The sequence below is a fragment of the Bacillus basilensis genome (assembly GCF_050630465.1).
Taxonomy (GTDB): domain Bacteria; phylum Bacillota; class Bacilli; order Bacillales; family Bacillaceae_G; genus Bacillus_A; species Bacillus_A basilensis.
Genome location: NZ_JBNTQO010000028.1, coordinates 1 through 48,452, shown reverse-complemented (window position 1 = coordinate 48,452; position 48,452 = coordinate 1). Strand labels below are relative to the sequence as shown.

The 48,452-nt window shown below is 36.2% G+C and carries 50 protein-coding genes and 2 tRNA genes; 1 reads left to right on the top strand and 51 read right to left on the bottom strand.

Going from position 1 to position 48,452, the window contains the following annotated elements:
- Nucleotides 1-375: 375 nt before the first annotated feature.
- From lysS to metG, 42 genes are all read right to left on the bottom strand, one after another.
- Nucleotides 376-1,875 carry a lysine--tRNA ligase gene (gene lysS / locus ACQVV1_RS28350; RefSeq protein WP_048526409.1) on the bottom strand — a complete coding sequence of 500 codons (1,500 nt, stop codon included), beginning with the start codon at nt 1,873-1,875 and terminating at the stop codon, nt 376-378.
- 159 nt (nt 1,876-2,034) lie between these two features.
- Nucleotides 2,035-3,033: a tRNA dihydrouridine synthase DusB gene (dusB, locus tag ACQVV1_RS28345; RefSeq protein WP_242256546.1), complete on the bottom strand. Its 999-nt coding sequence runs from the start codon at nt 3,031-3,033 to the stop codon at nt 2,035-2,037.
- A 23-nt stretch (nt 3,034-3,056) separates the two neighbouring features.
- Nucleotides 3,057-3,260, bottom strand: coding sequence for a helix-turn-helix domain-containing protein (locus ACQVV1_RS28340; protein WP_000387027.1), 204 nt, complete (start codon nt 3,258-3,260; stop codon nt 3,057-3,059).
- A complete protein-coding gene (gene folK, locus ACQVV1_RS28335) occupies nt 3,212-3,727 on the bottom strand; it encodes a 2-amino-4-hydroxy-6-hydroxymethyldihydropteridine diphosphokinase (protein ID WP_063222220.1) in 516 nt (171 codons plus the stop codon). Before folK ends, ACQVV1_RS28340 begins: the two co-directional genes overlap by 49 nt.
- On the bottom strand, nt 3,724-4,086 hold the full coding sequence (gene folB / locus ACQVV1_RS28330; RefSeq protein ID WP_000358060.1) for a dihydroneopterin aldolase: 363 nt from the start codon (nt 4,084-4,086) through the stop codon (nt 3,724-3,726). Before folB ends, folK begins: the two co-directional genes overlap by 4 nt.
- Nucleotides 4,087-4,947, bottom strand: coding sequence for a dihydropteroate synthase (gene folP / locus ACQVV1_RS28325; RefSeq protein WP_242256547.1), 861 nt, complete (start codon nt 4,945-4,947; stop codon nt 4,087-4,089).
- On the bottom strand, nt 4,922-5,794 hold the full coding sequence (pabC, locus tag ACQVV1_RS28320) for an aminodeoxychorismate lyase (RefSeq protein ID WP_242256548.1): 873 nt from the start codon (nt 5,792-5,794) through the stop codon (nt 4,922-4,924). Before pabC ends, folP begins: the two co-directional genes overlap by 26 nt.
- Nucleotides 5,788-6,375, bottom strand: a complete 588-nt coding sequence (gene pabA, locus ACQVV1_RS28315) for an aminodeoxychorismate/anthranilate synthase component II (protein ID WP_242256549.1) — start codon at nt 6,373-6,375, stop codon at nt 5,788-5,790. The genes pabC and pabA overlap by 7 nt, the downstream gene beginning before the upstream one ends.
- Before the next feature lie 5 nt (nt 6,376-6,380).
- Nucleotides 6,381-7,778, bottom strand: coding sequence for an aminodeoxychorismate synthase component I (gene pabB, locus ACQVV1_RS28310; RefSeq protein WP_242256550.1), 1,398 nt, complete (start codon nt 7,776-7,778; stop codon nt 6,381-6,383).
- A gap of 219 nt (nt 7,779-7,997) precedes the next feature.
- Nucleotides 7,998-8,921, bottom strand: coding sequence for a cysteine synthase A (cysK, locus tag ACQVV1_RS28305; RefSeq protein WP_431169848.1), 924 nt, complete (start codon nt 8,919-8,921; stop codon nt 7,998-8,000).
- A gap of 113 nt (nt 8,922-9,034) precedes the next feature.
- Nucleotides 9,035-9,910, bottom strand: coding sequence for a redox-regulated molecular chaperone HslO (gene hslO, locus ACQVV1_RS28300; protein WP_242256551.1), 876 nt, complete (start codon nt 9,908-9,910; stop codon nt 9,035-9,037).
- Between the two features lie 6 nt (nt 9,911-9,916).
- Nucleotides 9,917-10,705, bottom strand: a complete 789-nt coding sequence (locus ACQVV1_RS28295) for a type III pantothenate kinase (protein WP_063222213.1) — start codon at nt 10,703-10,705, stop codon at nt 9,917-9,919.
- Nucleotides 10,706-10,929: 224 nt separating this feature from the next.
- Nucleotides 10,930-12,831 carry an ATP-dependent zinc metalloprotease FtsH gene (ftsH, locus tag ACQVV1_RS28290; protein WP_063222212.1) on the bottom strand — a complete coding sequence of 634 codons (1,902 nt, stop codon included), beginning with the start codon at nt 12,829-12,831 and terminating at the stop codon, nt 10,930-10,932.
- A gap of 85 nt (nt 12,832-12,916) precedes the next feature.
- Entirely contained in the window at nt 12,917-13,459 is a 543-nt protein-coding gene (gene hpt, locus ACQVV1_RS28285) for a hypoxanthine phosphoribosyltransferase (protein WP_000981838.1), read from the bottom strand.
- Entirely contained in the window at nt 13,456-14,886 is a 1,431-nt protein-coding gene (gene tilS, locus ACQVV1_RS28280) for a tRNA lysidine(34) synthetase TilS (RefSeq protein ID WP_431169847.1), read from the bottom strand. The genes hpt and tilS overlap by 4 nt, the downstream gene beginning before the upstream one ends.
- A 291-nt stretch (nt 14,887-15,177) precedes the next feature.
- A complete protein-coding gene (gene spoIIE, locus ACQVV1_RS28275) occupies nt 15,178-17,649 on the bottom strand; it encodes a stage II sporulation protein E (protein ID WP_063222210.1) in 2,472 nt (823 codons plus the stop codon).
- A gap of 259 nt (nt 17,650-17,908) precedes the next feature.
- Nucleotides 17,909-17,980 (bottom strand) — tRNA-Glu (locus ACQVV1_RS28270).
- Between the two features lie 13 nt (nt 17,981-17,993).
- Nucleotides 17,994-18,067 (bottom strand) — tRNA-Met (locus tag ACQVV1_RS28265).
- A 159-nt stretch (nt 18,068-18,226) separates the two neighbouring features.
- Entirely contained in the window at nt 18,227-18,712 is a 486-nt protein-coding gene (locus tag ACQVV1_RS28260; RefSeq protein WP_000021451.1) for a S1 domain-containing RNA-binding protein, read from the bottom strand.
- An 87-nt stretch (nt 18,713-18,799) separates the two neighbouring features.
- Nucleotides 18,800-19,159: a cell division protein DivIC gene (gene divIC / locus ACQVV1_RS28255; protein WP_001208737.1), complete on the bottom strand. Its 360-nt coding sequence runs from the start codon at nt 19,157-19,159 to the stop codon at nt 18,800-18,802.
- Nucleotides 19,156-19,809: a spore cortex biosynthesis protein YabQ gene (gene yabQ, locus ACQVV1_RS28250; protein WP_060629185.1), complete on the bottom strand. Its 654-nt coding sequence runs from the start codon at nt 19,807-19,809 to the stop codon at nt 19,156-19,158. The genes divIC and yabQ overlap by 4 nt, the downstream gene beginning before the upstream one ends.
- Nucleotides 19,806-20,093: a sporulation protein YabP gene (yabP, locus tag ACQVV1_RS28245; protein ID WP_206772775.1), complete on the bottom strand. Its 288-nt coding sequence runs from the start codon at nt 20,091-20,093 to the stop codon at nt 19,806-19,808. The genes yabQ and yabP overlap by 4 nt, the downstream gene beginning before the upstream one ends.
- A 79-nt stretch (nt 20,094-20,172) precedes the next feature.
- A complete protein-coding gene (locus ACQVV1_RS28240; protein ID WP_001234876.1) occupies nt 20,173-20,448 on the bottom strand; it encodes an RNA-binding S4 domain-containing protein in 276 nt (91 codons plus the stop codon).
- 14 nt (nt 20,449-20,462) lie between these two features.
- Entirely contained in the window at nt 20,463-21,923 is a 1,461-nt protein-coding gene (yabN, locus tag ACQVV1_RS28235) for a bifunctional methyltransferase/pyrophosphohydrolase YabN (RefSeq protein ID WP_309259589.1), read from the bottom strand.
- A 12-nt stretch (nt 21,924-21,935) separates the two neighbouring features.
- On the bottom strand, nt 21,936-23,537 hold the full coding sequence (locus tag ACQVV1_RS28230) for a putative polysaccharide biosynthesis protein (RefSeq protein WP_242256554.1): 1,602 nt from the start codon (nt 23,535-23,537) through the stop codon (nt 21,936-21,938).
- Nucleotides 23,538-23,753: 216 nt separating this feature from the next.
- Complete coding sequence (gene spoVT / locus ACQVV1_RS28225; RefSeq protein ID WP_063222207.1) at nt 23,754-24,290, bottom strand: stage V sporulation protein T; 537 nt, start codon at nt 24,288-24,290, stop codon at nt 23,754-23,756.
- 136 nt (nt 24,291-24,426) lie between these two features.
- Nucleotides 24,427-27,957, bottom strand: a complete 3,531-nt coding sequence (gene mfd, locus ACQVV1_RS28220) for a transcription-repair coupling factor (protein WP_431169845.1) — start codon at nt 27,955-27,957, stop codon at nt 24,427-24,429.
- Nucleotides 27,958-28,062: 105 nt separating this feature from the next.
- Nucleotides 28,063-28,287 (bottom strand): anti-sigma-F factor Fin family protein, encoded by a 225-nt coding sequence (locus ACQVV1_RS28215; RefSeq protein ID WP_000399441.1) that lies wholly within the window; start codon nt 28,285-28,287, stop codon nt 28,063-28,065.
- Nucleotides 28,288-28,357: 70 nt separating this feature from the next.
- Nucleotides 28,358-28,918, bottom strand: a complete 561-nt coding sequence (pth, locus tag ACQVV1_RS28210; RefSeq protein WP_001979768.1) for an aminoacyl-tRNA hydrolase — start codon at nt 28,916-28,918, stop codon at nt 28,358-28,360.
- Nucleotides 28,919-28,990: 72 nt separating this feature from the next.
- On the bottom strand, nt 28,991-29,944 hold the full coding sequence (locus tag ACQVV1_RS28205) for a ribose-phosphate diphosphokinase (protein ID WP_000107420.1): 954 nt from the start codon (nt 29,942-29,944) through the stop codon (nt 28,991-28,993).
- An 18-nt stretch (nt 29,945-29,962) separates the two neighbouring features.
- Complete coding sequence (gene glmU, locus ACQVV1_RS28200) at nt 29,963-31,342, bottom strand: bifunctional UDP-N-acetylglucosamine diphosphorylase/glucosamine-1-phosphate N-acetyltransferase GlmU (protein WP_063222205.1); 1,380 nt, start codon at nt 31,340-31,342, stop codon at nt 29,963-29,965.
- Between the two features lie 322 nt (nt 31,343-31,664).
- Nucleotides 31,665-31,958, bottom strand: coding sequence for a septation regulator SpoVG (gene spoVG, locus ACQVV1_RS28195; protein WP_000454042.1), 294 nt, complete (start codon nt 31,956-31,958; stop codon nt 31,665-31,667).
- A gap of 152 nt (nt 31,959-32,110) precedes the next feature.
- Nucleotides 32,111-32,485 carry a RidA family protein gene (locus tag ACQVV1_RS28190; protein WP_242256555.1) on the bottom strand — a complete coding sequence of 125 codons (375 nt, stop codon included), beginning with the start codon at nt 32,483-32,485 and terminating at the stop codon, nt 32,111-32,113.
- A 123-nt stretch (nt 32,486-32,608) separates the two neighbouring features.
- Nucleotides 32,609-33,457: a pur operon repressor gene (gene purR / locus ACQVV1_RS28185; protein WP_063222203.1), complete on the bottom strand. Its 849-nt coding sequence runs from the start codon at nt 33,455-33,457 to the stop codon at nt 32,609-32,611.
- Nucleotides 33,458-33,511: 54 nt separating this feature from the next.
- Nucleotides 33,512-34,381 (bottom strand): 4-(cytidine 5'-diphospho)-2-C-methyl-D-erythritol kinase, encoded by an 870-nt coding sequence (ispE, locus tag ACQVV1_RS28180; protein WP_000772094.1) that lies wholly within the window; start codon nt 34,379-34,381, stop codon nt 33,512-33,514.
- A gap of 196 nt (nt 34,382-34,577) precedes the next feature.
- Entirely contained in the window at nt 34,578-34,757 is a 180-nt protein-coding gene (gene sspF, locus ACQVV1_RS28175; protein ID WP_001985066.1) for an acid-soluble spore protein SspF, read from the bottom strand.
- Nucleotides 34,758-34,848: 91 nt separating this feature from the next.
- Nucleotides 34,849-35,109 carry a biofilm formation stimulator Veg gene (gene veg, locus ACQVV1_RS28170; protein WP_000044347.1) on the bottom strand — a complete coding sequence of 87 codons (261 nt, stop codon included), beginning with the start codon at nt 35,107-35,109 and terminating at the stop codon, nt 34,849-34,851.
- Between the two features lie 238 nt (nt 35,110-35,347).
- On the bottom strand, nt 35,348-36,211 hold the full coding sequence (gene yabG / locus ACQVV1_RS28165) for a sporulation peptidase YabG (protein WP_001173738.1): 864 nt from the start codon (nt 36,209-36,211) through the stop codon (nt 35,348-35,350).
- 110 nt (nt 36,212-36,321) lie between these two features.
- The gene (rsmA, locus tag ACQVV1_RS28160; RefSeq protein WP_063222202.1) at nt 36,322-37,200 is read right to left on the bottom strand and encodes a 16S rRNA (adenine(1518)-N(6)/adenine(1519)-N(6))-dimethyltransferase RsmA; all 879 of its coding nucleotides are present in this window, start codon (nt 37,198-37,200) and stop codon (nt 36,322-36,324) included.
- Nucleotides 37,197-37,754 carry a ribonuclease M5 gene (gene rnmV / locus ACQVV1_RS28155; protein WP_000692830.1) on the bottom strand — a complete coding sequence of 186 codons (558 nt, stop codon included), beginning with the start codon at nt 37,752-37,754 and terminating at the stop codon, nt 37,197-37,199. The genes rsmA and rnmV overlap by 4 nt, the downstream gene beginning before the upstream one ends.
- Nucleotides 37,755-37,947: 193 nt before the next feature.
- Nucleotides 37,948-38,715 (bottom strand): TatD family hydrolase, encoded by a 768-nt coding sequence (locus ACQVV1_RS28150; RefSeq protein ID WP_242256556.1) that lies wholly within the window; start codon nt 38,713-38,715, stop codon nt 37,948-37,950.
- A 166-nt stretch (nt 38,716-38,881) separates the two neighbouring features.
- Nucleotides 38,882-40,864 carry a methionine--tRNA ligase gene (gene metG, locus ACQVV1_RS28145; protein WP_242256557.1) on the bottom strand — a complete coding sequence of 661 codons (1,983 nt, stop codon included), beginning with the start codon at nt 40,862-40,864 and terminating at the stop codon, nt 38,882-38,884.
- Between the two features lie 517 nt (nt 40,865-41,381).
- Here metG and abrB point away from each other — a divergent pair.
- Nucleotides 41,382-41,666: a transition state genes transcriptional regulator AbrB gene (gene abrB, locus ACQVV1_RS28140; RefSeq protein WP_000843036.1), complete on the top strand. Its 285-nt coding sequence runs from the start codon at nt 41,382-41,384 to the stop codon at nt 41,664-41,666.
- Nucleotides 41,667-41,686: 20 nt separating this feature from the next.
- Here the strand turns inward: abrB and rsmI are convergent, their stop codons facing one another.
- The 9 genes from rsmI to ACQVV1_RS28095 form a co-directional block, all read right to left on the bottom strand.
- Complete coding sequence (gene rsmI / locus ACQVV1_RS28135) at nt 41,687-42,562, bottom strand: 16S rRNA (cytidine(1402)-2'-O)-methyltransferase (RefSeq protein WP_242256558.1); 876 nt, start codon at nt 42,560-42,562, stop codon at nt 41,687-41,689.
- On the bottom strand, nt 42,531-42,821 hold the full coding sequence (locus ACQVV1_RS28130) for a GIY-YIG nuclease family protein (RefSeq protein ID WP_060629172.1): 291 nt from the start codon (nt 42,819-42,821) through the stop codon (nt 42,531-42,533). The genes rsmI and ACQVV1_RS28130 overlap by 32 nt, the downstream gene beginning before the upstream one ends.
- Nucleotides 42,808-43,548: a tRNA1(Val) (adenine(37)-N6)-methyltransferase gene (locus ACQVV1_RS28125; RefSeq protein ID WP_063222197.1), complete on the bottom strand. Its 741-nt coding sequence runs from the start codon at nt 43,546-43,548 to the stop codon at nt 42,808-42,810. The genes ACQVV1_RS28130 and ACQVV1_RS28125 overlap by 14 nt, the downstream gene beginning before the upstream one ends.
- Nucleotides 43,549-43,668: 120 nt before the next feature.
- Nucleotides 43,669-44,019 (bottom strand): DNA replication initiation control protein YabA, encoded by a 351-nt coding sequence (gene yabA, locus ACQVV1_RS28120; RefSeq protein WP_000412056.1) that lies wholly within the window; start codon nt 44,017-44,019, stop codon nt 43,669-43,671.
- A 14-nt stretch (nt 44,020-44,033) separates the two neighbouring features.
- Nucleotides 44,034-44,861: a PSP1 domain-containing protein gene (locus tag ACQVV1_RS28115; protein WP_063222223.1), complete on the bottom strand. Its 828-nt coding sequence runs from the start codon at nt 44,859-44,861 to the stop codon at nt 44,034-44,036.
- Nucleotides 44,862-44,866: 5 nt separating this feature from the next.
- Nucleotides 44,867-45,850: a DNA polymerase III subunit delta' gene (gene holB / locus ACQVV1_RS28110; RefSeq protein WP_063222196.1), complete on the bottom strand. Its 984-nt coding sequence runs from the start codon at nt 45,848-45,850 to the stop codon at nt 44,867-44,869.
- Between the two features lie 35 nt (nt 45,851-45,885).
- Nucleotides 45,886-46,512: a dTMP kinase gene (tmk, locus tag ACQVV1_RS28105; RefSeq protein ID WP_097952521.1), complete on the bottom strand. Its 627-nt coding sequence runs from the start codon at nt 46,510-46,512 to the stop codon at nt 45,886-45,888.
- 1 nt (nt 46,513) lies between these two features.
- Nucleotides 46,514-47,935 (bottom strand): aminotransferase class I/II-fold pyridoxal phosphate-dependent enzyme, encoded by a 1,422-nt coding sequence (locus ACQVV1_RS28100; protein ID WP_242256560.1) that lies wholly within the window; start codon nt 47,933-47,935, stop codon nt 46,514-46,516.
- Nucleotides 47,936-48,007: 72 nt separating this feature from the next.
- A complete protein-coding gene (locus ACQVV1_RS28095; RefSeq protein ID WP_060629167.1) occupies nt 48,008-48,187 on the bottom strand; it encodes a sigma factor G inhibitor Gin in 180 nt (59 codons plus the stop codon).
- Between the last annotated feature and the right edge of the window lie 265 nt (nt 48,188-48,452).

Sequence of the window (48,452 nt, the reverse complement as noted above, 5' to 3'; positions counted from 1 at the left end):
AAAGTTAGTTTGTCTAGCATCTAAAAATAAAAATTGACGTTTCACGTTGTTTGTTTCGTTCAGTTTTCAAAGAACTTCTTCGTCGCTCAGAAGCGACTTTATTAATATAACATTTTGTTATATTTTCGTCAACAACTTTTTTCAATAAGTTGTTTTTCGTTTGTTTTGCTTGTTACCTTTCGTGGCAACGAATATAAATATACCAGTTTGATTATTAAAATGCAATAGTTTTTCTAATAAAATTTTCAACTTAGTAAAAAGGTATAAAAACAGCACTTTTCTTCTATATAAATATAATTTTTCGCACTATCAAGTTTTACTACCTCTAGGCAACTCATACTCAAATAAAAAAAGCTTTGGAGAAATCTCCAAAGCTTAGTCTTGTTTATGACGCATAGCAGGGAATAATAATACATCACGAATAGATGGCGCATTCGTTAATAACATAACAAGACGATCAATACCAATTCCTAGTCCACCTGTAGGAGGCATACCATACTCAAGAGCTTCGATATAATCATCATCCATCATATGAGCTTCGTCATTACCTTGTTCGCGTTCTTTTAATTGCGCTTCAAAACGTTCTTTCTGATCAATTGGATCATTTAACTCAGTGAATGCATTTGCATGTTCACGTGCAACGATAAATAATTCGAAACGATCTGTAAATCGTGGATCTTCGTCATTCTTTTTCGCAAGTGGTGAAATTTCTACCGGATGACCGTAAATAAATGTTGGTTGGATTAATTTATCTTCTACTTTTTGTTCGAAGAATTCATTTATAATATGACCAACTTCCATTGTATCCTTAATATCTACATTATGTTCTTTTGCAAGTTCACGCGCTTCTTCTACACTCATTGGATTCCAGAAATCCGCTCCAGAATGTTCCTTAATTGCATCTACCATATGAAGACGTGTCCATTCTGGTTCTAGATTAATTTCATAATCACCATATTGGATTGTTGTTGTACCTAGTACTTGCTTCGCAATATGAGCAACCATATTTTCTGTTAGTTTCATAATATCTTTATAATCAGCATACGCTTCGTATAATTCAATCATCGTAAACTCAGGATTATGGCGAGTTGATACACCCTCATTACGGAATACACGACCAATTTCATAAACTTTTTCTAACCCACCCACAATTAGGCGTTTTAAATGAAGTTCAATTGCGATACGCATATATAATTCCATATCTAACGCATTATGGTGCGTAATGAAAGGACGCGCAGAAGCTCCACCCGCAATTGCATGCATCATAGGTGTTTCCACTTCAAGATAACCGTTATCATCTAAGTATCTTCTCATTTCACGAATGATCTTACTGCGAGTAACGAATGTTTCACGGCTTTCCATACTTGTAATTAAATCTAAGTAACGTTGACGGTAGCGTTGTTCAACATCTTTTAATCCATGATATTTATCCGGTAATGGACGAAGAGATTTCGTTAATAGCGTAAAGCCCGTTGCTTTCACTGAAAGTTCTCCAACGTTCGTTTTGAATACTTTACCTTCAATACCTACTAAGTCACCTAAATCTGCCGTTTTAAATAATTCGTACTCTTCATCTCCAACGGCATCTTTACGAACATAAATTTGAACTTGTCCATGTAAATCTTGAATATGTGCAAATCCAGCTTTTCCTTTACCGCGTTTTGTCATAATACGACCAGCGATAGAAACAGAGATTTCCTTCTCTTCTAATTCTTCTTTAGAGAACTCCCCATATAAGCTTAATAAGTCATTTGTTGCATTTGTACGTTCAAATCGTTTACCGAACGGATCAATTCCTTGCTCACGTAAGTTATGTAGCTTTTCACGACGAACAAGCAATTGGTCATTTAATTCTTCGTGGTTCATGTTATCCATGGTATTGATATCACTCCAGCTCTATTAATTTTTACAATATATACAGTATAGCATTTTCTACTCAACTAGAAAAACTGCCAGCAACTAACTGGCAGCTCTTCTTTCTTTCACGTAATTATAGGAAGTGTATAGAAGAATGTCAATCTTCCCTATCTATTATTAACCAACGTGAATTGTTTGTTGTTTTGCTTCTACTTCTTCTACAAATGCACCTAGTACATTCGCAAGGTCTTCACGCGTATTACAAGCATTGATACCATTACGTACAGTTGCATTACCACGAATACCCTTTAAATACCAAGCTGCATGCTTTCTCATCTCTCTCACAGCGACATTTTCATTCTTTAAATCGATAAGACGATCTAGATGCAACATACATACGTCAATTTTCTCACGCACTGTTGGTTCCGGCATTAGTTCACCTGTCTCTAAATACTTTACCGTACGATAAATCATCCACGGATCTCCCAGAGCAGCGCGACCAATCATAACACCATCTACACCAATTTCATCAAGCATACGCTTTGCATCTTGTGGCGTTGCAACATCACCATTTCCGATAACCGGGATGTTTACAGCTCGCTTTACTTGTTTAATAATATCCCAATCCGCTTTTCCCTCATACATTTGTACTCGTGTACGTCCATGAACTGCTACCGCTTGTCCACCAGCACGTTCAACAGCTTTTGCGTTCTCGATTGCGAAAATATGATCCTCATCCCAACCAATACGCATTTTAACTGTAACTGGCTTTTCTACAGCATCTACAACTGCCGCTACCATTTCATATATTTTATTTGGATCTAAAAGCCACTTCGCTCCTGCATCACACTTAACGATTTTGGGTACCGGGCAACCCATATTAATATCAATGATGTCTGCTGTCGTATATTTATCTACGTATTTCGCAGCATCTACAAGGGTTTCTTTCTCACCACCAAAAATTTGTAAACTTAATGGCTTTTCTCTCTCATCGATATATAACATATCTAATGTTCTTTTATTGTTCAGTAGTATTGCCTTATCACTTACCATTTCAGCACAAACTAGACCTGCACCGAATTCTTTTACTGTCAAACGGAATGCAGAGTTACACACTCCCGCCATCGGTGCTAATACAACTGGATTTTTCATCTCAATATTTGCGATCTTTAACACTCGACTTACTCCTTCCTTCATAGTCACTTTGGCATTAACTCATCTATCGAGACCTTTAATGCTTTAGCAACTTCCACTACAAAATCTTGGGAAGGCGATCGATTCCCTCTCTCAACTTCACCTAAAACAGATACAGATACCCCTAACTCTTTTGCAAAGCCTTCTTGCGTATAACCTTTTAGCTTTCGAAAAGCTCGAATGCGTCTTCCCCATTTTTCTGCTTCCATACCGTTACTCCCTCTCGCCTTTTCATTTCTTCTACTTGTGAACGTGAAATGTTTTGTTTTATATCTTGATTAATCTCTAACAACGGAACGATAACAAAAGCTCTTTCGAACATCCGCGGATGCGGAACAATAAGATTCTCTGCTTCAATATTTTCTTGATTATATAGCAAAATGTCAAGGTCGATGGTCCTCGGACCCCACCTAATTTCCCTTTTTCTTCCTAAATCATTCTCTACTCTTTGTGTAACCTTCAATAATTCTTGCGGTGATAAATTGGTAGAAATTTTTATAACTAAATTTAAAAAGCAACTTTGGTCAGTATAGCCAACTGGTTCTGTTTCATATACAGATGAAATATCGTTAACTTGGATATACGGGTTTTTGTTTAAAAACTGAATCGCTTCAGTTAAATACGTATAACGTTCTCCGATATTTGAACCTAATGCAATGTAAGCTATATTATTCATGGACGTTCTCTCGTAATTTCTACTGCTACAGCACGATAATGTCCCGGGATCGGTGGATCTGGTTTAATTACCTTTATCGTACATCTTGAAATACTCTCATATTGTTTCAATATATCTGTAGCAATATTTTCAGCAATACTCTCTACAAGCTTATACGTTCTATCTTCAACAACTTTCCTACATAATTCGAAAAGCTCTCCATAATTGACAGACTGCTCTAAGTCATCACTTTCTCCTGCCTGTTTCAAATCCAATTCCACCGTTAAGTCCACTTTAAATCTCTGGCCTAATTTATTTTCCTCTGGGAATACACCATGATAACCATAAAACTCCATATCATGAATATAAATTTTATCCAATTACTTTACCCCCTTACCAATCATTGCATCCATCATCTTAGCCATACGTGCCATTTCCTTCACATCATGAACACGAACAAACTCACAACCCTTTTCAATACCAAGACAAACGGTAGCTCCCGTTCCCTCAAGACGTTCCTCTACCGGTAAATCTAGCACGTGTCCAATAAAGGACTTTCTTGAAGTACCTAAGAGAACTGGGTAACCTAGTACGTTTAACTGTTCTAAATTACGCATCGCTTCTAAGTTTTGTTCAGGCGTTTTAGCAAAACCAATACCTGGGTCTAAAATAATATTCTCATCTCGCACGCCAGCATCTTTAGCAATTTTAATACTGTCATATAAATCAGCAATCATATCAGCTATTAAATTACGATAATTCATATTATCGCGATTATGCATTAAGATGATAGGCACATCATAATGAGCTGCAACTTCAGCGATTTTCGGTTCCGCCTTCGCTCCCCAAATATCATTAATAATATGAGCACCCGCTTCTATTGCTTGTTTTGCAACTTCAGCTTTATACGTATCGATAGAAATAGGCAATTGCACTTCTTTTGAAACTGCCTGAATCATCGGCACAACTCGTTTTATTTCTTCTTCCACTGATACCTTAGCAAAGCCCGGGCGAGTAGATTCTCCACCGATATCAATAATATGAGCACCCTCATCTCGCATTTCTTTTGCATGGCGCACCGCAGCCTCTACCTCGTTGTAACTCCCACCATCAGAAAACGAATCTGGCGTTACATTTAAAATCCCCATAATTAAAGTTTTTTCATTTAAGTTCAATGTATATTCGCCGCAGCGCAAATCATAATCCCACTTCAAACTACACATCTCCTCTTCGTAATTCATTTCTGCTCCACAATTTCTCTCTCTGCATTTCATAAAGATTCATAAACTTTTTTGTAACCATCCCTACTTTACCCGGGAAATCTCGCCCCTCTATACGATTAAGCGGAACAATTTCTTGAATCGAATTTGTTACGAAGACTTCATCAGCTGAAAGTAATTCTTCTTTTGTAAAGAAACCTTCCTTTACTTCTATACCTAGTTCTTCAGCAACTTTTATAATAAACGCACGAGTGATACCATTTAAAATCCCCGTTTTTAACGAAGGTGTATATAGAATATCACCTTTTACAAAAAAGAGATTCGAAACAATACCCTCTGCAACATAACCTGTTTCAGTAAGGAAAATACCTTCCTTATTCAAAACACTTCCAATTTCACGCTTTCCTAAAATGTTATTTAAATAATGATGAGACTTCAAACGAGACGCACCTTCTGGTGTATTTCGCACTTGCTTTAAAACAACCCCTTCTTTTTCCACTACATCTCCTGGGGCTGCTAAAGGTTTGATAAAAACAATAACAGACGGCTCTTCATACATTTCCGTTTGCAATCCAATTTCATCTATACCCGCTGATACATTAAAACGTACATAGGCATGCTCTAATTCATTCTTAACGAGTAAATTCTTCAAAATAAGCAGTACTTCATCTTTCGTCATTGTCCATTTAATTTGCAATGTATCCAGTGCACCTATTAAACGGTCATAATGATCATCCAACAAGAAAGGATGACCATTATAGATACGAAACGTCTCAAAAACTCCAAGACCATATAAATAACCATGGTCATACGGAGAAATTCTCGCTTCACTCGCTTCTACATACTTACCATTTACGTAAATTAACATGATGTCACACTTGGACTGTATTTACGAATGAAATTCTGCAACAACTCTTTCCCATGAGAAGTCATAATAGATTCCGGATGGAACTGTACACCTTCAATTGGTAAGGTTGTATGGCGAAGCCCCATAATTTCCCCTTCTTCAGTCCAAGATGTTACCTCTAAGCAATCAGGTAACGTTTCTTTCTTAACAATAAGTGAGTGATAGCGCGTCGCGGTAAATGGATTAGGAATATCCGAGAAAATCGTCTTTCCGTCATGATGCATAAGCGATGTTTTCCCATGCATCAATCGCTCTGCACGAACTACCTCCCCACCAAACACTTGTGCAATGGATTGATGCCCAAGACAAACCCCAAAAATCGGAATCTTTCCGGCAAAGTGTTGAATAACCTCCATACTAACGCCCGCTTCATTCGGACTACATGGACCTGGCGAAATCATTAAAAAGTCTGGTTTCATATTCTCAATATCTGAAATAGTCACTTCATCGTTACGTTTAACAACAAGCTCTTGTCCCAGTTCTCCAAGAAACTGCACTAAATTAAATGTAAAAGAATCATAATTATCAATCATTAATATCATTTCTCTCACCTAACCGTTTCTTCACTACATTCTTTTGCACGCCATAAAGCAATCGCCTTTTTTAACGACTCTTTATATTCATTTTCCGGATTTGAATCAATTACAATTCCCGCTCCTGCTTGTACATGCGCTTTTCCATCTCTAGCAAGAAGTGTTCTAATCACAATATTTAATTCCGTATCTCCAGAATAACCAATCCAACCAATTGAACCTGTATAAATCCCTCGGCGAACAGGTTCTAATTCTTCAATAATTTCCATCGTACGTATTTTCGGGGCACCAGTAATTGTTCCCCCAGGGAATACAGCCTTCACTAAATCAAAAGCATCTTTATCTTCTTCCACCTCACCACGCACATTAGAAACAATATGCATAACATGTGAGTATTTCTCAATTACCATAAATTCATCTACTTCTACAGTGCCATATTTACAAACACGCCCTAAATCATTTCGTTCTAAATCCACAAGCATGACGTGCTCTGCTCTTTCTTTTTCATTCTCAATTAATTCTCTTGCTAATTCTTCATCCTCTTGCTCATTCGCCCCTCTAGATCTTGTTCCGGCAATTGGTCTTGTACTTACTTCAGTTCCTTTTTTCTTAATTAGCAACTCTGGCGATCCACTAACAATTTGAAACTCCCCAAGCTCCAAGTAACCCATATATGGAGATGGATTAATTTCACGAAGACTTGTATAGATTTCTAGCGGGTGTGTTTGTAACGTTCTCTCTTGTCTTGTCGACAAGTTTACTTGGAACACATCACCAGCCCCAATATATTCTTGAATACATTCAACCGCCTTCATAAAGCTTTCTTCAGTAAAAGCAACTGCTTCGCTTTTCTTTTCAGGGCATGCAAATGGTATAGTCACTTCCGGCGCTTCTGTCGACCAAAGAATCTTCCATTCATTTAATCGCTCTTTTGCCTCTTCATGCTTATCTACATAATGCGTAATAATCCATAGTACTTTTTCTTCTTGATCATACACAAACACATCATCAAATAATAAAAAGAATATATCAGGTATATTAATGTCATCCTCTGCAAGAGAAGGGAGTTTTTCAATATAACGGATACAATCATAACTAAAGTAACCAATTGCACCACCTTGAAAAGGCGGGTACTCCGGATTATAGTCTGTTTTCCATCGCTCCATATATTCCTGCATTAGATCTAATGGGTTTCCTTGCTTTATTGTTTCCTTACCACTTTCGCTTATATGTAACGCTTCACCCTTTCCTCGGATTACCGCTACTGGGTTTAATCCCACAATGTTATAACGACCGCCACGTCCACTCTCTAACAAAATATGTTGCGGCTTATCCTTAGAAAGAAATTTATATTGCTTAAAGAAATCTAACTGATATGGAATAGAAAGCGCTAAAGATTTTCTTCGTTGCATATCAACACCCCGTCTTCTTTTATCCCACCCTCTTAGATTAACCACTTCAACTACATTCGTTATGTATATAGATCGGTTATACTCGAAGGCTAGTGAAAATAAATTAATTATACTACCTCTTATTTTACATGAAGTTTTCTAGTCATTCACTCTTTTCCTATTTCCAATCCAAAAAGAAAAAGCATCCTTTTTCAAGGATGCTTTTTCAATCACATATAATTAAGACTCAAATTGATAAAGTGGTGTACTTAAATAACGTTCACCGTTACTTGGGATAATAACAAGTACCTTTTTCCCTTTACCTAACTTTTTCGCAACTTCTGTCGCTGCATAAATAACTGCTCCTGAAGAGATGCCCACTAAAATACCTTCTTCTTTAGCCACTCTTCTTGCATATTCAAATGCTTGCTCTGTTTTTACTTGAACAATTTCATCATATACTTGTACATCCAATGTTTCTGGAACAAATCCCGCCCCAATTCCTTGGATTTTATGTGGACCTGGTTTCCCACCAGATAATACTGGTGAATCCGCAGGTTCTACTGCATAAATTTTAATATCTTTATACGCTTCCTTCAGTACTTCACCAGCACCAGTAATCGTTCCACCTGTACCAATACCTGCAATAAACGCATCTAATTGGTCACCCATTTGTTCAACAATTTCTGGACCTGTTGTTAAACGATGAATTTCTGGATTTGATTGATTTTTGAACTGTTGCGGTATAAAGTAGCCATGTTCTTTTGCTAATTCAGTCGCTTGACGAATTGCTCCGCCCATTCCTTCAGGCCCTGGAGTCAATACTAATTCAGCGCCATAAGCACGTAATAAATTACGACGTTCAACACTCATTGTTTCTGGCATTACTAAAATTGCCTTATATCCTTTAGCAGCTGCTACCATCGCTAAGCCAATTCCTGTGTTACCACTTGTCGGCTCAATGATTGTATCGCCCTCTTTTAATAATCCTTTTTTTTCAGCATCTTCAATCATAGCTAACGCAATACGATCTTTAACACTGCTCCCCGGATTCATAAATTCTAATTTCAAATATATATCTGCGCTATCTGATTCTACGATGCGGTTCAACTTAACGATCGGCGTTTTCCCGATTAATTCTGAAACTGATTGTGCCACTCGCATTCCTGTCACTCCTAACACCGAGTATTTTTATTGGTTTTATCTATATTTAGATTTTGTCAGAAAATTCCCTGTTTGTCAATCTATTTGGAGGATTGTTCCTCTTAATTCCCTTATTACAAATTCTCAATTAAATTTGTAATATCCTCTTTAGAAAACTTGTATCGTTCATTACAGAAATGACAATGAACTTCTGTTTCTTCTTCTTCTTCACGAATTTGCTCTAACTCTGTTTTACCTAAACTAATTAACACACTCTCAATACGTTCGCGTGAGCATGTACAATTAAATTGAACATCCATCGTTTCTAATACTTTTACTTTATCTTCTCCAAGAACTGCATACAGTAGCTCTTCTGGAGAAAGACCTTGTTCAATCAATGTTGATACAGGAGGGGTTTTTTGTAAACGATCTTCGATGAATGAAATTGTTTCTTCCTGTGCGCCCGGCATAATTTGAAGGATAAATCCACCTGCTGCTAATACGCTGTCATCTCCATTTACAAGAACACCGACACCAACAGAAGAAGGCGTCTGCTCAGAAACTGCAAAATAATACGTGAAGTCTTCCCCTAGTTCTCCCGAAACGATTGGAGATTGACCGATAAACGGCTCACGCATACCAATATCTTTAATTACTGTTATAAAGCCTTCTGTACCTACCGCTTGATATACACGTAATTTCCCTTGTTCCGTTCCTTCAAAGTCCACATGTGGATTTGTTACATAACCACGTACATCCCCATTTGCATGAGCATCTACTAAGATAGGACCAATCGGACCATTTCCTTCTACCTTAATTGTTAACTTTTGGTCACCTTTTAACATTGCGCCCATAATTGTACCCGCAGTTAAAGAACGACCAAGCGCTGCTGAAGCTGTTCTCCATGTATCATGACGTCTTTGCGCCTCACTTACTGTGTTTGTTGTGCGTACACTATACGCACGCACTTCTCCATCAAATGCTAATGCTTTTACTAAATAATCTTTCATACGTATTTATTCACCTTTCTCATGCTGTAAATTTGCATTACGCTCGTATAACATATATAAACCTTTTAATGTTAAAAATGGATCTACAACATCAATTACATTCGATTCTTCTGAAATTAATTTCGCCAATCCACCTGTTGCAATAACTTTCGGTTCTTGTTTAGCTTCCTCTTTCATACGCTTAACGATACCTTCCACTTGTCCAACATACCCATAAAGAATACCAGATTGCATGGCACTTACTGTATTCTTCCCAATAACACTGCTTGGTTTTGTAATTTCAATACGAGGAAGTTTTGCCGCTCTACTATATAAGGCCTCTGCTGAAATCATAATTCCTGGCGTAATAACTCCACCCATATAATGTTTTTCTTCGTTAATATAACAATATGTAGTAGCCGTACCAAAATCGACAATAATAAGCGGACTTCCATATAAATGGATTCCTGCTACTGCATTTACAATTCGGTCCGCGCCTACTTCACGTGGATTTTCATATTTAATATTTAGCCCCGTTTTTATTCCAGGACCTACTACAAGCGGTTTAATTTTAAAATACTTTTCACACATGCGCTCTAAAGCAAACATAATTGGTGGTACGACTGAAGACACGATAATACCTTTCACATCTTCAAACGAAAGACCCTCATGCTCAAGCAACTGCTTTACAAGCATTCCATATTCATCTTCGGTCTTATGACGATCTGTTTCCATGCGCCAATGTTGACGAAGTTCCCCCTCTTCAAACACGCCTAGCACAGCATTTGTGTTCCCTACATCCAATACAAAAATCATATTCTCACCACTTATCTTATTTAATCTATATTTGTGCAGTATGTATAAAACTTATAAAAACATCATATCACACATACTTATATAATCAGCTTTTCTATCCTCATCATTTTACAAAAAGATGACTCTCTATTTCAATTTTTAATACCAGTTTTATTTAAATTCTTTTTCCACTTCACTTCGTTCCACAAATAAAAAAGGAGTGACTATCGTCACTCCTTCATCTCTTACTTATCTTCTGTATCTTCATCGTCCTTCTTCATGTTGATGTTTACTTTCACATCAGATGAAGATGTTGGACGTTCTGGTAATCTGCCGTAATCACATAAATGATTGATTTGCTCTGCATCTAACGTTTCTACTTCAAGTAACGTTTTCGCGATAAGATCTAGTTTATCACGATTTTCAGTAAGAATTTGTTTTGCACGAGCATAACAATCTTTCATAATCGTTTGCATTTCCACATCAATTTCGTGTGCAATTGCATCACTGTAGTTTTGTTCTGAATGGAAGTCTCTTCCTAAGAACACTTGACCACCTTGTGAGCTACCAAATTGCATTGGTCCAAGCTTATCACTCATACCAAATTCCGTAACCATACGTCTTGCAATGCCAGTCGCACGTTGGAAGTCATTGTGAGCACCTGTACTCACTTCACCAAATACAATCTCCTCAGCTACTCGACCACCAAGTAAACCAGTGATTTTATCAAGTAACTCTGGCTTTGTCATGAAGTAACGATCTTCTTTCGGAAGCATTACTGCATATCCACCAGCTTGACCACGAGGGACAATTGTTACTTTATGAACGACATCAGCTTCATCAAGAACAACACCAATTACAGTATGGCCCGCTTCATGGAAAGCAACGATATTACGTTCTTTTTCAGAGATAACACGACTTTTCTTAGCTGGACCTGCAATAACACGATCCGTTGCTTCATCAATGTCACTCATATCAATTTTCTTCTTATCTTGACGTGCAGCCACTAAAGCAGCTTCGTTTAATAAGTTTTCAAGATCGGCACCAGAGAATCCTGGCGTACGAGTTGCGATTGCTCTTAAGTTGATATTCTCATCAAGCGGTTTATTACGAGCATGTACTTTCAGTACAGCTTCACGGCCATTTACATCTGGACGATCTACTGTAATTTGACGGTCAAAACGACCTGGACGTAATAACGCTGGGTCAAGAATATCAGGACGGTTTGTCGCAGCGATGATAATAATACCTTCGTTTGCACCGAATCCATCCATTTCAACAAGTAATTGGTTCAACGTTTGCTCACGCTCATCATGGCCACCACCAAGACCTGCGCCACGTTGACGTCCTACCGCATCAATTTCATCAATGAAAATGATACAAGGAGCATTTTTCTTTGCGTTTTCGAATAAATCACGTACACGTGATGCACCGACACCGACGAACATCTCTACGAAATCAGAACCACTGATAGAGAAGAACGGAACGCCTGCCTCACCTGCAACAGCACGTGCTAGTAAAGTTTTACCTGTACCTGGAGGTCCTACTAATAGAACACCCTTCGGAATACGGGCTCCAACTTCAGCGAACTTACGAGGATCTTTCAAGAATTCAACTACCTCAACAAGCTCTTGTTTCTCTTCATCCGCTCCAGCAACATCTCTGAAACGAACTTTTTTCTTTTCGTCATTATATAACTTCGCCTTACTTTTCCCGAAGTTCATAACACGGCTACCGCCGCCCTGAGCTTGGTTTAATAAGAAGAAGAATAAAATGAAGATAATAACAAACGGAATGATAGAAGTAAAGAAGGTTACCCAAGCACTTGTTTCCTCTGCTGGTTGATACTTAACTTCAGCACCTTGCGCTTTGTCATTAATTTTCTTTTGTAATTCCTCAGTATTTGGTGCATAAGTAACAAATTGTTCTCCTTGGCTAGAGTTGTTAAATTGTCCTTTTACCTCAAATACACCATTTTTCGGTTGAAGTTGCACATTACGCACTTCACCTTTTTCTAGTTTAGTAATGAATTTATCGTAGCTAACTGATGTCGTTTTTTGTGTCGAACCATTAAAATAGCTCACGATTCCAATTACTACTAGGAATATCAGTAAATAAAAGATGGTATTACGGAAGATACGATTCATTCCTAACCTCCTCTCACGGCATAAGCACTATAGTAAATCGTAACATAGAAAAAATTTCCTATACAATTGTGACGCCTGTATTTAATTAATTTGAGTAAACGCTTGGTTTTAATACTCCTACATAAGGAAGATTACGGTACTGCTCTTTATAATCTAATCCATATCCTACAACAAATTCATGCGGTACAGTAAATCCAACATAATCCGCTTTCAAATCCACCTTACGGCCTGTCGGTTTATCTAATAACGTAACGATTTTTACAGACTTCGCTTTACGATATTTAAATAGGTCCACTAAGTAACTTAGCGTAAGACCGCTATCAATAATATCTTCAACGATTAAAATATCGCGACCTTCTACAGAAGTATCAAGGTCTTTTAAAATTTTCACTTCGCCTGTTGAAACAGTTGAGTGACCGTAACTAGATACAGCCATAAAATCCATTTCAAGATATGTATCTGTTCTCTTTAATAAATCTGCCATGAATGGCATTGCACCCTTTAGTACACCAATCGCAAGAGGTACTGTGTTTTTGTAATCCTCTGCAATAATTGCGCCTAATTCGAGCACCTTTTCTTGTATTTGCTCTTCAGAAATTAATACTTTTTCGATATCTTGATTCATCATTTCATTATCCTCCCGGAAGACTCCTTGCTTTTGTAGTGAATAATCACATATTTATCCTTCTTTGCCTTCTCTTTCGAGATAGCAAATGCAGATCGCTTCAACAAGGGTAACCAAATAATATTCCCACTTGCATCACAAACGACCGGCCATTCTTCTCTTTTTTCTCTTGGTACTTTCGCTTCGATAAAAATAGCTTTTATCTTTTTGGTGCCATTCATACCTTGTATTGACATGCGATCTCCATTTTCTCTAGAACGAATACGAAGTGGATATGATATATCATTATACTTAGCAACAAATACTGTTTCATTCATGTTACTTGGTATATCTTCGCTCACCTCTGTTACAAGTTTATCCCCGTTCGATAGCGTAATTGTCCCAGGCACTGATAAATCTTGTAAAAAAGGAGAAACAATTTCTTGTTTAAATCCAAAGCTACACTCCTCGTATGTGCGAACAATTTTTAAATCACCTGGGAAATCAAGTGAACCCGAAGGTTGTGTCCGCTTAAAAAACTCAATCACTTTGTCAATATGTATAGAGGAAAGAGAAGATGGAATCTTATATTCATAAAGATAGTTTAATATTAGTTGAATCCCTCTTCTTTGTAAAGGTATAGACATGGATTCAAAGGCAGGAATTGATAAGCTAATTTGTTTATCACTTTTTTTTGTAATTACTTTATTCATTTTCTCAAAAGCTAATTCCTGCAAATATGCCTCATCCTCTTGTATCTGCATGCTAAATTTTTGGAATTTCTCATGCACTTGTGAATTTTCTTCTTTCAAATGAGGAAGAACATATTTACGTAATCGATTCCTTGTATATACTTCCTTTTTATTACTCGGATCTATACGGGGAATTATTTTTAGCTTATTACAGTAATCAACAATTTCTTCCTTCGTTACTCCAAGTAACGGCCTAATTAAATACCCATTATGAAAAGGACGCTTCACCGCAATTCCTGCATACCCTTTCGGAGTACTCCCTCGTACAAGACGCATTAAAATCGTCTCCACTTGATCATCACCATGATGTCCAAGAGCTACATATCTCGCATCATATTTCTTCATTATTCTTTCCAAAAATGCATATCTGCATTCTCTAGCAGCAACCTGTGCATTCATCCCGTATTGCTGTTGATATTGCGACACATTAATCCTTATCGTTTCGCAAATAACTCCCAGTCCTTTACAAAGGTCCTGCACAAACTGTAAGTCCTCATGAGATTCATCACCTCTAAACATGTGATCCACATGTGCCACTACAATTTCAAACCGTTTTGCTGCTCTTTTTTCTAACAAATAATATAGAAGAGCCAAAGAATCAGGACCACCTGAAACACCTACAACAATTGTTGAACGTTCCTTTAATACATCATGCTGCTTTACAAAGTCATCTACCTTTTCAACAAATGTATCTTTCAACTTCGTAATCACCTTTCATTAAACAAGAACAGCAACGTTAGTTACCTTGTTTATAATGGTACAACTTTTACAAACATTGTGCAAAAAAAAGATATACAAAAATTACATTTTTATCTTACATCCTCCGTACATATTCACAAAAATAATAACATTATCTTTTAAAGAAAAAAAAACCTAGGCATTTACCTAGGTTTTTAGAAATTTAGATGGGACAGGCTGCCCATAAAGGTCCGATTGGTGAAGGTTAATAATCAGCGGAAGATAAAGCCCCCCACTGATTAGGGTTTCACCTTATTGTGCCTGCACTCCTACAATTGGAATCGTAGCCCACTTCGGCATATTTTTCTTCACTTTCGCCACAACAATGGTCATATCGTCATTTATATAACCATCACAAGAGCGAATCACCTCTTCCATGATGATATCAGCAATTTCTTGCGGATCTTCGGTTTGTAACTCTTTAATTTTCCGCTTCATCCATAGTTCGTGATTCTCCACATGTTGTGCTCCCTCAAAAATCCCATCGCTCATCATAATAAGAATATCGCCCGTTTTTAATTGTTCACCCACTACATCAACTTCAACATCCTCAATAATCCCCATTGGTAGATTACTTGCCTCAATTTTCAAAATATTATTTGCGCGTTTAACAAAACTCGGCGTCGATCCAATCTTTAAAAATTTCGCATTCGCATCCCGCAAATCTACCATAGCTAAATCTAACGTCGTAAACATCTCTTCTGTTGTTCTTAAGGAAAGAATAGAATTGATAGACTTAATCGCTATTTCCTCATCAATGCCTGATTGAAGTATTTTTTGTAATAATTTTACCGTTTCTTTACTCTCCATATGAGCTCTTTGCCCATTTCCCATACCATCACTAATTGCAAGCGCATATTTACCAACACTTAAATCCATCATCGCGTAAGAATCACCCGAAACAAACCCACCGCCTTTTGCAGCTGTGGCCAAGCCCGTATCAAGAGAATACGTTTTTGCTGAACCAAATGATATTAAGCTATGGCCGTTCGGATAAGAAGATTTTTCTTCATGTTTAACAACAATGTTTTCCTTTAGAATATCAGAAAGCATCGGTGCAACTAACTTTTCACATTCCCCATGTTCATTAGATGCAACTGGAATCAACATTTCAATATCAATACTCCCTCTATCTAAACAATAAATATCAACATGCTCTATTTCTACACCAAAATCACGAAACGCTTGCAGAATCTGTTCTTCTTGTACTTGATGATTTTCTCGTTCCCTTTGTATCTCCTTAGCGAAATCTTCCATAACTTTTGATACACCTAATAGTTGCTCTGCTACTATTCTACGATTTTCCTTCATTTGTTTTCGTAATTTTTGCCCCTCATAAAAGTGATCTAATTCGCCCGCTACTAAATCCGTCACTTTCTTCCCTCTCACACAATGCTTGTCCCATTCACGAACTAACTTTCGATTATGCTGCAACGTCCCCTCTTCCGTTTCGCTCATTATTTGTTTCATATAATCATACGTTTTGTCGAAGTTAACTACCCAGCATTGGTCCTTTTTAAAGCATGTTTGACATGTTTTTGCAGTAATTGTACTTAAGAACAAATCTGCCTCTGTCTCTTTATCTTCCTCCTCGACATATCCATATACAGAAAAGCTATTAGATAAAGCAGCAAATACATTGGCAAATTGATTAATCTTATTCGCTGTAACATCACGCATCCTTCTTAAATACTGTTGTTGATCTTGCGAATGTTCCTGTGTGCCTGGCATAAATTTAGCAATACGATCCATAACAAGTTTCGGTGTTAATAAGAAGAAAGCAATCGCCACACCAGATTCAATTAAGGTTGTCACAATGTTTGTTTGCTTGTCTACATATAACGTAATCAAGCTCGTCCCAATTAATAAACCTAAACTAACACCTAAGCGCTTCCCTTCTTTTAATAAACCACCAAGCAACCCAGAAAAGGCTAACAGACTAAGTTGAGATAAGCTGGAGACATTGGCTAAACTTAATATTAATCCAGTTACAACCCCCACTGTAGATCCTGTAGCGGCCCCCGCGATAAATGCAAACACGAGCACTAAATACCTAGTAAAAATATGTTGAATAGAAGCATCATATACAAACCAGTCCGTTGTACCCGTTAAAACAGATGCTAGTAATATAATTAAACAAACGATTTCTTCTGTCTCTAACGCTTGCTGTTTACCTTTTCTTTCTACTAAAAGCGGAACGCTTTGTAAAAATATCATAGTTAATACGAAGCTAAGCCCTGCCTCAATCGTACTAACTAGCAAATCGTACATGGTGACGGTTTGTTGTGCAAAATATACGACAACTAAATGTGCGGTTAATGCGGAGATAAATACTTGGAATGGAACAAGACCAACAGTTTTACGTGTAAATCGACTGAAGAAGATATTATAAATGAAGAAAGTAAAAATAGATGCAAAGGTAAAGAATAAATTATCTATCGAAACTGAAAGTGCGCCTCCCATTAGAGCCAAGAACGCGAGCGGCATTTTATCCCGCTTCATAACATAAACAGCAGCAAAAAACGGTAGTGCAAACGGTAAAATGTTTGTTAATATATATGCTCGTCCCAAAAGAAAACCAATAACAACAATAATAAATCCCCATCTAAAGAAAACTTGCTCAAACTTCATTCGCAACTTACTCGTCCACTTTACTGCTCCAAGCTGACTCTCATTCATTGCCAATGCACTTGTATTCATAGTATTCCTTCCTGCTTTAGGCATATTTTTAACACCACCTGCATAGTTTAATTACTGTCATTATAAAAGATGATTATTGGGATTTTTGTCAAAACAACAGTTTTCACTTTTATAATCGTTCGACTTTTTATTCGAAATAACTCTACATATATACACGGTATGTAATTTATCCTTAAATTTTTAATTGAACATTCAGAAAATATAGGGTGATTTTGTAGAAGCATTGTATGTCTTAATTTATTTAACAAAAAAAGATCATGCAAATTTGCATGATCTTTTTAGATGACCCGTACGGGATTCGAACCCGTGTTACCGCCGTGAAAGGGCGGTGTCTTAACCACTTGACCAACGGGCCGTTAAATGAAATATAGCGGCGGAGGGGATCGAACCCCCGACCTCACGGGTATGAACCGTACGCTCTAGCCAGCTGAGCTACACCGCCATGTCGTCTTATTTAACGGACAATTAGTATCTTACCTCAGATATAATTTAAAGTCAACATATCTTGAAAATTTTTTTAAAATATATTTTCACATATAAAAAAGCACCCCGAGCAATTGCCCTGGGCACCTCTCTATATGCTAAGAATTAAACGTTCTGATTATCCGCGACGTGCGCCACGGCCACCACGTTTAGATTCTGTGTTACGTTTTAAAGAAGTTAAGCGATCTTCGCTATCCTTTAAGAAACGTGCCATTTTTTGCTCGAATGTTTCTTTTGGAGCTCGGTCGTTACCGCCGCCACGGTTATCTCTGTTGAAAGAACGATTATTACGTTGTGGACGTCCAGAACGTTGTTGATCGCCACCGCGTTGGTATTCACCACGTGGACGATCTCCTTCTGTTTTTTCACGCTCTTTCGCTTTTTTAATAGATAGACCGATCTTACCATCTTTTTCAACGTTAATAACTTTTACTTCTACTTGGTCGCCCACTTTTAAGTGATCGTTAATATCTTTCACATAATTATCAGCAACTTCACTAATATGAACTAGACCCGTTAAGCCTTCTGGCAGCTCCACAAAAGCCCCAAAATTTGTAATACCTGTTACTTTACCCTGTAACTTGCTGCCTACCTCGATTGACATAAAAAAAATGCTCCTCCTTAGTGGTTAAAAAGTCAAATTTTACTTTATTATATATAATCCTAAAATATAGTGTCAATAAGACATACTCTACTTAGAAACAGGAAAAATTATCTCCCCTTTTCCAGAGAAGAAATAATCCCTTCTAGCAATCTTTAATACGTACTCTTCATCATTTAACTTTTGAACTTCGTCTTTTAGACTCTTTTCTTTATTCGTTAATGAATCCAGTTCTTTTTTCATGTCCTTAACTTTTGCTTCTTTTGCTCTAATGGAACTGTTTTGTTGATAAAACGTTACACTAATACTCGCAATAATTGTAAAAGCAAAGACAAGAAAAACCGCTAAACGGCGATAAAGTCGCTTCCTGTTCTCATCCGTTTGTATTATATGCTCTTTAACAGGATTTGGACTCTGTTTTTCGATTGTTCTTTGTCTCAGTTCCCTCATTTCCGAGGTCCCCCTAACTTCTTTTTTATACGCTCCCATAATTGGAAGATATGTCCCTTCAATTTTGCTACATATTGCAGGAACCCTACATGTTTCATTATAAAAAGTTTAACACGATTAGGGAGAAGTTTCCATATGAGCGAAGCAATAAATCGAACAGGCCAGAAAAAAACTTTCCATATGAAAAGTAATATCCAAATCACCATTTTCCATAACACATGTCCAATTGAAAGCAGTATACGAAATAAGAATAATATAAATGCAATAAATAGCTGCGCTATAATAATAACAGGTTTTATCATGAGTAGCTGTATAATTTGAACAAAAAAGTGTGTTGTTTGCACAAAAATATAGATGAGAAAATTTAACAGTCTCATATATACTGCCTTCAATAAGCTTTGATATGCCGCAAAACCACATAATAATGCTAAAAATACATATATACGTAGTTCAGCTTCATTTACAAGAAGCAATACATAAAAAACGAATAATGCTTGGACAATCCAAAATAGTATATCATGTATAAATACAAGCCAACGTTTACGTTCTTGACGCTTTAAAAATCGTTGGTAGGTATCTAAAGACGCTCCAATCCAAGCACCCATTCCAATCATTGAGAGCATCGTATACAACTGAATTGTTAGACTCATTTAAACAACTTACTAAAGAAGCCTTTAGTTTTATCCCCTTGATTCTCATCAATATACAGCATCTCATGAACTTTCCCTTTAATCGATACAATACCTTTTTCTACATCTAAATTTTTCATTTGCAAATTTTGACCACGAATTGTTAAAAAGCCCATTACAGTCTCAAGTAAAAACTCTTCGCTATCAAAACTCTCCACCTGCTTTACACCGGTAATATCAATTACGCGCCTGCCACGCATAATAATATCATGCTCTACAGAAACATTTTGTTGATTAGAAGACATAGGTGAGTAACCATTATTCACGTAAATCCCCCCATACATTTATACTAGCTAATAGTAATGTATGAAGAGATAATTGATTTTAGAACAAGCCTTCTTCAGCCTTTACTTTTTCTTCACGAACTAAGCTATACATATTTGCTGCATCTTCTTTTTTTGTCGTTTCTTTCAATTCGTTTATTTTTACAGTCACTATTTTTTGCCCAAAACGAATTGTTAATTCATCAGCTACTTTCACATCTGAACTCGCTTTTGCCACTTGACCATTAATTGATATTCTTCCTTGGTCAGCCACTTCTTTCGCTAATGTTCTTCTTTTAATTAAACGTGATACTTTTAAAAACTTATCTAGACGCATGTTAAATCCCCCCATTAACGCTCTGTTTGTTTTGCCTCTTCCCATAAAACATCTAACTGCTCTAATGATAAATCTTGCATCTCTTTATTCATTTCAGCTACCTTTGCTTCCATGAATAAGAAACGACCAACGAATTTCTCATTAGTTGAACGTAACGCCTCTTCTGGATCTATTTTATAATGACGAGCTATATTAACAAACGCAAATAGTAAATCGCCAAATTCACCTAACATCTTCGCCTCATCCATGTTTGTAACTTCTTGTTGGAACTCTTGCCATTCTTCTAAGGCTTTCTCTATCATCGGTTGTACTTCAACCCAATCGAAACCAACCTTACCAGCTTTTTTCTGAATTTCATAAGCGCGTAGTAACTGTGGTAAACTCTTTGGAACTCCATTTAAAACAGATTCTTTCACGAATCCTTTTTCCTGTTTTTTAATTTCTTCCCAATTGGCAATTACTTCATCGGCATTATTTACATCCGTATTCCCGAATACATGCGGATGGCGACGAACCATTTTCTCAGATAAAGTTCGAATAATATCATCTATAGAGAACCAACCTTCGTCCTCTCCAATTTGGGCATGCAACATAACTTGTAATAATATATCACCCAGTTCTTCTACTAAGTGATCATCATCCTCTTCATCAATTGCTTCCAACACTTCATAAGCTTCCTCAATTAAATACTTCTTTAAAGATTGATGTGTTTGCTTTTTATCCCACGGACAACCATTTGGTCCACGAAGGTCTGCAATAATTTCTCTAAGCACATCAAACTGTTGATACAAGGACGCACGTTCCTGAACTGGTGGTACGTACACACTCGTTAAATTATTCAACTCGGTTTCATGATCTAACATGTACAACGGTACCTTTTTAACTTGTTCAAATGAAGTCCCTGCAGCTGTTACGATATACACATCGTAATCATCTGGTAGCATCTCCATTAATGTTAATTTCACATCTGATGCAACGAATGCGTCATAAACTTGGCAAAAGATTAAATGTTGACGTAATTCTAATTGTCCTCTTTCAAATGATGTGGCGTCAATTAATTGGAATCCTTCAATCGGATCAATCTTAAGACTTGCAAACATAGGGTCAAGGAAACTTTGTCCACCTTCAATTCGCACCTCAACATTCGCTACTTTGCCTTTTTCCAAAAGTAGCTGAACCGTCCTTTCCGCTACAAGCGGGTGCCCTGGAACGGCATAGATGATTTCTGTGCCTTCAGCTTGTTCTAGCAATGTATTCGCAATTGTTTCATATACAATTTCAAATGTATCATGTGCTTCATATATATTGTCAAAGGCTGTATATTGTATACCATCTTTCTCCAACTCTTCTATAACGGGATGTTCCTTCGTTCTAACAAACATGTGATCTGCTTCTTTTATTTTCCGATATACACTCATCGTTAACTGATCTAACTCACCAGCACCTAATCCTAAAATAGTAATGATTCCACTCACAACCTGCCACCTCTATCCACTCTTCTTCAATGAACCTTCTTTTTTCTCTTTTTTCATAACGGTTCCTATTTCCGCTTTTGTAAATACACGTAATTTTAAAATTAAAAACACATATGTTAATCCACCGATAGCTACACCTAACAACGCCTCAAGTGTCGCAATCCCTCTATGTTCTGTATCAATTACTAATCCAGACATTTGCAATACACGCATAAACATTATTAATACAAATCCCATACCGATACCACTAATAACTACACCTAACATATTCCGTTTATCAATAAGCGATTCCGATACAACTCGCATAAGTAATGCACTATTTAGCAAAGAAATTACAAGTAACGCAACTAGCGTTGCAATTGCAGCTCCCTTCACACCAAAATACGGCATTAACATATAGTTTAAAGCTAACTTTAAACAACCTCCAAATATAACGAATACCGCTGGCTGTAATGTTTGTCCTAACCCCTGCAAAATAGAAGCAGTTGTAATCGACAATGAACTAAATAAAATAGATAAAGATAAAATGGATAAAACATCTGATCCATCACTATTTTCAAACAACATAATATTCGTAGGTTGAATAATACAAGTTAATCCAACGGCCGCCGCAAATCCGATAACAAATGTTATTTTCATTGCTAACTTTACCTTTTCTCGAATAAAGGTAAGATCTCCTCTTTCCTTCGCCGCTGTAATAATTGGAATAAGCGACAACGAGAAAGAAGTTGTCACGACAGTACCTAATTGCATAAGTGGGATACTTCTGTCATAAACACCTTTTAATACCTTTGCACTTTCAGCTTGCTCTCCTGCCCCAATAAGTAAAGAATAGAAGGAAACAGAATCGGCCATTTGTATAAAAATAAGCACTAAGTTACTAACACAAATCGCCAGTCCTTGCCAAAACAGGATATTAATAATCCTCTTTTTTCCTTTAATTCTCTTTACACTTTTAAAGAATATGGAACGAAAGTCATGACGCATATAAAGTACAAGTACGATAATCCCAATCAATCCGCCTGCGATTGAGCCTAACATAGCACCTGCACCGACTGTATATAAATCAAATCCGTGAGCAATGAGGAATAGAGATAAAAATACAATAATAGAAACACGAATTGTTTGTTCTATCACTTGCGAAACAGCTGTTGGCATCATATTATTAAAACCCTGAAAATACCCTCTTGCTACAGCTAAAAACGGCATCAATATGAATGAAAATGAAATAACACGCAATAGCTTATCTAAGTGTATATCGCCCATGGCTGTTGCAATTGCTTCGGCACCAAAGAACAATGTAAAAAAGCCAATAAAACCAATCCCTAATAAAAACCAAAAAGATACACAAATAATTTCTTCTGCTTCTTGCTTTTTCCCTCGCTCTAATCGTTCCGCAACCATTTTTGAAATTATAATGGGGAACCCATAAGTGGCTAAAATTAAACAAAATCCATAAAACGGATAAATTTGTTGGTAAATATAAAAACCAATATCACCCGCTATATTTTGATATGGAATACGGTAAAAAGCGCTTAATACCTTTGTAACAAAACTTGCGATTGTTAATATAATAGCCCCACGCCAAAAGGCTTGATATTTCCTCGATTCCATACAAGAAAACTCCTTTTTCTGTTCTCACCCCTCGTATTATATCATAAAGAAAAGGACAAACTTCCTTACCTACACGAGTAATAATACGTTCGTGCAACGAAAAAAGGTAGCAAAGCGCTACCTTCATTCAATATACATATATCTCCGAATAATTGATTTCTCAAGAAGAAATATCATAATTAGGAAAGATTGCTACTTCTAAAATTCGATATAGCCTTATTGCTCCATTTGTTTCGCTAAAAAGCTTGCTGCTGTATTTACTGACTTATGCTCTATTTCACTTATAATAGCCTCTTTAGAGAAGATAATAACAGCCCCAATTGGATCCCCATTCGCAACAATTGGGCCAATTGTATAGGAATGAACTTTTTCTGTTACTCCATCAATAATTGAAATTTCGCTTTCATCTGTCATAATTACAGACTTACGTTCTTCCATTGTCTTCTCAATTAAATCGCCAACACTTTTATTTAAGTATTCTTTTTTAGATATGCCTGCTACTGCGATAATAGAATCACGATCGCATACAAGCACATTATGTCCTAAGCTATCGTATAAAGCTTCCGTATATTCTTTTGCAAAGTCACCTAATTCACTAATCGGAGAATATTTCTTCAAAATCACTTCTCCATCGCGATCAACAAATATTTCTAGTGGGTCTCCTTCTCGAATACGTAAAGTTCTACGAATTTCCTTCGGGATTACTACCCTGCCTAAATCATCAATTCGACGTACGATTCCAGTTGCTTTCATTCTAATGCTGCCTCACTTTCTACTGATGATCAAAGTGGTGAATTTACCTGTTCATGTAAAAATCACCAACTGTTAGACATAGTATTTTACACATTAGTTCTTCTATACACGTCGAATTGTATTTTTTTATCTTATATTAGGCATTTATGACTTCTTTTTTCACATCTGGTAGGCCTTTTAATAAATTTTCAGCAATTGTTAACCACTTCGATGTTTCTAAACCATTTGTTTTCATAACGATTTTCAATTGTGATCCTTCCATTCCTAGACCGATCATACGTCCAAAACTATTTCCAAGCATGAATAATTTTCCACCATCAATGTTTTGGCTTGCTTGTTCCGAAAACAGGATTGTTACTTCAAATTTATTTTGCTTAATTAATTCAATTTGTTCTTTCATTGCCAATACCTTAATATTTGCAATTTGTAATAAATAACCAACTTCTTGTGGATAATCACCAAATCTATCTATCATCTCTTCCTGCAGCTCTTCAATATCCTCAATTGCAGAAACACCTCTAAATTGTTTATACATCATAATTTTTTGTTTACTATCTGAAATATAAGCATCTGGTAAATATGCATCTACTTCCAAGTCGATTTCAACATTAACTGTATTTTCAACTCCATCTGTTCCTCTGCGCTGTTCAATTGCATCTTTTAGCATTTGAGAATATAGATCAAATCCGACAGAATCAATAAATCCATGTTGTTCTGCCCCTAACAAGTTACCCGCACCACGAATTGATAAATCCCTCATTGCAATCTTGAAACCAGATCCAAGCTCTGTGAACTCTTTAATTGCTTGTAGACGTCTCTCTGCAACTTCTGATAACACTTTATCACGTTTGTATGCAAAGTATGCATATGCAACACGATTAGAACGCCCAACACGCCCACGAAGCTGATACAACTGTGATAGTCCCATACGGTCTGCATCAAATACAATTAACGTATTAACGTTCGGAATATCTACACCTGTTTCAATAATTGTTGTACTCACAAGAACATCATGCTGCCCCTCTAAAAACGATAGCATAACAGACTCTAATTCACCTTCATTCATTTTCCCATGTGCGTATGTTACACGAGCATCTGGAACTAACATTGAAATTTCATCTGCTTTTCTTTCAATATCCTCCACACGATTGTATAGGAAGTAAATCTGACCACCTCTTGCAAGCTCTCGTTCTATCGCTTCTCGCATTAACGCAGGATTATACTCCACTACATACGTTTGGACTGGGAAACGATTTTCTGGTGGTGTCTCAATAACAGATAAATCACGTACTCCAAGCATAGACATATGCAGTGTACGTGGAATTGGAGTTGCCGTTAATGTTAATACATCAACATTTGCTTTCAATTGTTTAATTTTTTCTTTATGCGTCACACCAAATCTTTGCTCTTCATCAATAATCAGAAGTCCCAAGTCTTTATAAGTAACATCTTTAGATAAAATACGATGCGTTCCGATTACAATATCTACCGTTCCATCCTTTAAACCCTTAATTGTTTCATTTTGTTGTTTTCGCGTGCGGAATCTACTTAGTAACCCAATATTAATCGGGTAATCTTGAAAACGCTCTCGAATTGTTTCATAGTGTTGTTGTGCAAGGATCGTTGTCGGCACTAAAATCGCAACTTGTTTTTCATCCATAATCGCCTTAAATGCCGCACGAATAGCTACTTCCGTCTTTCCATATCCTACATCACCACAAAGAAGCCTATCCATCGGACGTCCGCGTTCCATGTCCTTTTTAATCTCTTCAATAGAGCGTAATTGATCCTCTGTCTCTTGATATGGGAAAGAAGATTCAAATTCTTGTTGTTCTGCTGTATCTGGTGTATATGCATAACCCTTTGAAGCTTCGCGCTCAGCATATAGTTTAATTAGGTCATCCGCAATGTCTTGTACAGATTTTTCAACTTTCGTTTTGACCTTCTTCCAATCATTCCCGCCCAATTTATAAACTTTAGGATCCTTCCCTTCAGATCCTACATATTTTTGCACTTGGTCAATTTGTTCAATTGGAACGTATAACTTATCATTACCTTGATATTTAATATTCAAGTAATCTTTATGAACACCATTAATCTCTAATGTCTCAATACCTAAGAATTTACCTATACCATGATTTACATGAACTACATAATCTCCAACTTTTAATTCCGAATAACTTTTAATACGTTCAGCATTCGATAACTTTTGCTTACGTTGTGATTTTTTAACTTTCTTATGAAAAAGCTCTTTTTCAGTAATGACAACAAGCTTTTGCATTGGCATTTCAAATCCTGCATGTAAATCACCTACAGCAATTTGTAACCTTCCAGGCAATAATATATCTGTGCCCTCTACAATATCTGCCTCAATATCATAATCACTTAAAATATGTTGTAGTTTTTTTACACGTTCATCATCTGTGCCAAGCACAACAGTTGTAAAATGCCCTTCGCTCCATCTATCAATTTCAGTTTTCAACAACTGCATCTGCCCATGGAAGTCTTGCATTGTTTTACATGTCACATTCACAATGTTTTGCGGATGTGTATGTGCTATATGACGTAAGAATAACGTTAAATATACAAAACTTCTTTTTTTATGATGAAGAAATTCCTCAAACGAGTGGGAGAAAGATAAATCTTGAATAATTGTTCCCTCACCAAGAAGTGATATATACCATTCCGCCTCTTCTGTTTCAAGATATGATGATGTTTCTTGAATACGGGAAATCTCATCTAAAACCACAACACCATCTTCTGGTAAATAATCTATCAGACTAGCAGGTTCTTTATAGAAAATAGATAAATATTTAAACATCTGTTCTATACTTTGCCCATTTTTTAACATCTCAATTTCATGACTTACCGTCTCAAGCACTGTAGTCTTCAATTTATCATCGGAAAGTTTTTGCATGGTCTTGGTCAAGCCTTCCTCAAGATGCTTAATTCCCGATTTCAATTCTTCCTGCGAAAATAAAAACTCTGTTGCTGGACCAAATCTAACACTTTCCTTTTTATCTTGAGAGCGCTGTTCATCCACATCAAATAATCGAATAGAATCGACTTCTGTGTCGAAAAATTCAATACGAAATGGTAACTCTTCAGTTAGTGGATAAATATCTAATATTCCCCCGCGCAAACTAAATTCCCCAGGAGCCTCTACCATCGACTTACGCTCATAACCAATATGATGTAAAGTATGCAAGAATGTATCTAAATCAATCTCTTGCCCTAGATTGATTTCGATTTGCCTTTGCTTCCATAATTCTTTCATTGGTAAAAATCTGCGCAGTCCTGCAACTGGCGCTACAATAATCCCATTCTCTCCAGCAGCTAAACGGTTTAATACTTCAATACGTTGCGCCTTCAATTCAGGACTTGCAACACCAAGTTCTGATGCTATCAATTCATTCACTGGATATAGCCATACATCTTTTTCACCAAGTAACGCCACTAAATCTTCATGCACTTTTTGCGCTTGATATAAATTATGCGTCACAATAAGTTGTGATTTTTTTGTTTTTTTATATAAGGCCGCCATTAATAACGAACGAGAAGAGGTTGCCATACCTGATACAAGTTGCTCTTTTAAACCATCTTCTAATCCATTAATAACCGATTGGATCTCTTCATTTTTATAAAATTGTTCTAATAAACCTATCATTTTCAAAACCCCTCTCAACATAAAGAGCAAGCCACTATATTTTATGCAAATATTTTGGAAAAAGAAAACAGAAAAATGCTTTGGACACGCCAAAGCGACAACATTTTATTGCAGAAATTTTTCATATTCATAATACTCAGGATAAGATGCGAGCGTTTCTTGACACGATTCACAAATCGTTTTTATATATATATTTCCATTCTCATGAAAATGAATCATCTCTACTACTTCTTGCTCTGTTAGTTGAAATAAAACGTCGCTATATACTTTTTCTGCGGTAACGGAGCCTACATTACTCCCGCAATGTCTGCAATAATAATATCCTTCCATACTAGCCTCCTAAAAATCCAATTACCACTAGTATGGGTAAAAACTAAACAAAATATTCCAAACCATACCCTTAACTATTGAAAGTATTCATGATTTGAAGAAACGGTTTATTTAACCATTCTTCGCATGCATCTGCCGCTTTTTCAATAGAATGATTTACATCAGGAATTTCTTCCGATGTAAAGCGTCCTAATACGTAATCTACTACCTTCATTCCATTTTTCGGACGATCAATTCCCATACGGATACGTTGAAACTCTTGTGTTCCTAAATGTGAAATTGTTGATTTCACACCATTATGTCCACCAGCACTACCTTTCATACGAAGGCGTAATTTACCTACAGGGATGTCTAAATCATCGTACAGAACAACAAAGTCCTCTACATCAATTTTATAGTAATCCATAAGTGGACGAATACTTTCCCCAGATAAATTCATATATGTAAGTGGCTTTAGTAAGATTACTTTTTCTCCATTAACAAACCCTGCACCAAATACCCCTTTAAATTTTTGTTCGTTTAAAGAAATATTCCAACGCTTTGCAAGTTCATCAATCGCCATAAACCCAATATTATGCCTTGTTAATTCATATTCTCTACCCGGGTTCCCAAGTCCTACTATCAATTTCATTCTTGTACCACTACTTTCTTTTTTCGATACGAAAAGACGTAACCAATCTTGGTTACGTCTCATTCTATCCAATTAATTGAATAATACACTTACAGATTCTTCTTCGTATACACGAATGATCGCTTCTCCGATTAGTGGAGCAACTGAAAGTTCATGTACTTTGTCGATTTTCTTCTCTTCTGGTAATACGATAGAGTTTGTTACAACTAACTCTTTAATATTTGAGTTTTGGATACGTTCAATTGCTGGACCAGATAATACTGGGTGTGTACAGCAAGCATATACTTCAGAAGCACCGTTCTCAACAAGAGCGTTCGCTGCTAATGTAATTGTACCAGCTGTATCAATGATGTCATCAATTAAAATTGCTGTTTTACCTTCAATATTACCGATAATGTTCATTACCTCTGATACGTTCGGGCGAGGACGACGCTTATCAATAATAGCGATTGGCGCTTTTAGGCGATCTGCCATTTTTCTAGCACGAGTTACCCCACCGTGGTCAGGTGACACGATTACGATATCTTTAAGACCTTTTGTTTCAAAGTAATCTGAAAGAATTGGTACACCCATTAAGTGGTCGATTGGGATATCAAAGAACCCTTGAATTTGTGGAGCATGTAAATCTAGAGTGATTACACGAGTTGCACCTGCTGTTTCAAGCAAGTTTGCTACAAGTTTCGATGTAATTGGTTCACGAGAACGCGCTTTACGGTCTTGACGCGCATAACCATAATAAGGAATAACAATATTAATTGTTTTTGCAGATGCACGTTTTAATGCATCGATCATAATAAGTAATTCCATGATATGTTCGTTTACTGGGAAGCTTGTAGATTGAATAATGAATACATCGCAACCACGGATACTTTCTTCAATGTTAATTTGAACTTCTCCATCACTAAAACGATCAACAGAACATTTTCCTAGTCCTACTCCAATGTGCTTTGCAATTTGCTCAGCAAGTTCCTTATTAGAGTTTAAAGAGAATACTTTCAAATTAGAATTTAGATATTGAGTCGACATCTAGATTAACCCTCCACATTATGATTTTTTCTTATTCAGCAATTGATCAACATAGTCTTCTTTGTTAACTTGACGTGCACGTGCTACAGATAATGCTTTTGATGGAACATTCTCTGTAATTGTAGAGCCTGCTGCCACATAAGCACCATCTTCAACTGTTACAGGAGCAACAAGGTTTGAATTACATCCAATAAATACCCCGTTACCAATCACAGTTTTGAATTTATTCTTACCGTCATAGTTCACCGTAATTGAACCACAACCAAGATTCACGTCTTCTCCAACTTGTGCATCCCCGATATAACTTAAGTGTGAAGCTTTACTTCTATTACCAAAAACAGTTTTTTTGATTTCCACGAAGTTTCCAACGCGTACTTCATCTCCAATAACTGAATCTGGGCGAATGTGTGCAAATGGACCAACCGATACTTCTGTACCAAGCTTACTATCATGTACAGTAGATTGACGAATTGTCGTACGATCTCCAATTTCACTATCACGAATTACTGTATGTGGTCCAATTTCACAATCAGAACCAATTACAGTGTTCCCCTCAATAATTGTTCCTGGATGAAGAACTGTATCACTACCGATAATTGCATCAGCAGAAATATACGTGTTACTTGGATCAATAATTGTAACACCATTTACCATGTTCTTTCGGTTGATACGGTTTTTCATAATAATTTCCGCTTGCGATAGAGCGACTCTGTCGTTAACACCTAACGTTTCATCGAAGTGCTCTGTTTGATAAGCTGATACAATATGACCTTCATTTTTTAAAATCTCAATAACATCTGGCAGGTAATATTCACCTTGTACGTTATCATTTGAAACTTTAGAAAGTGAGGCGAATAAAGCTTTATTATCAAAACAATACGTACCTGTATTGATTTCTTTAATAGCTAATTCCTTCTCATTTGCATCCTTATGCTCAACAATCTTTTCAACATGACCATTCTCATTACGAACGATACGACCATATCCAGCAGGTTCTTCTATGTAAGCTGTTAGCACCGTCGCCATTGCCCCTGCTTCTTTATGTTGCTGAAGCAATGCTTCCATCGTTTCAGCAGTTATTAGCGGTGTATCACCACAAATAACTAAAGTTGTTCCTTCTTCATTTGCAAGTACACTTGCAGCTTGATCTACAGCATGCGCTGTACCCAGTTGTTCTGCTTGTAATGCAAACTCACTTATGTTTCCTAGCTGTTCTTGTACCATTTCAGCACCATGTCCTACGACTGTTACAAGTTTCTGCAATCCTAATTGAGATACTTGATCGACAACATGTTGTACCATAGGTTTTCCACATACAGGATGAAGCACTTTGTATAGCTTAGACTTCATACGTGTGCCCTTGCCTGCAGCTAGAATCACTGCAAATCTGTTTGACATATAGACCCTCCATCGCAACCTATTTATCCATTAACGATATTATCCTAAATCATCATATATTTCAAGAAACACATTTTAACTATTAAATTTTACCATAATTCTTATAAGATGTTTTACTCTTTAGTATCTTTTTTAAGAAATAAGCTATACTATTTAAAATGATTTTGAAAAAATTAGAAGTTTTCCTCTTTGTTTTTTTGAATTTAGAATTTTCCGAACTATAAATATATATAAACACAAAAAAACAAACTCCTGTAAATGCTTACAGGAGTTTGTTGCAAAATTATAGGGCTTTCTTTAAAAAGCCCTTGTCATTCGAATTTTACGAAGCGCCCGCTTCTTCAAACTCAACCTCTTCTAACTCGCCTAAACGGTGATACTCTGTTAAAACCGCATCTTGAATTTTAGAGCGTGTATTAGAATTAATTGGATGTGCAATGTCACGGAATTCTCCATCCGGAGTACGTTTACTTGGCATTGCTACAAATAATCCATTATTACCATCAATTACACGAATATCATGAACAACAAATTCATGGTCTAGAGTAATAGAGGCAATTGCTCTCATGCGGCCTTCTGTGTTTACGCGGCGTAATCTTACGTCAGTCACTTCCATCTTGTGTTCACCACCCTTTTCTAAATAAGCGATATATTTGTATAAATTCCACAAAATTTCTATTTTCCCTTTAATTTTTTAAAAATTTTTAAGATAAAAATTTTTAATGTAATTGAATATAGAGATTAGTGGACGTTATCGCTTACAAAGAATCACTTAACTAGGGCAATTACTTCGATTTCAACTGAAACATCTTTCGGTAATTTTGCTACTTGTACACAAGAACGAGCTGGCTTATGAGTAGAGAAATAAGAGCCATATACTTCATTAACAGCATTAAAATCATCCATATCTTTTAAGAATACTGTTGTTTTTACTACGGTATCAAATGAAGCACCCGCTTCTTCTAATACTGCTTGTAAATTTTGAAACACTTGCTCTGTTTGTACTGTCACGTCTCCTGCTACAAGCTCTCCACCTGCAGTTAACGGAATTTGTCCTGAGCTATAAAACATATTATTTACAATAATCCCTTGTGAATATGGTCCAATAGCTTGTGGTGCATTGTTTGTTTGAACAACTTTCATTTTTTTCACCCTTTTATTATTTATTTTTACTCTTTAAAAATAGTGCACGAAAAGCAGTTTGTCCATCTATTTTATAATTTATAAATAGAATAAAAAAAAGATAAAGCTATCTGCTTTACCTTTTTACTCAGCCTCTACAAGCCCTTCCTCAAATGGTGCCAGTGAATAATTTCCCTTTTCCACTTGAATCGCTTTTTCCTTCACATCAACTTCTGAAAGACGAATTAATGATACAAAATTATTAATTAATCTTTCTTCAATATCCGTGGATTCTACTAATACACCAATACCAACAACATTAGCCTTAAACTCTTCTAACATACTTATCATACCTTGAATTGTCCCGCCAGCTTTCATGAAGTCATCAATAATTAAAACATTTGATCCTTCTGGAAGGCTACGCTTTGCTAACGTCATTGTTTGAATTCGCTTAGAAGAACCTGATACATAGTTAATACTAACTGTTGGTCCCTCTGTTACCTTATTGTCTTTCCTTGCAATTACTACCGGTACATCTAAATAATTTGCCACTGCATAAGCAAGTGGAATCCCCTTTGTTGCCACTGTCATAACCGCATCAATTGGTTGCCTAGCAAAAACAGAAGCAAACAAACGACCTGCGCCATTAATATGACGAGGATTACTTAAAAGATCTGTCATATATAAGTAACCACCAGGCAAAATACGATCTGGATTTTCAAATAAGCTACAAAGCTCATCAATAATTAGATCTGCCTCTTCCTCACTTATATATGGTATATATTTCACTCCTCCTGCTGCTCCTGGTATCGTTTGCAATGTGCCGACCCCTTGTTGTTCAAACGTTTGCTTAATAATAACTAAATCTTCACTAATAGAAGACTTAGCTGATTGATACCTTTCAGCAAAAAAAGTGAGAGAAACTAGCTGACGAGGGTTTTGTAACAAGTAATAAGTCATATCAACTAACCTTGTACTTCGTCTAATTTTCATACTCTCACCTCAAATCACGAATATTCTAAACAAATCATAACGTATTATACGTCTTTATTCAAGCGTTTCTCGCTCTCCCAATAAACGTACTGCGTATACTTGTTCGCAAAATCCTTTTAACCCGTTATATATACGATGCATTCGCGAATCATGGTGCACAAGGCCAAATACGGTTGGGCCACTTCCACTCATTAATACGGCATCCGCTCCAAATCGCTTCATCTGTGCCTTAATACGTGCAACTTCAGGGTGCATCGCAAACGTTACATCTTCTAAAACGTTACCAACAGTATCACAAATCCCTTTGTAGTCCCCAGCATTTATGACATCAACCATTTTATCTACATTTGGATGTGTAACTCGATTTAATTTTAAATTTCCATACACATCAGCAGTAGATACACCAATATGTGGTTTTGCTAAAATAACCCAACAAGAAGGCGGAGTTTTTATATGCTCAATTTGCTCTCCTCTTCCAGTGGCAATTGCTGTTCCACCATATACGCAAAACGATACATCTGACCCAATTTCTGCGCCAAGCTCTGCTAACTGGTCAATTGTAAGCCCTAAATTCCATAATTTATTAAGACCACGTAATGTCGCTGCTGCATCACTACTTCCACCCGCTAATCCAGCTGCTACTGGAATCGTTTTTTCAATAGTAATAGATACGCCTTTTTTCACATTAAACTTCTCTTTTAATAATTTCGCTGCTTGATAAGCTAAATTCCTTTGGTCGTCTGGGACATACCGATTATGGGATAAAATTTCAATACGGTCTTCTGCTAATTCCATTAGTTCTAAACGATCCGCTAAATCAATTGTTGTCATAATCATTTTCACTTCATGATATCCGTCTTGTCTTTTTCCCAGTACATCTAACGACAGATTAATCTTTGCTGGTGCTTTCACTAGTAGCTTCAATCTATTCACCCACTCTATGTACTCAATCTTTTATCGTTTATTTTACCATAAATTTATAGTAAGACGATGACACTTCCCTAATTATAACGAAAAGCATTCAGAATGAAACTACTTATGTAAAATGATGGCACCTTTTATAGTACAAAAAGCCGAGGAATCACTCCTCGGCTACCGTAGCATAGAAAGTATCTTACAACTACTGGTTTTGTTTCATTAATTGCTGTTCTGCAATTTCTATAGCGCGTTTCACCATGTTACCAGCATCTTTCGCACGAATTCCGCCCCAGCCTTCTTTCTGAACAACATCATAAAAGCCTAGCTCTTTTGCAAGCTCTTCTTTAAATTGATTTGACATGACACCTCTTCGTCTACTCAATGCAAAGTCCCTCCTTATTTTGCTACGGTATAATTAGTATGCAAAATAATATAGCTTTTCATTTGTGGGAATATATGTAACGATACATAAATTATAAAATCACTTCATTATGAGGGTCACCATAAAATGTTAACTCTACTGTCTCTGTTAAAACATCCGCATAGCTATACGATACACGTTGCAACGCATCTTCTTGCTGATCCAGTTGTACAACAAAAACAGAACGGTACGTTTCTGCAAGTACACCTGATTGTTCTACAGTCTTTCTTCTCCCACTATTTGCCTTTAACATCAGTCTCTGTCCAAGATGGTGATCTAATTCGCTTTTAATTTCATCTAAACGTTTTGACATATACTTCGTTACACCTCGCTGTAATTTAGATTGAACACTTAAAACACGATATATCTATCCCAATTATTAACCGCAACTCACAGACAATATCATTATAAAAGCATCATGCGTTCGAATAGATAGAAGAAATACTATATTGTAAAAGTATCATTATGTAGTCTGTACGTTCTTGTCTCTTTTTATCCAAGCTGATTTAAATCCTTTCCATACAAAAAAGCAAGATACATATGTACCTTGCTTATTCTTCATAATGTTGAAAGGGTAATCCAGTTCGTAAAATCCCCCTCGTCTCAATCCCGCCAAGTCCCTTTTCGCCAGTAATCGTATTACGTACAACATCCCATACGTTGACTCTCTCCATAAATGACGTAAAACTAATTTTACCAACCACATATACAGGATCTAGCGCGTGAATATTAATTCTAGATGGTGAACTAGCAAAATTAGCACCTGCTCGAATTAATGCTTCAAAGTGTGATTGACATGCTCCAGCAAAAATAACGAGTTGATCCAATGATGGATATTTTTTTCGCACTTCTCGAACAGCCTGTACAAAATGTCTTGAATGCCTATATGCTGCTAAATCTCCCTTTACCCCTTTGGATTTTGTATACGCATCGTGCCCTGTAATAACTAAAATGTCCGGGCGAAAATGATCTATTAAATCTACTACCTTTTCATGCATCTCTGTTTCTTTACAATGAATACCTTGTACAGGAACACCAATTTTATTATATAAGTCTAGGCACTTGCGCAAATATAACGGGTCTCCATCTATGTGCAATACACGTCCTGGCATTTGAAAATAATTCACCTCACTTGTATATCCACCGGTTGAAGTATGTTCATGCCTTTGTTTCATTAATACATAATCTTGTTGAAACAAACGATACGTACGCTCCATTGTTTCTTTCTCACGCTTCGCTCTTTTTTTATGTTCTCGTTGATCTATACTAATTAAGTCTTCAAGTGGCGCATCCGCCACCAATCTAATTTCCTCTCCAAACAATATAGCTATCTCGCCTTTTATTTCTATAATACGAAAAAGGATATCCCTATTATGAGAATATCGTTCCACTAATTCTCCAACATGTAAAGCCATTCTCCTACCTCCAAACTCGTTAGGCCATCTTACCTGTTTTTAAAGTATGAATTTAGGAGAGGAAAGGTGACAAAAGGGACAGTTCAAGTTGAACTGTCCCTTTTATATCCTTATGACAATTTATGAAGAACTAATGCATTACTTAATGTTGCAAACTCTTCAATAGATAGCGTTTCGCCTCTTCGTTTTGGATCAATTTCTACTTCTGTTAAAATTCGATCTAACAGCTCTTTATCTTTCGGGAAACCATTTAAATTATTTGATAAATTATTCATTAAAGTTTTACGACGCTGTGCAAAACTTGCTCGTACTACTTCAAAGAAGAAATTCTCATCTGTTACTTCTACAACTGGTTTCGGACGTTTTAGAAGACGGATAATTGCAGAATCAACATTTGGTTGTGGTACAAACACTGTACGTGGTACAGTCATAACTGTTTCTACCTCTGTATAATACTGAATAGCAATTGATAAAGAACCATACTCTTTCGTTCCAGGTTTAGCAGCTAAACGATCCCCAACTTCTTTTTGCATCATAACAACAAATCCACGAACCGGTAATTTCTCTTCCAGCAATTTAAATAAAATTGGCGTTGTAATATAGTATGGTAAGTTAGCTACTACCATTACATCTTGCCCTTCCTCAAATTGCTCACTAAACACCTCATGTACATCTGCCTTTAGTACATCTTTATTTATAACTGTAACGTTGCTATATGGAGCTAATGTCTCATCTAAAATCGGTAACAATCTCTGATCAATTTCAAAAGCTACTACTTTTTTAGCACGCTTCGCTAATTGTTCTGTTAACGCACCGATACCTGGTCCAATTTCAATTGCACCACTTTCTGAACCAATTTCAGCGTGATCAACGATACGATTTAATACATTCGTATCAATTAAAAAATTTTGTCCTAAACTCTTTTTGAATGAAAATCCATACTTTTCAACAATGTCTTTCGTACGATTTGGCGTTGCGATATCCTTCATTTTCTTTCCTCCTGTATGACTTGCTTATAAGCTTCTGCAAACGATTCTTTTGAAACTTGAAACATTTGTAAACGTTTATGTAACTGTTTTGCATTTGTATAACCAATCTTTAATAGCTTACCCATTCTTTCTCTGCGACTCTTTGCCATTTCTCCGCCCACTAAGCCTGCATCGACTAGATCGCTCCAACTAATTTCACTTGTGTAAGCTTCCATTTCTTCATGTATATTCTCTAAAGCACGGCGAATTGATTCATTAGAAGCATGTTCAATTCCGACGCCTTTTTTCCTTTTAGCAAGTGCTTCTTCCTTCGGTAAAAAAGCATGTTTACATCCCGGAACCTTATCAGAAATAATTTTTCGAATACGCTCTCCAGGATAATCCGGATCTGTGAAAATAATAACGCCTCTTTTTTGCAGCGCTAATTTAACTTGCTCAATAACATGATCACCGATTGCTGAACCGTTCGTTTCAATTGTATCCGCATCAACAGCACGCTTAATCGCAACTGTATCATCTTTACCTTCTACAACGATAATCTCTTTAATTTTCATGCTTGCCTCCACACTCGTTTCGTCTCTACTTAGTAAAACAAAAAAATGACGACTTTTCCATTATTATTTTCCCCATTCTTACATTTTAAAAATAGAATGTCCAAAACTTTGTTCTCTCTCCTTATTGTAACACTCTCTCATTCGACCCTATTTTTTCACAAAAATAAAAAAGAATGGGTTCTCCCACTCCTTTTTATTCAACACCAAATAAAGCTTTTGCATTTTTTGTTGTTATTTCTGCTACATCCTCATAAGAAATTCCTTTTAAGCTCGCAATTTCTTCTGCTACAAGTTTTACATAGCTCGGTTCATTTCGTTTCCCTCGAAATGGATGTGGTGTTAAATATGGACAATCCGTCTCGATTAACAATTTTTCTAATGGAATCTCTGCAGCAACTTCTTTCGGTTTCTTAGCATTCTTAAATGTAACCGGTCCGCCTAATGAAATTAAAAAGTTCATATCTACACATCGCTGCGCTACTTCTACGCTGCCGCTAAAGCAATGCATAATACCTCCCACTTCAGCCGCATTCTCTTCTTCCAGAATATCAACAATATCTTGAGTTGCATCGCGGTTATGTATAATAATCGGCAATTTTACCTTTTTTGCTAATGTAATTTGTTTACGGAATACTTCCTTCTGTATTTCTTTTGGAGACTTATCCCAGTGATAATCTAAGCCCATTTCTCCAAGGGCAACGACTTTAGGATGGGAAGCAAGTTCTTCTAACCACGCTAAATGCTCTTCTGTCATGTCGATTGCATCAACTGGATGCCATCCAACCGCAGCGTAAATAAAATCATAGGCTTCGGCTAATTCAATCGCCTTTTTTATCGTTACTTCATCAAAACCAACAACAACTGTATAAGCAACTCCCGCTTCTTTCATTCGTGCAATAACTTCTTGCAAATCTTCTTCAAATTGCTCTGCATTCAAATGTGAATGTGTATCAAACAACATAATGCATAACTCCTTTTATATTGAAATCAAATTTATTCTACACAAATAAACTCTTTAATAACTTAACGATAACAATACTACAATCTTAATGCAAAAATAGAGAATGTAAAAAGAAAAAAGACGCTTCACACATGTTACACGTGAAACATCTCTTTTCTTGTCTTAATTACTTGATTTTTGTACCATTTGGTAATTTTTGGTCTATTGATACTAATGACAATACGCCATTCTCTTCACCCGCTAAAATCATACCTTGTGATAATTCACCGCGTAATTTTACAGGTTTTAAGTTTGTTACACAAATAACCTTTTTACCTTTTAGTTCTTCTGGCGAATAGAATTTTGCAATCCCAGAAACGACTTGACGCTTTTCCGTTCCTAAGTCTAGCTGGATTTTCAACAACTTATCTGCTTTTTTCACAGGTTCAGCAGATAGTACTTCTGCTACGCGTAATTCTACTTTAAAGAAATCATCAATTGTAATTTCTTCTGCCTTCGGTTCTTCTTCTTTTTTCTCTTCTATTTTAGGAGCAGAGCTTTTCATTTGTTCCTTAATGTACTCTACTTCCACTTCCATTTCTAAGCGAGGGAAAATTGGGTTTCCTTTTTCTACTTTTGTTCCAGCTGGAATACAGCCAATTGTAGATAGGCTTTCCCAAGATTTATGTGCTTCATCAGTAAGACCAAGCTGAGCGAACATCTTGCTTGGTGCTACTGTTAAGAATGGCATAAGCATAATACCTGTTTGACGAAGTACTTCTGCTAAATGAGCCATTACAGAAGCTAACTTTTCACGATCACTCTCATCTTTTGCTAATACCCATGGTTGTGTTTCATCGATATATTTATTCGTACGGCTAACCAATTGCCAAATTGAACTTAGCGCTACAGAGAATTCCATATTCTCCATTGCCTCTTCTACTTTTTTCAATGTATCTTTTGCAAACGTTACTAATGTTTCATCAAATTCCGTTACATTTGCTTTAAATGCAGGGATTTCCCCGTTAAAGTACTTATCAATCATAGCTACTGTACGATTTAATAAGTTACCTAAGTCATTTGCTAGATCGAAATTAATACGCTCAACAAATCCTTCTGGTGTGAATACACCATCAGATCCGAATGGAACTTCACGAAGTAAGTAATAACGTAATGCATCTAATCCATAACGATCGATTAATGTAACTGGATCTACTACGTTTCCTTTTGACTTACTCATCTTTCCATCCTTCATTAAAATCCAACCGTGAGCAAAGACTTTTTTCGGAAGAGGTAAATCTAATGCCATTAAAATGATTGGCCAATAAATTGTATGGAAACGAACGATTTCTTTTCCAACTAAATGCACGTCTGCTGGCCAGAATTTCTTATACATCTCTTCATTTTCTGTTCCATAACCTAATGCTGTAATGTAGTTAGATAATGCGTCAACCCATACGTAAATAACGTGTTTCGGATTACCTGGAACACGAACTCCCCAGTCAAATGAAGTACGAGAAACTGCTAAATCTTCTAAGCCTGGTTTAATGAAGTTATTAATCATTTCATTCTTACGAGACTCTGGCTGAATGAAATGTGGATTATCTTCATAGAATTTTAATAGTCTGTCGACATATTTACCCATTCTAAAGAAATATGATTCTTCACGAACAAGTTCTACATCATGACCACTATCTGGACTTTTTCCTCCAACTACTTTGTCACCTTCCATAATTGGATCTACTAATTGATGCTCCGTATAGAATGTCTCATCTTGTACAGAATACCAACCTTCATATTCATCAAGATAAATATCACCTTGATCTACTAGTTGCTTGAAGATTTTTTCAACAACGTCTTTATGACGATCTTCAGTTGTACGAATAAAATCATCATAAGAGATATCCATCTTCTCCCAAAGTTCTTTAATTCCTGCAACGATATTATCCACATATGCTTGTGGTGTAATATTTAATTCTTCTGCTTTTTTTTGGATCTTCTGTCCATGCTCATCAGTTCCTGTTAAATAATGAACATTGTATCCTTGCATACGCTTATATCGTGCCATTGCATCTCCTGCTACTGTCGTATAAGCATGTCCAATGTGTAATTTTCCACTTGGATAATAAATTGGGGTAGTAATATAAAAGGATTTTTTTTCCTCTGTCATTGTTTTGGACCTCCCGGATAACCTCATATGTATTTATAAATAGTATATCAAAAACTTATATATAAAGTGAAACTTTAATCTGTGGGGGTGTTCACTCACGCGGATTATTAGCCCGCACCAATCGGGCTTTTATAAGCAGCTCGACTCCCACTTAACTTCTTTGCTCCAGTCAAATTTTGAATTTGGAATCTTACTGCTCGGCAAATAGCAGGATAAAAACGAGTTAATGACTAGTATCTTTATCATCTATTACTCATATTTCAAGAAAATATACAATCGTCACTCGAAGTTTATATTTTTTTCAGAAAATAAAGTGAAATAATAGTAGAAATTACTCCCATTCTATTATATATAAGAAGTAAGAACTCTATAAATCTTTTTAAAAAATATAGAATTAAAGAATTGACGGAAATGTAAATGATTGGTATCATATGTCCATAGGGTATTTTGTCGAAAAATGACGAATCTAAAAATAGACTCGAAACTTATAAACTATTTCTTTAGGAGGAAAAGAATTATGAAATCTACTGGTATCGTTCGTAAAGTTGATGAATTAGGTCGTGTAGTAATTCCAATCGAATTACGCCGTACGTTAGGTATTGCAGAAAAGGATGCACTTGAAATCTATGTTGATGACGAGAAAATCATCTTAAAAAAATATAAACCAAACATGACTTGCCAAGTAACTGGTGAAGTATCTGATGGTAACCTATCTTTAGCTGAAGGTAAAATTATCTTAAGCAAAGAAGGCGCTGAGCAAATCTTAAACGAACTTCAAGATTATATCGAAACAGCAAAATAAGCTTCTCAATTATGAGAAGCTTATTTTTTATCGACATGATAGATTTGATATACATCGCGTTTCGACAAATCTCGATCTTTAGCGACTGTTTTTATCGCCTCTTTTGAATTCATACCTTTTTCATTTATATAATGTTCAATATGATTATATACTGAAATAGATTCCCACCATTGTTCTTCTGGGGCAGGTTCTTCCGTTGAACCAGCTACTAAAATACAAAACTCGCCACGAACTTCATTTTGTTTCGTCCACTCAATTGCTTCTTCGATTGTCCCTCGAATAAATTCCTCAAATTTTTTCGTTAACTCTCGACATAATACAATTTCTCTATTTCCCAACACTTCTTGCATCGAGATTAAAGTATCATCTAAACGATGAGGTGCTTCATAAAACATTATTGTAGGTTGTACATAACGAAGCTTCTCTAACTCCATTTTTCTTTCTTTTTTATTTCTTTTTAAAAATCCATAGAAATAAAACTGTTTTGTTTCAAGACCTGATGCAATTAATGCTGTAAGTGCTGCATTTGCCCCAGGAAGCGGGATAACATGATACTGTTCCGCTACAGCCTCTACAACAATATCGTAACCAGGGTCTGAAATACACGGCATACCAGCATCACTCACAATGGCTACAGTCTTACCATCTGCTAACTTATCTAAAATTTTTCGTCCACTTACTTCTTTGTTATGTTCATGGTAACTCATCACAGGTGTTTCAATTTCAAAATAATTACAAAGCTTCTTCGTTTGCCTTGTATCCTCCGCTGCAATAACATCTACTTCTTTTAAAATTCGAATTGCACGAAATGTCATATCCTCTAAATTTCCAATTGGAGTTGGTACTAAATATAATACTCCCTTTTCATTTTGCTGAAAGCTTTTTTGTTGCCACATATGGTTCTCCTTTTTGCATATATTCTTCTTTTTGTTTTCTATTTAATTGTTTAAAATAATACTCTGCTTGCATAGCTGTACGCTTATCCTCATGGTCTTCTACGTATTTTAAAACAACAGGAAGTCTAGCACGTGTATACCTAGCCCCTTTCCCGCTATTATGGGTCTGAATCCGCTTCTCTATATGATTTGTATATCCAGCATAATAACTTCCATCAGAGCACTCCACTACATAAAAACAATGCTTATTCTTCTCCATATAAAATTGAACGAATCTCCTTTGTATATTCATTATTTTCTTCATATACAAAAAGAGGTGGCAATATTTTTAAATCTGCATTTCCGTCCTTAATTCCTTCAATTAGCAATGTATTCGCTTCTTTTCCTGCCTTAGGATAAACAAATCGTACACGTTTTGGTTCAATTTTGTATTTACGCATTAATGTAACAATGTCTAGTAAACGACCTGGACGATGTACAAATGCCACTTTCCCGCCCTGTTTTACTAGCTGACTGCTTGCAGATACAACATCCTCTAATGTACACATAATTTCATGACGAGCTATTGCTAAATGTTCATTCATATTTTTCTCAGAAGTTGCAGGTGTTTGAAAATACGGCGGATTACATGTGACAACATCATATTGATGGCGTCCAAGTTTCTCCGGCATATCTTTTAAATCCCCATGTATTAAGTGAATTCTTTCTTCTAACTTATTGTATTGAACGCTTCTTATTCCCATATCATATAAACGTTCTTGAATTTCCACCCCTGTAATATTCCCTTTCGTTCTCGTACTCAACAGAAGGGGTACAACTGCGTTACCTGTACACAGATCAAGTAAATTACCTTTTTGAATTGGCACCCAAGCAAAGTCTGCAAGTAAAACAGCATCTAATGAAAAATTAAATACCGATGGACTTTGTATAATTTTCATTTCTTGTGCTAATAAGTAATCTAAACGTTCATCTTCATATAATTTCATATATTACTCCTTTTCTTACCCTTAACCTACCCTATTTCATCTTCTACTAATTAAAAACATATTTCATTCTACTCTCATGTATAAAAAATTACCTTTCCAATTATCATTGGAAAGGTAATTTCACTTTTTATTTAAAAATGACAGGCAGAATAAACAATCGCCCTCTTTACGTACACTTCCATAATGCAGATTACAAATATGAAAACCTTCTTGATATAGTCTTGCTAAATTATCGTAGCCTTCACCAATATCTGTCTTCGGCTTCACTTCTTTACGTTTTTGGGTTTTTTGTTTTTCCTTAATCTGCACTTCTTCAAAGCGGTGTCGCAAATTTTCATTTTCCATTTTTATATGTTGGTTTTCTTCCAACAACTCTGCAAGATGTTGTTTTAATTCTCCCAACTGTTTGTATAAATGTCCAATTTGCTCTTCCATACTAGAAACCGATGCAAAAATATCTTTTTTCTCCACAAGCACCCACCTCATTAATCTGTGGTTTGACTCGAAACGACCCCTTTATTCATTAACTCATCTAACGTATATTCTACTATCCGTTCCTTGTCTACTAGTTCCACTTGAATTAATCTTTCTAAAATATTTAATCCGATAACACGGCCAGTACCATGCGGGGTTTGTATACGTTGATCTAAATCAGGAAGTTGTTCCTTTGCTGCCTCATACTCATCATTCTCATATTTTAAGCAACACATTAAGCGACCACATAAACCAGAGATTTTTGCAGGATTTAATGATAAATTTTGATCCTTTGCCATCTTAATGGATACAGGTTCAAAATCTCCTAAAAAAGTAGAACAACAAAGCATACGACCACATGGACCAATACCACCAAGCATCTTTGCTTCATCACGAACACCGATTTGTCTTAGTTCAATTCTTGTCCTAAAAATTGCCGCTAAGTCCTTCACTAGTTCGCGGAAATCAATCCGACCATCCGCAGTAAAGTAGAAAATAATCTTATTGCGATCGAACGTATACTCTACATCTACAAGTTTCATATCAAGATTATGTTCTACTACCTTTTGCTGACAAACTTGATATGCTTCTTTCGCAGCATGTTTGTTCTCTTCAACAATGGTACGATCATTTTCATTAGCAATACGAATAACCTTTTTTAGCGGTAACACAACGTCGTTTTCATCAACTTGCTTTTTGGTAATAACTACTTTTCCGTATTCAATACCTCTTACTGTTTCTACAATTACAAACTCATTTTCAGAGATATCGAACTGATTCGGGTCAAAGTAATACACCTTTCCGGCCTTCTTAAAGCGAACACCTACTACATCATACAAAACGGTCATCCCTCCTGCAACCGCAACACTAACTGTTCGAACACAAGCTGCGCATTTACATTAGCGTTGATTCTATTTTTTGCCTCTAATATATTAAAGAGAGCTGATACAATGCGCTTCTGAGCATAGGAGAAAGATTCAAACATCTCTTTCTGCTCATGAAAAACAAGACGATCTTCTTCTCCAAGTTGAACATATAATAAATCCTTATAAATAAGGAGTAACATATCTAAACCTTGCTGTAATTGTTCTTTCTCTCCAAAGTGCTTTCCCCATTTTTCTTGTACAAAAAAAATAGAGGCTTTGTCTTTTTCGAGCGCTTCACATAATTTTATCACTAAAGCTCGTGCTTGTGCAAACCATTCATCACTACATAAAGCTAAAGCTTCATCAAAACTATTCGTGAGTTGTGCAGCAAGTGTCGCTAAAGATGCCGTAATACCTTCATCCTGTAATCTTCTAATTAAAGATTCCGTAGGTAACGGTCTAAATGTAACAACTTGACAGCGGGATAAAATCGTATTTAAAATTTGATGACTTTGTTCAGTAAGTAAAATGGCTGTTGTATCACTACTTGGTTCTTCTAAAAATTTCAAGAGTGTATTCGCTGCATTTGCTGTCATGCGGTCTGCGTGCTCAATAATATATACTTTTTTATTTGCTTCTAATCCTGTTTTTGAAAACTCGTCTTGTAAATCATGAATTTGCTGCTTCTTAATCGATAATCCGTCTGGTTTTACAATATGTAAGTTTGGGTGGTTTCCTGAATCAATTCGCTTACAATTTGTACATACATGACAGGGCTCTACCCCGTTCCGCTGAGAACAGAGGAAACTCTTTGCCATTTGAATTGCTGTCGCAAACTTTCCTGTCCCTTTCCCTCCCTCTAACAAGTAAGCGTGGGATATACGCTCTTTTGCAATGCTATTCATCAACATTTTTACACCGATGGGTTGTATAGCAGAAAGCTGCTCCCACGTCTTCGTCATAATGCATACCTCACTTATTTCATTCTTTCCTTCTATTATAACAATTTATCTTCTATAATCTGAACAACTTCTTCTATAAGTTTTTCCATTGGTTGATCAGCATTTACCAATACAATACGATCTGAGAAACGTTCTACAACTTGTAAATATCCTTCACGAACACGTTTATGGAAAGAGATATCTTCCATATCTAATCGATTCACTTCACGTCCTGCATCTTTTTCAATTCGAGCTAAACCAATCTCTGGTTCAATGTCTAAGTAAATTGTTAAACTAGGCATACAGTCCTCTGTTGCAAAGCGATTTATTTCAAATACTTTATCCATACCTAATCCTCTTGCATATCCTTGATACGCTAAGGAGCTATCTATAAAACGATCACATAATACAAGGTAGCCCTCGTTAAGCGCCGGCATAACTTTTTCTACTAAATGTTGTCTGCGTGCAGCAGCATATAAAAGTGCCTCTGTACGTGCTTCCATCATCGTATATTCTTGTTTATGTAAAATCGTTCTAATATCCTCAGAAATTGCAATACCACCTGGTTCTCTCGTCGCCATTACCTTTTGTTCTTTTTGTTCAAAGTATGGCAATAAACTTTGAATTAACGTTGTTTTACCCGAACCTTCTGGACCTTCAATTGTTACAAATAATCCCTTCATCCTAAAACCTACTTTCTATATCATACACTTTCATATATTTCGTACTACCTTGAAAACGAGCGCCCGCTTTCTCTAAATACATAATTTGCTCTTTATGTTCTGAAGTAATTCTTTCCCCGTACATAATCAATGGAATTCCAGGTGGATACGGAATTATCATTTCCGCCGCTATCATACCAACTGCTTCTTCTACAGATACTACTTTTGTTTCATATCCTTCTAGTTGTTTATATGTATACGGTAAAGGAGAAATTTCTCCTTTATAAGTATAACGAATAGATTCCCTCTTGTCTTTGACCTCATAATGTTGCAATGCCACTCGAATCATCTCTATGGCCTTCATATACTCCTTATTTGCTTGCAAGGGCAAAATAAATAGGACATTATATGGATCTGCCATTTCCGTATATATACCGACCTTTTCAAATACAGACTGTAATTCGTATCCTGATAACTGACAACGTGTCTGTACGGTAACCTTTAACTCGTCTTGTAATGGATATTGTAAAATAGCTATTTGTGGAATAGAAGACAATTCTTCTTTAAATCCCCGTAAAAACTTGACAATTTCATCATGTCCCTCTTCTTTTATACGCGCTATTGTAAAACGTGCAATATCAAGAGAAGTCATAATTGGATATGATGGACTACTAGATTGTAGCATACTTAAATAGGTAGAAACTTTTTCTTCTTTCACTAAATTACTATTTATATGTAAATAGGATCCCATCGTCATCGCCGGTAATGTTTTATGTGCAGAATGAACTACAATATCTGCCCCATATGCTAACGCTGACTTTGGAAATGCTCCACCTAAGCAAAAATGAGCGCCATGTGCTTCATCTACTAAAACAGGAATTTTATGTGCATGTGCATAACCAATACTTGCTTCTAGATCTACCCCCATACCATAATAATTAGGATGTGTTAAAATGAGTGCTTTAGCATTTGGATATTTTTCAATCGCTTCCTTAATAACCTCATTATGAATTCCCACTGGTACGTTATAAGCTTCATCAATCCATGGATCTAAAAAAAGCGGATTTGCTCCCGCTAATTTTAAACCATTAATAATTGATTTATGACAATTTCTTTGTACAAGAACAATATCATGTTCCCCACAACAAGACAAAATCATTGCTAGGTTCCCCACTGTTGAACCATTAATTAAAAAATAACTTTTTTCCACTCCATATACATCAGCTAATAATTGTTGTGCCTCATCTATACATTCAAATGGACTATGTAAATCATCTAATCCTGACAACTCAGTTACATCGATAGATAGTATATCTTTAAACCCCTCTACTGCCTCCTGAGGGAAGTTTAAACCACTTTTATGTCCTGGAACATGAAAGGATAACGGCCCTCTTTCTTTAAACTCTATTAATGCCTCATATAAAGGTATGCGATTTTGATTCATTTATATCTCTTCCTTATTATTTCATTCTTTATCTATTATACAGAACAAAAAAAATAATAGGCATATGCCTATTTAAAAATATGATACTTCTAATTTCCGAAGCTGTTTTAAATAATATATATACTTCGGATCATTTGTCTCCGTATTCACCATATCCTTTTCACATTCATAACATATCAAATTATTATAAATATATATCCCTTCTTTTCTTTCTGTCTCACAAACAATACAAACTTCATTTTGTGATTTCATATCTTGCCCTCCCTATTTAAATGGACATATTTTATACTCCTATTCCTTAACAATTTACAGAAAAATATACATCAATCTCTTATATAATATGATTCACCCTTGGGCAACGTGTTTGTATTACGATTACTTCTTTTTGCGCGCTGTTTGAAAACACAAAAAAACACGAATCATTTGATTCGTGTTTTAGCTTGCTTGGCGACGTCCTACTCTCACAGGGACAAGGTCCCAACTACCATCGGCGCTAGAGAGCTTAACTTCCGTGTTC

Excerpts from the sequence above, each read along its gene's own strand:
- mfd (WP_431169845.1), bottom strand. The coding sequence starts at position 27,957 with ATGATAGGTTTATTAGAACAATTTTATAAAAATGAAGAGATCCAATCG.
- spoIIE (WP_063222210.1), bottom strand. The coding sequence starts at position 17,649 with ATGCCTAAAGCAGGAAGGAATACTATGAATACAAGTGCATTGGCAATG.
- yabP (WP_206772775.1), bottom strand. The coding sequence starts at position 20,093 with ATGTCTTCTAATCAACAAAATGTTTCTGTAGAGCATGATATTATTATG.
- abrB (WP_000843036.1), top strand. The coding sequence starts at position 41,382 with ATGAAATCTACTGGTATCGTTCGTAAAGTTGATGAATTAGGTCGTGTA.
- purR (WP_063222203.1), bottom strand. The coding sequence starts at position 33,457 with ATGAAAATTAGACGAAGTACAAGGTTAGTTGATATGACTTATTACTTG.
- pabA (WP_242256549.1), bottom strand. The coding sequence starts at position 6,375 with ATGATATTAATGATTGATAATTATGATTCTTTTACATTTAATTTAGTG.
- cysK (WP_431169848.1), bottom strand. The coding sequence starts at position 8,921 with ATGCGAGTGGCACAATCAGTTTCAGAATTAATCGGGAAAACGCCGATC.
- veg (WP_000044347.1), bottom strand. The coding sequence starts at position 35,109 with ATGTCAAAACGTTTAGATGAAATTAAAAGCGAATTAGATCACCATCTT.
- rsmA (WP_063222202.1), bottom strand. The coding sequence starts at position 37,200 with ATGAAGGATATCGCAACGCCAAATCGTACGAAAGACATTGTTGAAAAG.
- ACQVV1_RS28340 (WP_000387027.1), bottom strand. The coding sequence starts at position 3,260 with ATGGAAGCAGAAAAATGGGGAAGACGCATTCGAGCTTTTCGAAAGCTA.
- hpt (WP_000981838.1), bottom strand. The coding sequence starts at position 13,459 with ATGATGAATCAAGATATCGAAAAAGTATTAATTTCTGAAGAGCAAATA.
- ACQVV1_RS28095 (WP_060629167.1), bottom strand. The coding sequence starts at position 48,187 with ATGAAATCACAAAATGAAGTTTGTATTGTTTGTGAGACAGAAAGAAAA.
- holB (WP_063222196.1), bottom strand. The coding sequence starts at position 45,850 with ATGACGAAGACGTGGGAGCAGCTTTCTGCTATACAACCCATCGGTGTA.
- metG (WP_242256557.1), bottom strand. The coding sequence starts at position 40,864 with ATGACAGAGGAAAAAAAATCCTTTTATATTACTACCCCAATTTATTAT.
- ACQVV1_RS28240 (WP_001234876.1), bottom strand. The coding sequence starts at position 20,448 with ATGCGTCTAGATAAGTTTTTAAAAGTATCACGTTTAATTAAAAGAAGA.
- tmk (WP_097952521.1), bottom strand. The coding sequence starts at position 46,512 with ATGAAGGGATTATTTGTAACAATTGAAGGTCCAGAAGGTTCGGGTAAA.
- ACQVV1_RS28125 (WP_063222197.1), bottom strand. The coding sequence starts at position 43,548 with ATGAAATTATATGAAGATGAACGTTTAGATTACTTATTAGCACAAGAA.
- ACQVV1_RS28230 (WP_242256554.1), bottom strand. The coding sequence starts at position 23,537 with ATGGAATCGAGGAAATATCAAGCCTTTTGGCGTGGGGCTATTATATTA.
- pth (WP_001979768.1), bottom strand. The coding sequence starts at position 28,918 with ATGAAATTGATAGTAGGACTTGGGAACCCGGGTAGAGAATATGAATTA.
- hslO (WP_242256551.1), bottom strand. The coding sequence starts at position 9,910 with ATGAAAGATTATTTAGTAAAAGCATTAGCATTTGATGGAGAAGTGCGT.
- ACQVV1_RS28150 (WP_242256556.1), bottom strand. The coding sequence starts at position 38,715 with ATGTTGTTTGATACACATTCACATTTGAATGCAGAGCAATTTGAAGAA.
- ACQVV1_RS28215 (WP_000399441.1), bottom strand. The coding sequence starts at position 28,287 with ATGGAAGGATATTATTATTGCAGACATTGCGGGAGTAATGTAGGCTCC.
- rnmV (WP_000692830.1), bottom strand. The coding sequence starts at position 37,754 with ATGAAAATTAAAGAGATTATCGTTGTAGAAGGTAAAGATGATACAGTT.
- pabB (WP_242256550.1), bottom strand. The coding sequence starts at position 7,778 with ATGCAACGAAGAAAATCTTTAGCGCTTTCTATTCCATATCAGTTAGAT.
- divIC (WP_001208737.1), bottom strand. The coding sequence starts at position 19,159 with ATGAGGGAACTGAGACAAAGAACAATCGAAAAACAGAGTCCAAATCCT.
- rsmI (WP_242256558.1), bottom strand. The coding sequence starts at position 42,562 with ATGTGGCAACAAAAAAGCTTTCAGCAAAATGAAAAGGGAGTATTATAT.
- yabG (WP_001173738.1), bottom strand. The coding sequence starts at position 36,211 with ATGGCTTTACATGTTGGAGAATTAGTGGAACGATATTCTCATAATAGG.
- ACQVV1_RS28260 (WP_000021451.1), bottom strand. The coding sequence starts at position 18,712 with ATGTCAATCGAGGTAGGCAGCAAGTTACAGGGTAAAGTAACAGGTATT.
- yabQ (WP_060629185.1), bottom strand. The coding sequence starts at position 19,809 with ATGAGTCTAACAATTCAGTTGTATACGATGCTCTCAATGATTGGAATG.
- ACQVV1_RS28130 (WP_060629172.1), bottom strand. The coding sequence starts at position 42,821 with ATGGAGAAGAATAAGCATTGTTTTTATGTAGTGGAGTGCTCTGATGGA.
- ACQVV1_RS28295 (WP_063222213.1), bottom strand. The coding sequence starts at position 10,705 with ATGATTTTTGTATTGGATGTAGGGAACACAAATGCTGTGCTAGGCGTG.
- lysS (WP_048526409.1), bottom strand. The coding sequence starts at position 1,875 with ATGGATAACATGAACCACGAAGAATTAAATGACCAATTGCTTGTTCGT.
- folP (WP_242256547.1), bottom strand. The coding sequence starts at position 4,947 with ATGAATTACGAAGAGGAGATGTGTAGTTTGAAGTGGGATTATGATTTG.
- glmU (WP_063222205.1), bottom strand. The coding sequence starts at position 31,342 with ATGTCAAACAGATTTGCAGTGATTCTAGCTGCAGGCAAGGGCACACGT.
- spoVT (WP_063222207.1), bottom strand. The coding sequence starts at position 24,290 with ATGAAAGCAACTGGAATCGTACGTCGAATTGATGATTTAGGCAGGGTA.
- spoVG (WP_000454042.1), bottom strand. The coding sequence starts at position 31,958 with ATGGAAGTGACTGACGTAAGATTACGCCGCGTAAACACAGAAGGCCGC.
- ftsH (WP_063222212.1), bottom strand. The coding sequence starts at position 12,831 with ATGAATCGTATCTTCCGTAATACCATCTTTTATTTACTGATATTCCTA.
- pabC (WP_242256548.1), bottom strand. The coding sequence starts at position 5,794 with ATGTTAATTTACGTAAATGGTAAGTATGTAGAAGCGAGTGAAGCGAGA.
- ACQVV1_RS28190 (WP_242256555.1), bottom strand. The coding sequence starts at position 32,485 with ATGAAAGTTGTTCAAACAAACAATGCACCACAAGCTATTGGACCATAT.
- folK (WP_063222220.1), bottom strand. The coding sequence starts at position 3,727 with ATGAATAATATAGCTTACATTGCATTAGGTTCAAATATCGGAGAACGT.
- ACQVV1_RS28100 (WP_242256560.1), bottom strand. The coding sequence starts at position 47,935 with ATGAATCAAAATCGCATACCTTTATATGAGGCATTAATAGAGTTTAAA.
- ACQVV1_RS28205 (WP_000107420.1), bottom strand. The coding sequence starts at position 29,944 with ATGTCGACTCAATATCTAAATTCTAATTTGAAAGTATTCTCTTTAAAC.